Origin of the sequence: Pseudomonas rossensis, from assembly GCF_039888995.1 — a bacterium.
Taxonomy (GTDB): Bacteria; Pseudomonadota; Gammaproteobacteria; order Pseudomonadales; family Pseudomonadaceae; genus Aquipseudomonas; species Aquipseudomonas rossensis.
In genome coordinates, this window is record NZ_JBBWCB010000001.1 from 115,343 (window position 1) to 171,449 (window position 56,107).

The window sequence follows — 56,107 nt, forward strand, 5'->3', positions numbered from 1 at the left end:
TGCCGGTGGATTTGACGCTGGTGGAAACAAACGTGGCTTTGGCGAATTTGCTCGCGTTCAGGAAATCACCGCTGGCGATGTGCTTGTCGCGCTCGGCATGGTTGGTGAACACGCTGGCGGTGTTCACGTTGAACTCGATCTTGCTGGCTTCAGGCTTGGCAGCGTCGAAGCTGAACTTGCCGTCGATGTCCTTGAAGGTACCAGTGATGAAGCTGTAGCCCAGGTGGCTGATCTTGAAGTCAACGAAGGCGTGCTGGCCTTCCTTGTCGACAACGTAGTCAGCTGCCATCACGTTAGCGGACAGCAGAGCAGAACCGATTGCCAGAGCGGCGAGCGTCTTTTTCAACATGCTTTCTATTCCTTTGGAGTCGAGGTTGAACATCAGGCTTTGCGCCCCAGCATTCGCGCCAGGGTCGCATCACGATCAATAAAGTGGTGTTTCAGTGCTGCCAACGCATGGAGACCGGAAAAAATTACCAGCGCCCAGGCCAGGTACAAATGAATCACACCGGCTGTATCTGCCTGATCCGGTAGTCCGGATATCAGTGCAGGAACTTCAAACAGGCCAAACACCGGAATCCCGACACCATCTGCGGTGGAAATCAGGTAACCGGCAATCATCACAGCGAACAGACTGAGATACAGGAACGAGTGACCGAACTTGGCACCAATGCGCGTCATGCGGTTATAGCTTTCCAGTACTGGCGGCGGCGGGCTGATGAAACGCCACAGCACCCGTAGAACCATGACAGCTAACAACACCAGGCCGATGCTCTTGTGCAAGTCGGGCGCGTCTTTGCGCCAGACGCTGTAGTAGTCGAGACCGACCATCCACAAGCCCAACGCAAACAGACCGAAGACCGCCAGCGCCACGCCCCAGTGCACGAAAATGCTGACCCAACCGTAGCGCGAAGAAGAGTTACGTAGCTGCATTGCCCAAATCCTGTGAGAACTGCGACCAAGACTATCGAGTTATCTATCGAGTTAAAGCGGAAAATTTCGCTTTGAAATATCGAGAAATACGATCAAGAGTCTGAAATAGGTGAGTTAAGGAAAGATTAAAGACCCATATGTAAGAAAAAATGAAGTCCAACTAAAGAACACCTGCGCCATAAGGTTTATTCGATTCTTGATATTGGTTTTCTTCGGGCATAAAAAAACGCGGCATTTCTGCCGCGTTTTTTTAGTCCCAAAGCTTACTGCGCTTTGGTATCCGTCGCCGGAGTCGCAGCGGGCTTGACCGCTACTTTCTTCGCCGGTTCAGCTTTCTTCACCGGGGCCTTCTTAGCCTCGGCTTTGGCCGCAGGTTTTTTCGCTGCAACTTTGGCCGGGGCTTTTTTGGCGGGTTCGGCTTTCACGGGTGCCGCTGGTTTCGGTGCTTCTACCGGTGCTGGCGCTGGGGCCGGCGCAGGTGTTGGAACCGGTGCCGGAGCAACTGGAGCCACTGGCTCTGGCGCCTTGACCGGTGCAGGTTTGTCGTCAGAACCACCGAACAGGTTGGTGAAGAAGTTACCTTTCTTCGCCGCCACCGCGCTGGCCGCCGCAAGGGTCGCTGCCGGAACAACTTTCGCCGGTTCAAACGACTTGCCGGCCGCCAGGTCTTCTACCTGACTCGCTGCCCGCTGACCGGTGCGCAATGCGCCTTCCAGCGTGCCCGGGTACAAGGTGTCAGTGTGTTCGCCGGCAAAGGCTACACGCTGAATCGGACGCTCCCACAGACGCCAGTACTTGCTGATCTGGCCAGGGCCGAACGCCAGGTAAGCGCCGCCCATCGATGGGTCGGTGCTGTAACGGCGGATTTCGTAACCGGTGAACGAACCGCGCGCCTGTGGATAAAAGGCGTGCAGACGGATCAGCACCTGATCGACCATCTGCTTGTCGCCGAAGGCCTGCATCACGCGCGCGTTGTCGCCGGACAGGTTGATCACCACGTTGGCACCGCCCTTCAGCGCCGGCTCAACCCACAGCATGCCCAGACCGGTGTTGCTGTAGATCTCGCCGGTCATCCGCGCCTTGCTTTCCCACACGGGTGTCTTGAACTTCAGCATGATCTGGTCGCGCCAACCGTAGTTGGTGCCCTTGATCGCGCCCATGTGCTGGGCATCCAGCGAAGGAGTCATCTGAATCTTGTTCAGTGCGCGCAGTGGCACGGCCACAACGACGTAATCAGCTTGGTAGCCAACGCTGCCGACTTTGACGGTCACGCCGTCCTTGTCCTGGGTGATCGCCGAGACCGGGGAGCTGGTCTTGATGGTTTTCAATTGTTTAACGAAAGCCTGGGCCAACACCGGGCTACCGCCGAGCAGACGCGAAGCACGCAGGTCACGGTCGGCAACGCCACGGTAAACGCGGCTTTGCTGTGCGAAGTACAGCAGCGACAGGCGCGACGGTTCGTCATAACGGGTACGAATCTGCTGATTCACCAACTGACGTGCCGTGGCTGGCAGATTCAAACGGTCGAGCCAGTTGGCCACGTTGATCTGGTCCAGGGCGAACAGTGTGCTGTTGGCCGCCGGGTTCTGCGGGTCTTCGATCGAGCGCGCCAGATCGTCCAGGGTCTTTTCGTAGCGCTTGAGCGCGTCGCTGGTGGCCGGCTGCTTGGTGGCCAGATCGGCGGCAGTGAAATACTCACCGTCAATCAGGTAGCCCGGGGTCCGCACGAACTCTGGGGCCGGCGTGGTGCTCAGCTTGAAGGTCGATACGTACTTGTTCAGAACCGGTTGAGTCTTGTCGTTGCCGATCCACTCACTGGTGGCCATGCCGGAGCGACCGCCCATGCTCGGTTTGGCTTCCAGCAGGGTGACCTGCCAGCCTTTGTTTTGCAGTTCGTAAGCAGCGGTGAGGCCAGACAGCCCTCCCCCGATCACGATCGCCGTTTTATCCTTGGCCAGCGCAGACACGCTGAACAGCCCTAACATCACCAGCGCACAGGCGCGCAGCCAACCAGCAGACATTCAGCGAACTCCGGAAATACACGTAGGAAAAAGTGGTTTTGCGAGTCAGACGACTCAAAGAACCGCGAAGAATACGTCAGCCATCAAAAGGCCGCCAGCGACGTCTATCCACCTATATAAAGTAGCTCAATCGACACAATGGGTTGTCCCCACGCCACGCATTGCATAGGCTTGCGCGATTGTTTGCCCGCGCACCAAGCGAGCCGCCTCGAGGAGACTGAAAATGGGCCTGAATAATCAGTGGATGCAACGCGATCTCGCGGTGTTGTGGCATCCCTGCACCCAGATGAAAGACCACGAACAGCTGCCGCTGATCCCGATCAAACGCGGTGAAGGCGTCTGGCTGGAAGACTTCGAAGGCAAACGTTACCTCGATGCCGTCAGCTCCTGGTGGGTCAACGTGTTTGGTCACGCCAACCCGCGGATCAACCAGCGCATCAAGGATCAGGTGGATCAGCTGGAACACGTGATCCTCGCCGGTTTCAGTCATCAGCCAGTCATCGAGTTGTCCGAGCGCCTGGTGAAAATGACGCCGGAAGGCCTGACCCGATGCTTCTACGCCGATAACGGGTCGTCCTGCATCGAAGTCGCGCTGAAAATGAGCTTTCACTACTGGCTCAACCGCGGCCAGCCGAACAAGAAGCGCTTTGTCACCCTGACCAACAGCTACCACGGCGAGACCATGGCGGCGATGTCGGTGGGCGACGTGCCGCTGTTCACCGAAACCTACAAGGCGCTACTGCTGGACACCATCAAGGTGCCGAGCCCCGATTGCTACCTGCGCCCGGAAGGCATGAGCTGGGAAGAACATTCGCGCAATATGTTCGCTGCCATGGAACAAACCCTGGCCGAGAATCATGACACCGTCGCGGCAGTCATCGTCGAGCCGTTGATTCAGGGCGCCGGCGGCATGCGCATGTACCACCCGGTGTATCTGAAACTGCTGCGCGAAGCCTGCGACCGCTATGGCGTGCACCTGATCCACGACGAAATCGCTGTTGGCTTCGGCCGCACCGGGACGATGTTCGCCTGCGAACAGGCCGGCATCCGCCCGGACTTCCTCTGCCTGTCCAAGGCCCTGACCGGCGGTTATTTGCCGCTGGCGGCCTGCGTGACCACCGAAGATGTCTACAGCGCTTTCTACGACGACTACCCGACCCTGCGCGCCTTCCTGCATTCCCACAGCTACACCGGCAATCCGCTGGCGTGCGCGGCAGCCTTGGCGACTTTGGATATCTTCGAAGAAGACAACGTCATCGAGAACAACAAGGCCCTGTCTCAGCGCATGGCCAGCGCCACTGCGCACCTGGCCGATCACCCGAACGTTTCGGAAGTGCGTCAGACCGGCATGGTACTGGCCATCGAGATGGTCAAGGACAAGGCCACCAAGGAAGCTTATCCGTGGCAGGAACGTCGCGGCTTGAAAGTGTTCCAGCATGCGTTGGAGCGTGGTGCTTTACTTCGACCGTTGGGCAGCGTGGTGTACTTCCTGCCGCCGTACGTGATCACGCCTGAACAGATCGACTTTCTGGCCGAAGTGGCCAGCGAAGGCATCGACATCGCGACTCGCGATAGCGTCAGTGTTTCGGTGCCGAAGGACTTTCACCCCGGTTTCCGTGATCCGGGCTGATTGATTTCACCGAAGCTCCCACAGTTGACCGCGTACACCTGTGGGAGCGAGCTTGCTCGCGATAGGGCCGCCAAAACCTGCACACATTTTACAGAGACCCCCGATGAGACTGTCCCGCTTCTTTATCGACGCCCCCTTGAGCACTGGCGAACACGAGTTGCCCGAGGCCCAGGCCCATTACATCAGTCGCGTGCTGCGCATGGCCGAAGGTGATGCGCTGCAACTGTTCGACGGTTCGGGCCATGAGTTTCGCGCCACGCTGATAGAAGCCGGCAAGAAGCGCGTCGTCGTGCAGATCGATGAAAGCTTCGCCGGGCAGGTCGAGTCGCCCCTGCAGATCCATCTCGGCCAGGGCTTGTCCCGTGGCGAGAGGATGGATTGGGCGATTCAGAAAGCCACCGAACTGGGGGTCACTGAAATCACCCCGATCTTCAGCGACCGCTGTGAAGTCCGACTGAAGGACGAACGCGCCGACAAACGCCTGATGCACTGGCGCCAAGTGGCGATCAGCGCCTGCGAGCAGTGCGGACGCTCACGGGTGCCGGTGATTCACCCGCCGCTGCTGCTGGCGGACTGGTTGAAGCAGACTCAAGCGGAATTGAAGTTGGTGCTGCATCCGGTGGCCGAGCCGTTGGTGAGCCATGCGAAACCGGCGACGCTGGCGTTTTTGATCGGGCCTGAAGGCGGGTTGTCGGAGGCAGAAGTGGATCAGGCCAAGGCTGGCGGTTTTCACGCTGCCCGCCTCGGTCCTCGCGTATTGCGCACTGAAACCGCGCCGGTGGTGGCATTGGCGGTGGCGCAACAACTGTGGGGCGACTTCTGACCCGAAAAAGATCGCAGCCTGCGGCAGCTCCTACAGTTGAAACGCGCCCCTGTAGGAGCTGCCGCAGGCTGCGATCTTTTGATCTTATTGCACCGGATCACTCACCGGCTTGGCGATGATTGCTTTCAGTTCGCTGGTCATCGGGAATTCCAGGTTCAGGCCTTTGGGTGGAATCGGTTGCTGGAACCAGCGCTGATAGATGCCATTGATCTCGCCCGAACTGTACAGATCGGCGAGTGTCGAGTTCACCAACTCAAGAAACTGCGGATCACCCTTGCGCACCATGCAGCTGTAGATTTCCCGCGACTGCTCCTCGCCCACCACGACCCAGTTATGCGGATCGCGGGCCTTGGCGCGTTCCCCGTAAAGCAGCGCGTCATCCATATAGAACGCCGCCGCCCGACCTGACTGCAACATCTGGAAGGCTTCGCCGTGGTCCTTGGCACTGATCACGAACATATCGATCTTGTGATCGATGTTGTAGCTCTTCAGAAACCGCTCGTTGGTGGTGCCCGCGGTGGTCACGACGTTCTTGCCGCGCAGGTCGGCGAAGCGCTTGATGCCGCTGTCCTTCGCCGTGAGCAACTGCCCCTTCACGTAGATAAACCCGTAGGAAAACGCCACTTGCTGCATGCGCTCGGCCGTCACGCCGGTGGAGCCGCACTCAAGGTCGACCGTGCCGTTCTGCACCAGTGGAATGCGCGTTTGCGAGGTCACCAGGTTGTACTTCACCTGCAGATCCGGCAGCTCGAGCTTTTGCTTGATGCGCTCGACAATCTTGCTCGCCAGATCCACCGAATAGCCCATCGGCTGCCCCGTGTGATCACCCACGTAGGAGAACGGCACCGACGCGTCGCGATAGCCCAGCGTGATGCTCTTGGCATTGGCGACCTTGTTCAGCGTGCCGGTCAGTGGCGCTTCGTTGGCCTGGACCTGACTGGCGAGCAGCAGGCCGAGGGTGCAGCCGATCAACGTGATTTTTTGCATTGTTATTCTCCGTGTGGGTCAGTTGATTAGCGGCGGGCGGCGATCACGGTGATTTCCACCAGAACCTCTGGACGGGCCAGTTGCGCCTGCAAGGTGGTACGGGTCGGCGCCTTGCCCGGCGACAACCACTGCGACCAGACCTCGTTCATGACGGCAAAGTCGCGGCCAATGTCGTTCAGGTAAATGGTCGCGTTGAGCAGATGATCCTTGTCGCTGCCAGCCTCAGCCAACAACGCATCGATTTTCGCCAGCACTTCGGCGGTTTGGCCGGTGACGTCGGTGCTGTCACCCGGAACCTGTCCCGAGAGAAACACCAGATCGCCAAAGGTCACCGCGCCAGAGAGTCGGCTGTTGCTGTTGATGCGGTTGATGTTCATCGGTTTTTCCTTTTCAAGTCAGGCGACGCGGGGGGCGAGGCCCTGCATTTCAATTGAAGGTGTGCGCCGCGCGATCAACTCACTGAGCAACCGGGCGCTGCCACAAGCCAGGGTAAAACCCAGGGCGCCATGGCCGAGGTTGAGCCAGAGATTGCGGTACGCCGTGGCGCCGATCAACGGCACGCCGCTGGGGGTGGCCGGGCGCATGCCGGCCCATTCGACGGCGGCGTCGTAATCGCCAGCATTGGGCAAGGTTTCCTGCGCCTGGCGCTTGATCAGCGCCAGACGTTTGGGGTCGAGCGCCGGGTCGAAACCGACAATGTCGACCATCGCCGCCACGCGCAGTTGGTCACCGATGCGGGCGTAAACGATCTTGCGGTTGTAATCGGTGATGCTCAGCTCCGGCGCGCGATGTTCAGCGCGGATCGGCAAGGTCAGGCTGTAGCCCTTGAGCGGATACAGCGGCAGGTTCATGCCCGGCAACGCCAGCGCCGGACTGCGATGTCCGGCGGCAATCACCAGTTGCTCGACCGGCAGCACTTGCGAACCCATTTCGACGGCCTGTACCGCGCCGTCCACGTGGCGAATGCCGGTGACTTTGCGCCCGAGCAAAAACTCGCAACGCCCCGACGCCTGGAGCCGAGCCAGCAGTTGCTGGCAGAAAGCATGGCAATCGGCGACCTCCTCGTCGGGGGTATAAATCGCGCCCACAAACGGCGCCTCGGCGAGTGCAGGCTCCAACTGTGCGCATTCGGCCCGCGACAGCACGTGCTGCTGTCGCGGATCGGCGAGGCCATGGCGAGCGTGTTCGAAACTCGCGGCTTCACGAAACGTCACCAGTTTGCCGTTGCGCCGCCAGTCGAAACCGTCGAGGCGGTCTTCTTCGCGCCAGCCTTGCAGCGTGGACTGGCTCAGCAGCGCCAGACGCAGCAAGTGCGCGCCGTTGCGCTGATTCACCGAACGACGGCAGGCCGCCAGGAAGGACGCCATCCAGCGCCATTGCGCCGGGTCCAGGCGCGGGCGCAGCTTCAACGGCGAGTCACCGCGCAGCATCCAGCCAAGCGCCTGCAACGGTACGCCGGCATCCGCCAATGGCGCGACGTAACGGTAGGACAACTGGCCGCCGTTGGCGAAACTGGTCTCGCTGCCCAGCGAGTCCCGGGCCTCGATCAGCGTCACGTCGATGCCGTCGCGCACCAGTGCGTAAGCCGTCGTCAGCCCGATGACGCCACCACCGATGATGCAAACCCGCTGAGCCATGTCTGTCCTTAACCGTTGTTGAAACAGGCTTCAGATTAGGACCAGGTGACAGGCGTTGAACAATGCATAAAGATGCCTGACCCATAAACAAAGGTTATGGACTTGCCATGCGACTGCGACACATCGAGATTTTCCAGGCCATTCGCCAGACCGGTTCGGTCAGTGGCGCCGCGCAGTTGCTGCACGTGTCGCAGCCGGCGGTGAGCAAAGTGCTACAACACGCCGAACAGCAACTGGGCTTCCCGTTGTTCCTGCGGGTGCGCGGTAAATTGCAGGCTACGCCCGAAGCGCTGGAGCTTGAGCGCGAAGTCGACAAGGTCACCGAAAGCCTGCAAGGCGTGCGACGTCTGGCCCAGAGCCTGCGTCGCGAGCCGGGTCACAGCGTACGGATCGGCGCGATTCCGGCGCTGGCCTTGTCGCTGCTGCCGCCGGCCATCAACGAATGGACGCAACGTTACCCGGACATCGCCTGCGAATTGTCCAGCGCCCACAGCCGTGAGCTGATGCAGAATTTGTTGATGCGCGAAGTGGATGTCGCTCTGACCTTGCAGCCGCCGGATCATCCGGGCCTGAAGGCGCAGCCCCTGGCCTGCGGGGTTTTGGTGGCGCTGGCGCCGTTGGGCTATTGGACCGACGACGCCTTGGGTCAACCATTACCATTGATCGAATTGGCCGGCGCGCCGCTGATCGGCCTGTCCAGCGCCGATCCGCTGGCGGCCAGGCTCGACAGCTACCTTGAGGCGGTCGATCCGCCGCCACGGGTTCGCATCGCCGTGCAGACCTATTCGCTGGCGCGGGCGATGGTTGAATCCGGTGCCGGGCTGGCAGTGATCGACCCGTTTACCGCGCTCGGCGCATCCCCCGCCACCACGGCGATTCGACCTCTGGCGCCAGCGTTACCGATCACGTTGTATGCGGTCACTCGCGCCGACGAACCGCCGCCCCACACCCTGAGCGACTTGTTGCAGGTGTTCAGCCGACGGGCGCAGGCACAACTGGATCGCTTGATCCCTTAGAGGCCTCAAAGGACATAAAACAGGATCGCCACGAAGTGCAGCAAACTCCCGGCGATCACGAACAGATGCCAGATCCCGTGGGCATGGCGCAAACGACTATCCAGCGCAAAAAAGACAATGCCCACGGTGTACAGCACGCCGCCCGACGCCAGCCAGGCGAAACCTGTACTGCCCAACGCCGCCAGTAACGGCTTGACCGCCACCAGCACGATCCAGCCCATCACCGCGTAGATCACGATCGACAGAATCCGCGCTTCCGAACGCGGTTTGATCTCTTGCAGGATGCCGACCAGCGCCAATCCCCAGACAATCCCGAACAACGTCCAGCCCCACGGGCCGCGTAGCGTCACGAGACAGAATGGTGTGTAGCTGCCGGCAATCAACAGGTAGATCGAAAAGTGATCGACCTTCTGCATGATCGCCTTCTTGCGCCCACGCACGCTGTGGTAAACGGTCGATGCGCTGTAAAGCACCAACAAGGTGAACCCGTAAATCGCCACGCTGACGATCTTCCACGGGCTGCCGTCCATGCCGGCGATCACCAGCAACCACACCACCCCGACCACCGCTGCCACCGCCCCGACCAGATGCGTCCAGGCGTTCAATCTTTCCCCGTGATACATGTGTTGCTCACCCCAAAATTCGTTGCCGCATCGCGCAAGGCTCAGGCCTTGAGACTAAAAGCGCAATGTTTCAGAAAACAATGCCCCCCTGTAAGAGCTGTCGTGGGGGGCATCTATCAAGCAGAGAGACGGATCGTTACGCTTAGGGTAATGGTTGACTGGGCGGACGCCATCGCGAGCAAGCTCGCTCCCACAATGGATCTCCGTCTTACACAAAACCCCTGTGGGAGCGAGCTTGCTCGCGATGGGGCCAGAACAATCCCCACTGTTTTCAATGACGGAGCATTACAGTCCGGTCATCTGCTGCTGTACGCGAATCAGAAGCTGTTCAGCACTTTCCAACAGCTGCGCCAACAACGCCGGATCTTCATCCATATAGCCTTCGTACTCCGCCAGGTTTCGTCGTTCATGACACAGGGCGAATAGCCGAACCTGTACTTTGCCAATATCAGTGGTATGAATCAGGCACTGAAACACCAGATATCGCTTGTCTGAACGGTAGCCGCACAAGCGAAGAGCCGTCAGTGCAAGGGCATGAGCAGCGTTGTAAGCCAGGTCGAAACGACTCGCGAAGGAAAGTGGTAGGAGCTGCCGAAGGCTGCGATCTGTTGACCTTTACATCATTGATGGCGCGCAAAGATCAAAAGATCGCAGCCTTCGGCAGCTCCTACAGGGTTTCCCCCCATCAGATTGATCTTGTCCTGCTGCGCTACCCGCACGACAAGACTGTTTTCAGCCGCCAGTTTCGCGGCCCAGTCGTCGGGGGTGTAGAGCGCCGGGTTGAGGGTGCGGCCCAGTTGCTCTTCCATAGGCATAAGCCGCTCCATCACTTCACTGTAGTGAAGGCCCTCGCCGATCAGCATGAGATCAATGTCACTGGATGCGTTTGCCTGATCCTTGGCGATAGAGCCGTACACAAATGCCCAAGTGATCTGTTCGACAAAGGGTTGGAGCGCCTGACGCAGAGGCTCGGCAATACCAAAGGTTTTGCGGGCAATGCCCAGCAGTTCGGCATAGATCGGGCACTCGGGATTGGCTTGATAGTGGGTTTGGTTGCCCTGACGGGTCATGGTCAGCACGCCTGCCCGCTGCAACCGATCCAGCTCGCGCATGAGGCTGCCTTTACCCACTTGAGCCCAGCGGGCGATCTCGTTGGCGTAATAACTTCGGTCGGGTTTACCGAACAGTAGGCCCAGCACTTTTTGCTGGGTGGTGGTGAACAAGGCTTCGCTCAATGACAGGTTTTTCACGGCAACGACCGATAAGTCCCAAAAAGGGAACGATAGGTCCCTTTTTGGGAATCTTCAACCTAGAGCAGAAACCTTTGTGGCGAGGGGGCTTGTCGGAAGGTCCGACCGCCTGGGGTTTTGTGTTTAAAAGTTTGTCCGCAGGAGTGGTGAGAGGCTACGCAGTCTGACGTCGCTGCCTACAGCAATGCCAGAACCCGCCGACTGGTGCGGTTTTGCGTTGATCTTTATCGTTTCCGGGTCGCTGCCAATTCAGCGATCGGGTCTGGAAAACCCGAAGAACAGGATCAATGCACATGACATAATGCGGCGCTTTTTTGCTCCGTAGTTCTAAGTTATGGCGGCTGTACGTGGGAGACCTTCGGGTCTGCCGGGTTTGATCCTTTCTCGGTTTTTCCAGTCCGCGTACAGCTGCCACCCTTTTCGTCTGGAAAACGAAAAACGGCAGCTCCATCACTACAAGGATCTTTGCCATGTACAAACCAACTCCCAACCCGCCGGAAACCGACACCGGCTCCGAAGCATCCCTCGAAGCCGAAAAACTCAAGGAAGCCGCCGACCGCGTCTTTTCCTACTACTTCCCGCCCCATGAAAAACCGGGCAAGCGCCGCAAACATCACCTCTTCAGCGTCTCCCCCGATATCGACACCGAAGCCCTTCTGGCCAACGCTTCCGAAGACCTGCTGTCCATCAGCGCCATTGCTGCCGATCTGGCGGACGATGTGGAAGGCTCGCGCCGCTCTGTAGCCTTGGCGCTCAGCCGCATGGCGGATGGGGTGCAGTTGTTGGTGGCGCGGGCGCTGGATCATCATGAGGAGTCGCAACTGAAGGCTCAGGCCAGCGCTTAGCAGTCAGGGCTGTGGTGAATTGAAGGCCGCCATCGCGAGCAAGCTCGCTCCCACATTGGATCTCCGTCGTACACAAAACCCCTGTGGGAGCGAGCTTGCTCGCGATGGGGCCAGTCAGATCAACCCAGCACTTACGAGTAAATCCTCCAACGCCAGCAAGTCAGGGACTTTGGCCACTTGCTCCCCCACCTGCACCGCCGCCTGTTCCAGTGAACACAACGGCACATCCACATAACTCAATTGGCTATCAAGCTTGTAAGACCGCGGAATCCCCTGCACCAACAGCGCAATAAACTTCAACTCAGGCCGCCCACCGAGAGCATTGAGGATGACAATCCGCGCCCGCTCCCCGATCACGATTTTCTGCCCACACGCCGACTCAAAACTCAGCAACGGAATCTGCCGGTTCCGCCACGTTACCCGCCCGAGGTACCACGGCGGAGTGTCGAGGTCGAAGGCGCTGGGTTGGTAATCAATAAGCTCCGCAACAGCGACGTTAGGCAGGATCAGGTTGCGGTCAGCCAAGGGCAGCAGCAGGCCGGTGAGGTTGCTGGTGCGGTGCTCAAGCATGGGTTTTGCTCCACAGGGTGATGCTTTCGAGCAGCACCGATTCCTGGTACGGCTTGCCGAGATAGTCGTTGACGCCGATGGCCATGGCGCGGTCGCGGTGTTTCTGCCCGGTGCGGGAGGTGATCATGATGATCGGCAGGTGCTGCAGACGTTCGTCGGCGCGTACCTGGGTCGCGACTTCAAAACCGTCCATGCGCGGCATTTCAATGTCCAGCAGCATCAGGTCAGGCATGTGGTCTTCAAGCAGCAGCATGGCGTCGACACCGTCCTTGGCGGTCAGCACGTTCATGCCGTGGCGTTCCAGCAGACGGCTGGTGACCTTTCGCACGGTGACCGAGTCATCGACCACCAGCACTAGCAAGGGTTTGTGCGGCTCGACCTCCGCCTCCTCAGCCACTGACTGTTGCGGCACACGGGCCTGCATGGCGCGGATCGGCGCCAGCAAATCGAGAATCAGCACCACCCGCCCATCGCCGAGAATCGTGGCCCCGGACAAACCCTGCACCGCCGCAAATTGTGGGCCGAGGCTTTTGACCACGATCTCCCGAGTACCTGCCATGGAGTCCACTTGCACCGCGATGTGCCGCTCGTTGCACTGCACCAGCAACACCGGCAACGGCAAGCTCTGGCCCAGCAGTTTCGGGCGATGGCTGGTTTTCAACAGTTCGCCGAGGTAGCACAGTTCATAATGTTGCCCGGCGTATTTGTAGGTCGGCGGATCGAGCCGGTAATGCCCTTCAAGTTCGTTGGGCAGCACGCGAACGATGCCGTCGATGGTGTTCAGCGGGATCGCGTACTGATCATCAAAGCACTGCACCATCAGCGCCCGGTTGACCGATACGGTGAACGGCAAGCGAATCCGGAAGTGCACGCCCTGCCCCGGCACAGAGTCGATGCTCATGCTGCCGCCGAGCTGCCGGACCTCTTCATGCACCACGTCCATGCCGACGCCGCGCCCGGAAATCTGGGTGATTTTCTCGGCGGTGGAGAACCCCGGTTGCAGGATGAATTGCAACACGTCGCGGTCGCTGATGTCGCTGTCCGGGGCCAGCAATCCGCGTTTGATCGCCTTGCGCCGCACCGCGTCCAGCGGCACGCCCGCACCGTCGTCACGGATGTCGAAAATGATGTCGCCGCCCTCTCGCGACAGGTCGAGGGTGATTCGACCCTGAGCCGGTTTACCCGCCGCGATACGCACCTCGGCGGATTCCAGGCCATGATCCACGGCATTGCGCAGCATGTGCTCCAACGGCGCGACCATGCGTTCGAGGACGTTGCGGTCCATCTCGCCTTCGGCATTGCCGACGATGAATTCCACGTCCTTGCCCAGCTCGCTGGAGACCTGGCGGACGATCCGCTTCAAGCGCGGCAGCATTCGTTCGAACGGCACCATGCGCGTACGCATCAGGCCTTCCTGCAATTCGGTGTTGATGCGGCCCTGCTGTTGCAGCAGGTTCTCCGCGTCCTGATTGCGTCGGTCGAGGGTTTCCTTGAGGTCGAGCAAGTCGGAGGCGGATTCGAACAGCGCGCGCGACAGTTGCTGCAACTGCGAGTGGCGGTCCATTTCCAGCGGATCGAATTCTTCGTAGCCCAGGCGTTCGGCTTCGACTTGCTGGCGGCTAAGAATCCGCCCTTGGGTTTCCGTGTCGAGCCGGCGCAATTGGTCGCGCATGCGCTCGATGGTGGTTTCCATCTCGCTCAGGGTCACGCGCGCATCGTTGACCTGTTGTTCGATCCGGCCACGGAAGATCGACGTTTCGCCGGCCAGGTTCACCAGGTCGTCGAGCAGCTCAGCCGAGACCTTGACCATGTCCGCGCCGGCATCGGGTTGTGGTGCCGGCGTCTCGACTTTCGGCGTTGCGCACGCCACGACCGGTGCCGGCGTTTCGGGCACTGCCGGATGACTGAAATTCTTGATCGCGTCGATCAGTTGATCGGCGGGCGGCAATGGCTGACCGGCACGGGTCGCGTCGAGCATCTGCGCCAGTCGGTCGTGGCTGCTTTGCAACAAGCCGAACAACGCGGCGGTGGGTTGCAACACGCCAGCGGACAGGCCTTCGTAGAGGAATTCCAGCTCATGGGCGAGGTCGCCAATCGGCGCGATTTCCACCATCCGCGCGCCACCCTTGAGGGTGTGCAAATCACGCAGCAGGGTTTCCACTTCTTGACGATTCGAAGGCTCGGCCTGCCAGCGCACCAGCGCCGCGCCGGAGTTTTCGATGATGTCGAAACCTTCCTCGAGAAAGATCTCCAGAAGCTCCGGATCATGGCCCGGTGAGTCCTCGGCCCGTGCCGGTTCGACCGTTTCAACAGCGCTGGCGTTGCCCTGGCGAAACTCGCGAATGGCCTGGATCACCTCACCCGGATCGCCCAATGGCCGCTGGTTCTGCAACTGATCAAGCAGCTGCGCGAGCCGGTCATGACTGTGTTGCAGCAGGTGCGCCAAGGCTTCGCTGTAGGCGTAACGGCGGTCCACCAGCCCTTCGTAAAGGCTTTCCAGTTCATGGGCCAGTTCACCGACCGGCTCGACCTCGGCCATCCGCGCGCCACCCTTGAGGGTGTGCAAATCTCGCTGCAACGACAACAACGGCGCAGCGTTGTCCGGGTCGCTCAGCCAGCGCTGCAAAGCCTGGCCGGCGCTTTCGAGGATATCCACCGCCTCTTCGAGGAAGATCGAAACGATCTCATCGTCCAGCTCAACCTGAGTCGCGGTCTGTTCCAGCTCAGTCGTGGCACTGCCCAGTTCCCGAATGCTCAACGTGCGACTGCCGTCGCTGCGGATCAGGCCCATGGCCGACGGATCCAGGCTCTCATCGAGCAACCCGCGCAAGGCTCGAATGCGTTCCGGTTGCGGGCTGACTTCCTGGCCGGCGGCCAGTTCGTCGAGCATGTTGATCAGCGCTTCATGGGCACTTTGCGCCTCATGGAAAAACGCCTCGCTGACCGCCAGGCTGCTTTCTTCCACAGCACCGTAGAGGTCGAGCAAGGCTTCGCAGAGCCCATCCACCGGATGCAGATCAGCCAGATGGGCGCCTTCGCCGAGGGTGGTCAATTCGTCCAGCAATGCGCTGAGTTCCTGACGCTCGCCGGGATGTTGCTGCCAGCGCTGCAACAGGCTTTCGGCGTCGAGCAGGATGTCCATGCCTTGCGCGAGGAAGTTGTTGATCAGTTGCGGATCACGCTTGATGCGCAACCCGGTATTCGGTGCACTCAGTAGCGTTTCCAGACGCTCGGCCAGCAATGCCTGGGTTCGTTCGATCAATGAGCGGGCGCCAGGAATCTCGGCCAGCGGGTCGGTTTTGAGTTGTCGCAACCCCAGACGGAACAAGCCTTCGGCTTCGAGTAACAGTTCGACTTCGTCCAGGTCGAGGGCGATCAGGTGCGCCTTGTACTCCCGGGCCAGATGATCCAGCGGCGTCGCCAGCTCGGCGATCGGCAATACGCCAGCCATGGAGGCGCTGCCCTTGAGGGTGTGCAGCGCCCGCTGCAACTCGTCGCTGGCCTGCAATGGCACGTGCTCGGCAGCTTGATCGAGGAAACGGTTGAGGCTGCCCAAATGGGTTTCGGCTTCGTTGCGGAAAATTTCAAGTAGCAGCGGATCGAGGGCTGCGACGTCCTGTGCGTCCTCGTCGGGTATCGGCTCATTGCCCTTGGCCAAGGCGTGCGCGCGTGCGGCCAATTGGTCGACATCGTTGCGCTGGCGCTGGGCATGGTTGGCAAACTCGGCCACCAGTTCCGGCAGCAGATTCAGCGCATCGCCCAGCAGTTGTTGCACCGCCGGCCCCGGCGGAACGCTGCGTTCCAGTACGCGGTTGAGCAGGTTTTCCACGGACCAGGCCAATTCGCCCAGCACCAGCGCGCGGACCATCCGGCCACTGCCCTTGAGCGTATGGAAGGCCCGGCGCAGTTCGCTCAGGGCCGACTTACTCTCGGGGTCGGCCGACCAGCGCGGCAGGTACTCCCGGAGGATTTCCAGGACTTCATCGGTTTCTTCGAGGAACACTTCCCGCAGCTCATCGTCCACCGGTTCTTCACCGGCGGGCGGCGGCAAAAGGCTTCCCGGGGTCGTCAGGGCGGGCGGATTGACGGAGGACACAGGGCTGGCCAATACATCGGCCAGTGACTGGACGGTCTCTGGGTCGTCCAGTTCCTGCAAGTCCTGCATGACCTGCGCTTCACTCGGGCTGAGCACATCTTCAAGCACCGGCACCTGCTGCTCGCTGGGGAAAAAGCCGAGTGAGGCCAGGCTTTTTTCCGCGACGTCGAGCAACTTTTCGCCCGGCGCTTCAGGGTCGTCGCTGAGGCGCTCCAGATAATACTCGATGCTGGTGATGACGTCGGCCAGGCTGTCCAGTTCCTGCCAGTCGGGATGATCCGGATCCAGCAGCAGGTGCTCGCGGATGAAGTGGTTGCACGTTTCGATCAGGCTCGCCGCACGGCTCAACGGAATCATCGCCAGCGCACCGCGCACCTGGGTCAGCAAGGCCGGCAGTGGCTGCAAGTGCTGGCGGTCCCAGTCGGCGTCGATGTAGTCGACGATCATGTCCTTGGCCTGTTGCAGGCAGATGCGCGCTTCCTTGATCACGATCTGATGGATCTGGGTCAGGTCGGTGGTCGGCAGACGGCTTTCTTCCTGGCTTTCCGGCTCGACGGTGCCGACCATGCCGGCGAGGGTCGCTTCGACGTAGAGCAAGGCACCGGCGACGTCCATCAGGATCGCGTCGTTGGGCTCACGCTGGCCCTGGGCCAGGCTCAGCACCATCGCCAGTTGATCGATGATGACCTTGCGTGGCTGGCCGAAACCGAGCACCGCCAGGGTGTCGGCGATTTGCCGCAGGGGCGCCAGCAGGCTTTCGAGGTCCGAGGTGTGTTGGCGGTCGCTGCGCACGAACAGGTCCAGGCGTTCCTTGACCCGCACCAGTTCTTCACACAAAGCGGCCAACACCGAGCGCATGGCATCGCGGTCGGGACCGGCCAGCCGTGCCCGTTCTTCGTCGACCATCGCGCTGTCAGGCAGCGCGTCGTCCAGTCCGTAGCGATCTTTCATGGTCAGCATCTGCCCGGTGGGATGTTCGGCCTTGGCAATGTAGAACAGCAAACTTTTGAGCAACTCCAGCGGCGCCGGCTGATTGATTCCGGGCATGCCCTGTTCGAGCAGGCGCTTCAGTTCTTTGTCGGCCTCCTTGAACAGGCTGCGCAACGCCGGACTGTTGGCAATCGAGCCGCCGCGCATGCCTTCGACCAGCGCCGAGGCGACTTGCCACAACGGGCTCAGGGGCGCATTGCCGCACAGGCCTTCGAGACGCGTAAAAACTCTGGTCAGATAATCGAGGTTGGTTTCGCCATCCTGCTCACGCAGCAATCCGACCAGGGCCATCTGCAACATCTGCCGCGACTTGCGCAGCACGTTCGGTAAATCCGCCGGCTCCAGCAGCGCCAGCGACTCTTCGTCCAGGGGCGGCAGGTCCGGCAATTGCGGGCTGAACAGGCTGGTTTCCGACAACAGGCTTTCGCCACGGGCGCTGCGCAGATCGTTGAGCAGCGGCAGCACCACCAGCGGCAAGTCGCGTCGCGCACCTTGCACCCGGTCGAGGTAAATAGGCAACTGCCCAAGGGCTTGCAGCAACAGGTGGAGCGTCTCATCGCGATGACTGACGCGGTTCTGTTGCAATGCCTTGGTCAGATGTTCCATCTCTTCGGCGAGCAGGGCCGCGCCGTAGAACTCGACCATCTGCAAACTGCCGTGAACCTGATGGACGCATGCCAGGCATTCACTGAGGGCGTGCGTCGCCTGCGGGTCATCAAGCAACGTTTCAATCGCCTGGTGAGCCACTTTCAGCGTTTCGGCAATCTCGCCTTTGACCCACTCGAGGGCCACATAGTCGTGCCGATCACCCATAGCCACTCCAAATCACTGCTCTACTCAAAAAAACGCATTCGCCCGCAGGCGTTTCACACTTTATCCGCAGCCGCAGCCTTGGCGGCCGGTAAGGTGAAACCCGACACCGAACGCCGCAGCTGGCTGGCCATTTTCGCCAGGTTGCCAATGCTCTCGGCGGTGGCGGTGGAGCCAGACGAGGTCTGCGTGGTGATCTGCTGGATCACGTTCATCGTCAGGGAAATCTGACCGGCCGAGGACGTCTGTTGCTGCGCTGCGTTGGAAATACTCTGGATCAACGCGGCGAGGGTCTTCGACACGCCTTCGATTTCTTCCAGGGCCACTCCGGCATCCTGCGCCAGACGAGCGCCGCGCACCACTTCGGTGGTGGTCTGCTCCATGGAAATCACCGCTTCGTTGGTGTCGGTCTGAATCGCCCGCACCAGGGTTTCGATCTGCCGGGTGGCGGCGGACGAGCGCTCGGCCAGCCGCTGGACTTCATCGGCGACCACCGCAAAACCGCGCCCGGCATCACCGGCCATGGAGGCCTGAATCGCCGCGTTGAGCGCAAGGATGTTGGTCTGGTCGGCAATGTCATCGATCAGGCTGACAATGTCGCCGATTTCCTGAGAGGACTCGCCGAGGCGCTTGATGCGTTTGGCGGTGTCCTGAATTTGCTCGCGAATATTGTCCATGCCGTGGATGGTGTTGTGCACCACCTCATTGCCCTTGTTGGCGATTTCCACCGAGCGTTCGGCCACCGCCGACGATTCGGCGGCGTTGGCCGAGACCTGATCGATGGACTGGGCCATGTCGTTGATCGCGGTGGAGGCTTCGGCAATCTGCTGCGCCTGATGCTCGGAAGCCTGCGCCAGGTGCATGGCGGTGGCCTGGGTTTCCTGCACGGCGGCAGCGACCTGGCCAGCGGTGAGGTTGATGGTCGCCACCAGATCGCGCAATTGGTCCACGGAATAATTGATCGAGTCGGCGATGGTCCCGGTGAAGTCTTCAGTCACCGAGGCGGTCACGGTCAGGTCGCCGTCCGCCAGGTCTTCGATCTCGTCGAGCAGGCGCATGATCGCGTTCTGATTACGCTCGTTCTTCTCGGCCGTTTCACGTAGCTGACGATTGGTTTCACGGACCATCACCAGGCCAATCAGGATGATCGACATCAGCGCCAACAGGCCCAGCACGTAGCCGCCAATGGTATCGGTGTTGCGCCCGCCGGCCAGATTTTCGAAACCGCCGGCCAGGTGCGAGGCTTCCTCGAGCAGGGTCTGCGAGAGGGTGAAGATATTGGTGGCCGATTCACGGACCTTGAACAGCTCCGGCGAGGTTTCGAGGATTTCATCCACCGAACCCGAGACGAATTCGAACAGCTCGGAAATCTCGATCAACCGCGCGCGAGCATCGCGGTCTTCAACCTGGCTGACTTTCAGTGACGGATTGCCCTGAAGCATGCCGTTGAGCACCTGGCCGAATCGCGCCGCATCGCGACCGAAGGCGTCGGCGGCCTGCTGCGAGTTTTCATCACCGGACAGCACGGTATTCACCGCACCGAGAATCCGCTCAGCCAATAGCGACTGACGCTGGGCCATGGCCACCTGCGCGGCCGGGGCCCCGCGCTGAAGGAGCGTTTCGACGACTTTTTCGTACTCGACCTGCAACTGCGGCACGGTTTCGGCCAGGGTCGCGGCGACTTGATGCAGCGACAGCACGGTCTGTTCGCTGGAGAGGATCGCGTCGGTGTTTTTCAGCAAGCGTTCCCAGTCCAGTTGCACCGCGCGCATTTCCGGGCGCACGGTGGACGGCGCCGGCGGCAGGCCGGTGGCCGGGTCGCCTTTCTTCAAATAGCCCCAGCGTTGGGCAAAGTCATTGCGCGCATCGCTCAGCAGCTTGAACGCCGCAGCCTTGCCGGCAGCGGCTTCGGTGGCGTTCTTGGCAATGCGCTGGGACAGCACGCGCAGCTCACCGGCGTGGCCGATGTACTGTTTGTCGTACGTGGCCTGGGTGTTGAGGTACGCGAAGTTGGCGAACAGCAGCATGATGAAGACGATCAGCGCGATGAACAGCGCGATGATCTGTGACCGGCTGCGCGACCCTTCTGGCTTGCCTGTTTTTGCTTTTATCATCGGTCCTCGCCTGAACAGCTGAATTCTCTGTGACCGCCAATCCTCGACACCTACGCGATCCCTTGTAGCAGCTGGCGAAGCCTGCGTCCGACTGCGAAGCGGTCGTAAACTCTGGCGCTACGGTGCATCTGAAAAAATACGCCGCCTGATTTTGCGAGGGCTTCGGTCGAGCGCGACCCCGGCTCGAACGCAGCCTTCGGCAGCTGCTACATAAGGCAATGCGTTCGCGTTTACAGCGCTACGTGCATAAAGCTTTGTGACTGCGCCAATGCAAATGGGCTGAACACCTGCCAGTTCTGCTCGCGCTGAAACTGGCCTTGGATGAACGGTGCAATCGGGCCGCTCAAGGTATCTACCGGCTCAAGACTGTCCTGGGCAAAGTGCTGGAGGCCGAAGACTTCATCGACCATCAACCCGGTAAACACCTCGTTATGCTCCACCACCAATACCCGGCGTTGCTTGCGCACGGCTGACAGCTCATGCCCAGGCTCATTACCAGAAAAGAAGCCGCACAAGTCGATGATCGGCAACAGACGCCCGCGCAGGTTGGCCACGCCCTTGACCCAGGGTCTGACCCCCGGCAGCTGGGTGAACCGAGGCTCATGCAACACTTCGCTGACTTCGCCCATGGGCGCGACGTACCAGTGTTCGCCCAGACGGAAGCCGATGCCGCTCCAACTGTCTTGTCGGGTCGGCTGGGACGGCAAGTCCGCCGCCAGCAGACGACAACGCTGGTCGATCTGCAGCAGCAGTTCGAAAGCCGTCAGCGACTCAGTCATGGCCGGACGATCAACCGGCCAGCACGTTGTTCAGGGTCTTGATCAGGGTCTCTTCGTCGACCGGTTTGGTCAGGTAGTCCTTGGCGCCCTGGCGCGTGCCCCAGACCTTGTCGGTTTCCTGATCCTTGGTGGTGATGATGATCACCGGGATGTGCCCGGTTTCCGGGTCTTTGGTCAGCTGACGGGTTGCCTGGAAACCATTGAGGCCAGGCATGACGATGTCCATCAGCACCGCGTCGGGTTTTTCCTGACGGGCCAGGGCCACGCCGTCGGCGCCGTTTTCGGCTTTCAACACTTCATGACCGTGCTTTTCCAGCATGCCGGTCAGTTTGTACATTTCGGTCGGCGAATCATCGACGATCAGAATACGTGCCATGGTCTTCCCCATTTTTGTCGACGCCGGGCCCGCTGGCCGAGCGTCACTGTGCGTGTCCTACTGCGGCAAAACAGCGGCGAAGCCCGGTACATGGGCCTGGATCGCGTTCAGCAGTTCTTCCTTGCTGAAAGGCTTGGTCAAAAACTGGTCGGAGCCGACGATGCGCCCCTTGGCCTTGTCGAACAGCCCGTCCTTGGACGACAGCATAATCACTGGCGTGGACTTGAACGCACTGTTGTTCTTGATTAAAGCGCAGGTCTGATAACCATCCAGACGCGGCATCATGATGTCGACAAAGATGATGCCGGGGTGATTGTCGGCAATCTTGGCCAGAGCATCGAAACCATCGATGGCCGTGATCACTTCACAACCCACGTTTTTCAACAGCGTTTCGGCGGTACGGCGAATCGTTTTCGAATCGTCGATCACCATGACCTTCAAGGCGCTGGAATGCTGTTCCATAAATGCTCTGCCGTCGCCTTTGCGAATCAAATTGTCCATTTCCGATAACCGGAGGCTCGAAGCCCTTGATGTTTAAGGGCCAGAACGATATGGCAGCCTTTTTAGCACAGTCTCCAAATGCAATCTATCGGGGGACCGGCGCGGTGGTTTTTCCTTGACCGGGAACACACTGAGCGCCAATCTGACGCCACTTTTTCGTGTCCAATCGGACCACCCAAATTCGAGGAAAAACCCATGAGCGTTCGCGTCGGGATTGTCATGGATCCTATTGCCAGCATCTCCTATAAAAAGGATAGCTCGCTGGCCATGCTGCTGGCCGCACAGAAGCGCGGTTGGGAACTGTTCTATATGGAACAGGGCGATTTGTACCAGGCCGAAGGCGAAGCGCGGGCGCGGATGCGGCCGCTGAAAGTCTTCGCCAACCCGGAAAAATGGTTCGAACTGGAAGCCGAGACCGACGCGCTGCTGAGCGATCTGGACGTGATCCTGATGCGCAAGGATCCGCCGTTCGACATGGAATTCGTCTACTCCACTTACCTGCTGGAGCAAGCCGAACGCGCTGGCGTATTGGTGGTCAACAAGCCGCAAAGCCTGCGCGACTGCAATGAAAAGCTGTTCGCCACGCTGTTCCCGCAGTGCACGCCGCCGACCATCGTCAGCCGTCGCCCGGACGTACTGCGTGAATTCGCCGATCACCACGGCGATGTGATCCTCAAGCCGCTGGATGGCATGGGCGGTTCTTCGATTTTCCGTCACACCGCTGGCCACCCGAACCTGTCGGTGATCCTCGAAACCCTGACCCTGCACGGCAAACAGCAGATCATGATTCAGGGTTACCTGCCGGCAATCATCGATGGCGACAAGCGCATCCTGATGATCGACGGCGAACCGGTGGATTACTGCCTGGCGCGAATTCCGGCCGCCGGTGAAACCCGAGGCAACCTCGCCGCCGGTGGCCGTGGCGAAGCCCGACCGCTGACCGAGAAAGATCGCTGGATCGCCGCACAAGTCGGCCCGACCCTGCGCGAAAAAGGCCTGTTGTTCGTCGGCCTGGACGTGATCGGCGAGCATCTGACGGAAATCAACGTCACCAGCCCGACCTGCATTCGCGAGATTGATAACGCGTTTGGCACTGACATTGGCGGCCTGCTGATGGATGCCATCGATCAGAAGCTCAAGGCCCGTTGATATAGAACAGCCTAGAAACGACCAACATTGCGTTATCATCCGCGGCCTGTGAAAAACGCGATGTTGGTTTTTTTGTCATGACGCTCCCGTCCGATCTACCCGCTGAACTCGCCCATCGTGGCGTGCGCCCGGCTGATCGCCTCGGTTTTACCCTGTTTCTCGCGGCGCTGATTCACCTGGCCTTGCTGTTGGGCGTCGGCTTTACGATGGTCGAACCCAAGCAAATCAGCAAAACCCTGGAAATCACCCTCGCCACCTTTAAAAGCGAAAAGAAGCCTGAGAAAGCCGATTTCCTGGCTCAAGAGAATCAGCAAGGCAGCGGCACCCTGGATAAAAAGGCAATTCCCAAGACCACCGAGGTCGCGCCTTTCCAGGACAACAAGGTGCAGAAAGTCACGCCACCGCCGGCGGCCAAGCCTGAAGTGCGGGAAGCCGCACCGAAGGCAGCCGTGACGACCGTCGCGCCCAAGCCGAAAAAGGCCGCCACCAAAACCGAAGAACCCAAACCCGTCACCAAACCCGCAGTCGCCGCGCCGACGTTCGACAGTGAACAGCTGTCCACCGACATTGCCAGCCTGGAAGCGGAACTGGCCAACGAACAACAGTTGTATGCCAAGCGCCCGCGTATCCATCGCCTGAGCGCCGCGTCGACCATGCGCGACAAGGGCGCCTGGTATAAGGACGAGTGGCGCAAGAAGGTCGAGCGCATCGGCAACCTGAATTACCCCGACGAAGCGCGACGCAAGCAGATCTACGGCAATTTGCGCCTGATGGTTTCGATCAACCGTGACGGCTCGCTCTTTGAAGTGCTGGTGCTGGAGTCATCCGGACAACCGCTGCTGGATCAGGCAGCGCAGCGCATTGTGCGACTGGCGGCGCCGTTTTCACCGTTTACCGGGGATTTGTCGGATATCGATCGTCTGGAAATCATCCGCACCTGGAAGTTTGCCCGCGGGGACCGGTTGTCCAGTAATTAATGGACGGCACGCTCTCTGTAGCAGCTGGCGAAGCCTGCGTTCGAGGACGCAGTCCTCGCAAACCCACAAAACACGGTCCTCCTGAATAAATGACGTATGACGATTTACGACTGCTTCGCAGCCGGACGCAGGCTTCGCCAGCTGCTACAGGGACATGCGACAGCATTTTCCAACGCATCCCCAGCTTGTCAGTTCGCCCCTCCAACGCCACACTAGCGCTCATGAAGAACGTCAGCCCCAGCTACCTCAAGCATCAGTTCCTGATTGCCATGCCTCACATGGTCGACCCGAACTTTGCGCACACCTTGACCTACATCGTCGAGCACACGGCCAATGGTGCCATGGGGCTAGTGGTCAATCGTCCGCAAGACCTCAACCTGGCCGATATCCTCGAGCAACTGCGCCCCGACATCGAACCGCCGGTGCTCTGCCAGCACGTGCCGATCTTCATCGGCGGCCCGGTGCAGACCGATCGCGGTTTTGTTCTGCACCCCTCGGGGCAGAGTTATCAGGCCACCGTTGAGCTTGATGAGAAACTGGCCCTGTCGACCTCCCAGGATGTGCTGTTCGCCATCGCCGACGGCGTCGGTCCGGCGAAAAGCCTGATCGCCCTCGGATACGCTGGCTGGGAAGCCGGGCAGCTGGAAGCCGAGTTGGCCCAGAACGCCTGGCTGACTTGCCCGTTCGATGCCGATATTTTGTTCAACACCAGCAGCGAACTGCGCCTGGAAGCAGCGGCCAAGCACCTGGGCGTCAATCTCAGCCTGCTGACCAGCCAGGCGGGACACGCCTGATGGCCCTGCGCCTGATTTTGGGTTTCGACTATGGCACCAAACAGATCGGCGTTGCGGTCGGCCAGGTGATTACCGGCCAGGCCCGCGAGCTGTGCACCTTGAAGGCACAAAACGGTATTCCCGACTGGAATCAGGTCGAAGCCCTGATTAAAGAGTGGAAACCCGATGCCGTGGTGGTTGGCCTGCCCTTGAACATGGACGGCACGCCGAGCGACATGTGCCTGCGCGCCGAGAAATTTGCCCGCCGCCTCAATGGCCGCTACAACCTGCCCTTCTATACCCACGATGAACGCCTGACCACCTTCGAAGCCAAGGGTGAACGGCGTGATCGTGGCGGACAAAAGGGCAGCTACCGCGACAATCCGGTCGACGCCATCGCCGCCGCCCTGCTGCTGCAAGGCTGGCTCGACGAAAATACTGCACTGTTCGAATCCTGAAGAGCCGCAACAAGCGTCTCTACTTAGCTACAACCCGAGCCACCTCTCCAGCAGAACCCGGCTCGGACCCAAGAAGGAGCAACCATGAGCCTGCCCAATCCCGTTGAACTGATCAGCCAGATGGCGACCCGGCTTGACGCCTATCTGGCCAAACGTGGCATCAGCGAACCGCGCTACATCGGGATTCGTACCGGTGGCGTCTGGGTCGCCCAGGCGTTGCTCGATGAACTGGGCAGCGATTCGCCCCTCGGCACCCTGGACGTCTCCTTCTACCGCGACGACTTCAGCCAGAACGGCCTGCACCCACAAGTGCGCCCTTCGGCTCTGCCGTTCGAGATCGAAGGCCAGCACCTGGTGCTGATCGACGACGTATTGATGAGCGGCCGGACCATCCGCGCCGCCCTCAATGAGCTGTTCGACTACGGCCGCCCGGCCAGCGTGACATTGGTGTGCCTGCTGGACCTGGACGCCGGCGAGCTGCCGATCCGCCCGAATGTGGTCGGCGCGACCCTGTCGCTGGCAGCCCACGAACGGGTGAAACTGTCCGGCCCGGAACTCAAGCTCGAACTGCAAGACCTCGCCCTTTAATTCGCCCTATTGAGAGTCCCCCTCGCGATGACGCCTCTAGAAACCAAGCGCCCGCTGCAGCTCAATGATCAGGGCCAGCTGCGCCACTTCCTCTCGCTCGACGGTTTGCGCCGCGAGCTGCTGACGGAAATCCTCGACACCGCCGACTCGTTCCTCGAAGTCGGCGCCCGGGCGGTGAAGAAAGTCCCGTTGCTGCGCGGCAAGACCGTGTGCAACGTGTTCTTCGAGAACTCCACCCGCACCCGCACCACCTTCGAACTGGCGGCCCAGCGGCTGTCGGCGGACGTGATCACCCTGAACGTGTCCACGTCGTCGGCGAGCAAGGGCGAAACCCTGCTCGACACCCTGCGCAACCTGGAAGCCATGGCCGCCGACATGTTCGTCGTGCGCCACGGTGATTCCGGTGCGGCGCACTTCATCGCCGAACATGTCTGCCCGCAGGTGGCGATCATCAACGGCGGCGACGGCCGTCACGCCCACCCGACCCAGGGCATGCTCGACATGCTCACCATCCGTCGGCACAAGGGCGGCTTCGAAAACCTTTCGGTCGCTATCGTCGGCGACATCCTGCACTCGCGGGTGGCGCGCTCGAACATGCTGGCGCTGAAAACCCTCGGCTGCCCGGACATCCGCGTGATCGCGCCGAAAACCCTGCTGCCGATCGGCATCGAGCAATACGGCGTGAAGGTCTACACCGACATGACCGAAGGCCTGAAAGACGTCGACGTGGTGATCATGCTGCGCCTGCAGCGCGAACGCATGACCGGCGGCCTGTTGCCGAGCGAAGGTGAGTTCTACCGCCTGTTCGGCCTGACCACCGCGCGCCTGGCCGGAGCCAAACCGGATTGCATCGTCATGCACCCGGGGCCGATCAACCGCGGCGTGGAGATTGAGTCGGCGGTGGCCGACGGCCCGCACTCGGTGATCCTCAATCAAGTCACCTACGGCATCGCGATTCGTATGGCCGTGCTGTCCATGGCAATGAGCGGGCAGACTGCCCAGCGCCAATTCGAGCAGGAGAACGCCCAGTGAAGCTCAGCATTCTCGGCGCCCGCGTCATCGATCCGGCCAGCGGCCTGGATCAAGTTACCGATATCCATATTGAAGCCTGCAAGATCATTGCCCTTGGCGCCGCGCCAGCCGGTTTTGTCGCCGTCGACACCCTCGACGCCAAAGGCCTGGTCGCCGCCCCTGGGCTGGTTGACCTGAACGTCGCCCTGCGCGAGCCTGGCTACAGCCGTAAAGGTTCAATCGCCAGCGAAACCCGCGCAGCTGCCGCCGGTGGCGTGACCAGCCTGTGCTGCCCGCCGAAAACCAAACCGGTGCTGGACACCTCGGCCGTGGCCGAACTGATCCTCGACCGCGCCCGCGAGGCCGGCAACACCAAAGTCTTCCCGATCGGCGCCCTGAGCAAAGGCCTGGACGGCGAACAGCTGGCCGAGCTGGTCGCCTTGCGCGATGCCGGTTGCGTGGCCTTCGGCAACGGCCTGGACAGCTTCCGCAACACCCGCACGCTGTGCCGGGCACTGGAATACGCCGCAACATTCGACCTGACGGTGATTTTCAACTCTCAGGACCATGACCTGGCCGAAGGTGGCCTGGCCCACGAAGGCCCGACCGCCAGCTTCCTCGGTTTGCCGGGCATTCCCGAAACCGCCGAAACCGTGGCTCTCGCGCGGGATCTGCTGCTGGTCGAGCAAAGTGGTGTGCGCGCGCACTTCAGCCAGCTCACCAGCGCACGTGGCGTGGCTCTGATCGCTCAGGCCCAGGCTCGCGGCCTGCCGGTGACGGCCGATGTGGCGTTGTATCAACTGATCCTGACCGACGAAGCGCTGATCGACTTCAGCAGCCTCTATCACGTCCAGCCGCCGCTGCGCACCCGCGCCGACCGCGATGGCCTGCGCGAAGCGGTGAAATCGGGTGTGGTATCGGCGATTTCCAGCCATCACCAACCCCACGAGCGGGATGCCAAACTGGCGCCGTTTGGGGCCACCGAGCCGGGCATCAGTAGCGTTGAACTGCTGCTGCCGTTGGCGATGACGCTGGTGGAAGACGGTTTGCTGGATCTGCCAACGCTGCTGGCGCGCTTGAGCACCGGACCTGCCGAGGCATTGCGCCTGCCGGCGGGCAAACTGGCGGTAGGTGGACCGGCGGACATCGTGCTGTTCGATCCGGCGGCTTCGACCGTGGCCGGTGAGACCTGGCTGTCCAAAGGCGAAAACTGCCCGTTCATTGGGCACAGCCTGCCGGGGGTGGTGCGTTACACCTTGGTGGATGGACGCATTAGCCACCAGGCGTAAAAAAGAAAAGATCGCAGCCTGCGGCAGCTCCTACACGGGAATATGCATTTCCCTGTAGGAGCTGGCGAAGCCTGCGATCTTTTGATCTTTGCTGTTATCGGTTCTGCGCATTGCGAATCGATACTTGATCATTCAGCGTCCAGAAGTCATACAGCACCCCCAAAAAGAACAACCCACCCGTCACCAGGTACAGCAATCCGCTGATCCATTTCCCCTGATACATCCGGTGTACGCCGAACACCCCAAGAAACGTCAGCAGAATCCACGCCACGTTGTACTCAATGGGCCCCGCGGTAAAACGCAGGTCCGCTTCACGATCCATGGCCGGGATCAGAAACACGTCGATCAGCCAACCGATACCCAACAAACCTAAGGTGAAGAACCAGATCGTCCCGGTCACCGGCTTGCCGTAATAGAAGCGATGAGCGCCGGTAAAACCCAAAATCCACAGCAGGTAACCGATCACTTTGCTGTGGGTATCTTGTTGCGGATCGGACTGTTGATAGGTGTTCATGAAGGTCCTCGTTTCAAACGATAGATAAATATTCTTGAATTCTTTGTGACTTTTTTACAGGTGGCCGACGTATGGCATCTGCTACCTTGTGTCCCGTCAAAGCCTTATAGCACCTGACTTCTGTCCGACAATTGCGTCAATTTTCTGCTTATTTGGTTCCGTTGCCCGAAAGTTGAATCGACCAACGGCCTCGGAAGGGCCAAAAAAGCTGTTATAAAGTTGCGCGCTAACTTATATGAGCCTTGCCTAATGCGTCCATTTTTCAAGACATGGCTAACCATTTGCCTTTTGATGCCACTGGCCGCCCACGCCACCAATCGTGAGCAACGTCTTCCTGACGTTAATGGTTACACCCAAAAATCCCATGTTTCTGCTCCTTCGAGTAAAAACAAACAAGCCGTAAAACGCGCTCCCCAGCTGAGCAGTAAAAGCAGCCTGGTTCCGCCAATGGCGACCAAGGAAAGCAGCGACGTGCTCAGCCGTGCCGTGAACGTCCTTGGTACCCCATACCGTTGGGGCGGCAGTAGCCCAAGTAAAGGGTTCGACTGCAGTGGCCTGGTGAAATACGCGTTTAACGACGCCACGTTCGACCTGCCGCGCACGTCCAATGCGATGGCTAGCGGTCATGGCGACAAAGTCGCTCGCAACGACCTGAAACCGGGCGACCTGATTTTCTTCAATATCAAGAGTCGTCGGGTCAATCACGTTGCCATCTACCTGGGCAACGACCGCTTCATCCACGCACCGCGTCGTGGCAAGTCGGTGAGCATCGACACCCTGAAGAAACCTTACTGGCAAAAACACTACGTGGTTGCCAAGCGGGTTATGCCGAAAGAGAAGAACACCCTACAGGTTGTTCAACGCTGATTTGAAGCAAGATCAAAAGATCGCAGCTTGCGGCAGCTCCTACACGGGACTATGCATTTCCCTGTAGGAGCTGCCGCAAGCTGCGATTTTTTGCTTTAAGCCTCAAAAACCATCCGGCGTCCGCGCCTTCTCCCGCGCATGCTCGCGGCTGATCAAGCCCTTGGTCACCAGCTCCTTCAAGCACATATCCAGCGTCTGCATCCCCAGGTTTCCCCCGGTCTGAATCGACGAGTACATCTGCGCCACCTTGTCTTCGCGGATCAGGTTACGGATCGCTGACGTGCCGAGCATGATTTCGTGGGCCGCGATCCGCCCGCCGCCGATCTTCTTGACCAACGTCTGCGATACCACCGCCAGCAATGACTCGGAAAGCATCGAACGGACCATCGACTTCTCGTCCCCCGGAAACACGTCCACCACCCGATCGATGGTTTTCGCCGCTGATGTCGTGTGCAGCGTGCCAAACACCAGGTGACCGGTTTCGGCAGCGGTCAACGCCAGGCGAATGGTCTCGAGATCCCGCATCTCCCCCACCAGAATCACGTCCGGGTCCTCCCGCAGGGCCGAGCGTAGAGCCGTGGCGAAGCTGCGTGTATCGCGATGGACTTCACGCTGATTGATCAAGCATTTGCGCGACTCGTGGACGAACTCGATCGGGTCTTCGATGGTGAGGATGTGGTGATGACGATGGGTGTTCAGGTGATCGATCATCGCCGCCAGGGTGGTGGATTTGCCGGAACCGGTCGGACCGGTCACCAGCACCAGCCCCCGCGGCGCTTCGGTAATCTTGCGAAACACTTCCCCCATACCGAGATCGTCCATGCTCAGGACCTTGGACGGAATGGTCCTGAACACCGCGCCAGCACCGCGATTGTGGTTGAACGCGTTAACCCGAAAACGCGCCACCCCGGGCACATCAAAGGAGAAGTCGGTCTCCAGGTGCTTCTCAAAGTCCACCCGCTGAGTGTCGTTCATGATGTCGTAGATCAGCGCCTGCACCTGCTTGTGGTCCAAGGCCGGCAGGTTGATACGCCGCACATCGCCGTCGACCCGAATCATCGGTGGCAGGCCGGCAGACAGATGCAAGTCGGACGCGCCCTGTTTCGCGCTGAAAGCCAGCAGCTCAGTGATATCCATAGCGTTCCTCAATTCCAGTAGAATGCCGCGAACCTTCAGCCGCCGGCGCCTCTTGATGTCCACGATAGCAGACAACATCGCTCAGGTTAGTTCACGCATCCACGCCGCTGCCGTCGCCGCAAAACGCGACGAAGACAGCGTCCAGCTGCTGGCTGTGAGCAAGACCAAGCCCGCCGAAGCCCTGCGCGAAGCGTATGCCGCCGGGCTGCGCGACTTTGGCGAGAATTACCTGCAGGAAGCCCTGAGCAAACAGCTCGAATTGGCCGACCTGCCCTTGATCTGGCACTTCATCGGCCCCATTCAATCGAACAAGACTCGCGCTATCGCCGAGCACTTCGCCTGGGTGCATTCCGTGGATCGTTTGAAAATCGCACAACGCCTGTCCGAACAACGTCCTGCCGAGTTGCCCCCACTGAACATCTGCATCCAGGTCAACGTCAGCGGTGAAGCCAGCAAGTCCGGCTGCACCCCGGCCGACCTGCCGGCGCTGGCCAACGCCATCAGCGAACTGCCGCGCATCAAGCTGCGCGGGTTGATGGCAATCCCCGAGCCGACCGAAGATCGCGCCGCTCAGGATGCCGCTTTTGCTGCCGTGCAGCGCCTGCAAGCCAGCCTGAACCTGCCGCTCGACACACTTTCCATGGGCATGAGCCACGACCTCGAGTCGGCCATCGCCATGGGCGCCACCTGGGTTCGCATCGGCACAGCCCTGTTTGGCGCTCGCGGCTCTCAACAAATGCATGGCCAGCCATAACGTGGCTGACTCCTCTCTTTATAAGGACCTGACATGAGCAAGACTCGTATTGCCTTTATCGGTGCCGGCAACATGGCCGCCAGCCTGATCGGCGGCCTGCGCGCCAAAGGTCTGGACGCCGCGCAGATCCGCGCCAGTGATCCGGGCGCTGAAACCCGCGCTCGAGTGAACGCTGAACACGGCGTTGAAGTATTCGCCGACAACGCCGAAGCCATCCAGGGCGCCGAAGTCATCGTACTAGCGGTCAAACCCCAAGCGATGAAGGCCGTCTGCGAAGCGATTCGCCCAAGCCTCAAGCCCAATCAACTGGTGGTTTCGATTGCTGCCGGCATCACCTGCGCCAGCATGAACAACTGGCTCGGCGCCCAGCCGATCGTGCGTTGCATGCCCAACACCCCGGCGTTGCTGCGTCAGGGCGTGAGTGGTTTGTTCGCCACGGCTGAAGTGAACACCGAGCAACGCCAACAGGCGCAAGAACTGCTGTCCGCCGTCGGCATCGCACTGTGGCTGGATGAGGAGCAGCAACTGGACGCAGTCACCGCCGTTTCCGGCTCGGGCCCTGCGTACTTCTTCCTGCTGATCGAAGCCATGACCGCCGCCGGCGTGAAACTTGGCCTGCCACCGGAAACCGCTGCACAACTGACCCTGCAAACCGCTTTGGGCGCTGCTCACATGGCCGTGGCCAGTGACGTCGACGCTGCGGAACTGCGTCGCCGCGTGACGTCGCCTGCGGGCACGACGGAAGCGGCGATCAAGTCGTTCCAGGCCGGCGGCTTCGAAGCCCTGGTAGAAAAAGCACTCGGCGCCGCTGCGCACCGCTCGGCCGAGATGGCCGAACAATTGGGTCAATAAGGAGCCTTACATGATTGGATTGAACACTGCAGCGGTCTACGTGCTGCAAACCCTCGGCAGCCTGTACCTGCTGATCGTACTGCTGCGCTTCGTGCTGCAACTGGTACGCGCGAACTTCTACAACCCGCTCTGTCAGTTCGCTGTGAAAGCCACCCAGCCGCTGCTCAAGCCATTGCGCCGGATCATCCCGAGCATGTTCGGCCTGGACATGTCCTCGCTGGTGCTGGCGATCCTCGTGCAACTGGCGCTGATGGCCCTGACCCTGCTGCTGACTTACGGCACCATCGGTAGCCCCCTGCAATTGCTGATCTGGTCGCTGATTGGCGTGACCGCGCTGTTCCTGAAGATTTTCTTCTTTGCGCTGATCATCAGCGTGATCCTGTCCTGGGTCGCACCGGGCAGCCATAACCCTGGCGCCGAGCTGGTGAACCAGATCTGCGAGCCAGCCCTGGCGCCGTTCCGCAAGATCATACCGAACCTGGGCGGCCTGGATATTTCGCCGATCCTGGCGTTCATGGTGCTCAAGCTGATCGACATGCTGGTGATCAACAACCTCGCCGCCATGACGATGATGCCGGAAATCCTCCGTCTGCTGATCTGACCGGCAGGCTCACCGCGTCATCGTTCTTCGCGGGCAAGCCACGCTCCCACAGGGTATGCATTCCAATGTGGGAGCGTGGCTTGCCCGCGATAGCCGCACCTCGGTCTAACTGAATGAAATCAGGCCCGGCCTTTGCTTGCTGCTCGGGGCAGCGGTCTTTAGACTTACGCCTCATTTCAACGAGAGCAGGGTCGATGCCAGCTGCCTTTCCCCCCGATTCTGTTGGTCTGGTGACGCCGCAAGTGGCGCACTTCAGTGAACCCCTGGCCTTGGCCTGCGGCCGTTCGCTCGCAGCTTATGACCTGATCTATGAAACCTACGGCACGCTGAACGCTGCGGCGAGCAACGCCGTGCTGATCTGCCACGCCTTGTCCGGTCATCATCACGCTGCCGGCTTCCACAGCCCCGACGACCGCAAACCCGGTTGGTGGGATAGCTGCATCGGGCCTGGCAAGCCGATTGATACCAACAAATTCTTCGTGGTCAGCCTGAACAACCTCGGTGGTTGCAATGGCTCCACCGGCCCGAGCAGCGTCAATCCGGAAACCGGCAAGCCGTTTGGCGCCGACTTCCCTGTGTTGACCGTGGAAGACTGGGTTCACAGCCAGGCGCGCCTGGCAGACCGCATCGGCATCGGCCAGTGGGCCGCCGTGATTGGCGGCAGTCTCGGTGGCATGCAGGCGATGCAGTGGAGCATCACTTACCCGGATCGCATTCGCCACTGCCTGGCCATCGCCTCGGCCCCCAAGCTGTCGGCACAGAACATTGCCTTCAACGAAGTGGCGCGCCAGGCAATCCTCACCGACCCCGAGTTCCACGGCGGTTCGTTCCAGGAAGCGGGCGTGATCCCCAAGCGTGGCTTGATGCTGGCGCGGATGGTCGGGCACATCACGTACCTGTCCGACGACTCCATGGGTGAGAAATTCGGTCGTGGCCTGAAGAGCGAAAAGCTCAACTACGACTTCCACAGCGTCGAATTCCAGGTCGAAAGCTACCTGCGTTATCAGGGCGAAGAGTTCTCCGGGCGTTTCGACGCCAACACGTACCTGCTGATGACCAAGGCGCTGGACTACTTCGATCCGGCAGCGAACTTCGACGATGACCTGGCGAAAACTTTCGCCAACGCCCAAGCCAAGTTCTGCGTGATGTCCTTCACCACCGACTGGCGCTTCTCCCCTGCCCGCTCGCGGGAACTGGTGGACGCGCTGATGGCGGCCAAGAAAGACGTCTGCTACCTGGAGATCGATGCTCCGCAAGGCCACGATGCCTTTCTGATTCCGATCCCGCGTTACTTGCAGGCTTTCAGCAATTACATGAACCGTATTTCGCTTTGAGGAAGACATGAGAGCCGATCTGGAAATCATCCAGGAATGGATCCCCGCCGGTAGCCGCGTACTCGACCTCGGCTGCGGCGACGGTGAGCTGCTGACCTGGCTGCGCGATAACAAGCAAGTGACCGGCTATGGCCTGGAAAATGACCCGGAGAACATCGCCGAGTGCGTGGCCAAAGGCATCAATGTCATTGAACAGGACCTGGACAAGGGCCTGGGCAACTTTGCCAGCAACAGCTTCGACGTCGTGGTCATGACCCAGGCGCTGCAAGCCGTGCACTATCCGGACAAGATCCTCGACGAAATGCTGCGTGTCGGTCGCCAGTGCATCATCACCTTCCCCAACTTCGGTCACTGGCGCTGCCGCTGGTACCTGGCGAGCAAGGGTCGGATGCCGGTGTCCGATTTTCTGCCGTACACCTGGTACAACACGCCGAACATCCACTTTTGCACCTTCGAAGACTTTGAAGCGTTGTGTCGCGAACGTGAAGCCAAGGTCATTGATCGGCTGGCCGTAGATCAACAGCACCGCCACGGGTGGGCCAGTAAGCTATGGCCTAATCTATTAGGTGAAATCGGTATTTACCGCGTCAGCAGCCCTGGGCTGCAAGACCACAAGATCGCGGTCTGAACAGCGACACTTCGAGGAGAACGAACATGGGTCGTCTAGCGCTGTTTTTACTTACTGCCTGCCTGAGCGTCACCGCCATGGCCGCCGACGTCATCAAAGGTGACCGTCAGGAAAAATTTGGCGATGTGACGGTGCATTACAACACCTTCAACTCCACCTTCCTGACACCGGACATCGCCAAAGCGGCCGGGCTGACGCGAAGCAAGAACCAGGGTGTGATCAATGTCTCCGTGCTCAAGGATGGCAAACCTCTGACGGCTGAAGTCAACGGTACGGTCAAAGACCTCACCAGCCAAAGCGTCTCGTTGAAATTCAAACAGATCTCCGAACAGGGCGCTGTCTACTACATCGCGCAATATCCGGTCGATCAGCAGGAAACCCGTACCTTCCAGATCAACGTGAAGAGCGGCGATAAAACCAACACCATCAATTTCAACCAAGAGCTTTTCCCTGGCCAATGATCAATTTCACGCAACTCGTACTGGCCAGCCATAACGCCGGCAAACTCAAGGAACTCCAGGCCATGCTCGGCGAATCGGTGCAACTGCGCTCGATCGGCGAGTTCAGCAGCGTCGAACCTGAAGAAACCGGCCTGTCGTTCGTCGAGAACGCCATCCTCAAGGCCCGTAATGCCGCGCGCATTTCCGGCCTGCCGGCACTGGCCGATGATTCTGGGCTGGCGGTGGATTTCCTTGGCGGTGCGCCGGGTATTTATTCGGCCCGTTACGCCGATGGCCAAGGCGATGCGGCGAACAACGCCAAACTCCTCGACGTGTTGAAAGACGTGCCTGAAGCCGAGCGCGGTGCGCAGTTCGTTTGCGTGCTGGCGCTAGTGCGTCACGCCGACGATCCGTTGCCGATCCTCTGCGAAGGCCTGTGGCACGGGCGCATCCTGACCCAGGCCAGCGGCGAACACGGTTTTGGTTACGATCCGCTGTTCTGGGTGCCGGAACGCGACTGCTCCAGCGCCGAACTGAGCCCGAGCGACAAGAACCTCATCAGCCACCGCGCCCGTGCAATGGATCTGCTGCGCCAGCGTCTGGGCCTGAAATGATCCACGACTCATCCGCGTCGCCGCTGATCTTCGGCGGTGCCGCCCAATCGCCTCGGGCCGCGCTCCCCCTGCTGCCGCCCCTGGCGTTGTACATCCACATCCCGTGGTGTGTGCGCAAATGCCCTTATTGCGACTTCAACTCCCACACCGCCAGCCCGGTGCTGCCGGAAGAAGAGTATGTGGACGCGCTGCTGGCCGACCTCGATCAGGACCTGCATGCGGTTTACGGCCGTGAGCTGAGTTCGATCTTCTTTGGTGGCGGCACGCCGAGTCTGTTTAGCGCCGAGGCTTTGGGGCGCTTGCTCAAAGGCGTCGAGCAACGCATTCCGTTTGCCCGCGACATCGAGATCACTCTGGAAGCCAATCCGGGAACGTTCGAGCAAGAGAAGTTCGTCGCCTATCGGGCGCTGGGTATCAATCGCCTGTCGATCGGCATCCAGAGCTTTCAGGAAGAGAAACTCAAAGCGCTGGGGCGGATTCACAACGGTGACGAAGCGGTACGTGCCGCCGGCATGGCCCGCCAGGCCGGGTTCGACAACTTCAATCTGGACCTGATGCACGGTTTACCCGATCAGTCCCTGGACGACGCCCTGAGCGATCTGCGCCAGGCCATCGCCCTGAAACCGACCCACTTGTCCTGGTATCAGCTAACCCTGGAGCCGAACACGGTGTTCTGGAACCAGCCGCCAACGCTGCCGGAAGACGACACGCTGTGGGATATTCAGGAAGCCGGTCAGGCGCTGTTGGCCGAGCACGGTTACGCGCAATACGAAGTCTCGGCGTATGCCCAACCCGGTCGTCCGGCGCGGCATAACCTCAATTACTGGAGTTTCGGGGACTTCATCGGCATCGGTGCCGGGGCTCACGGCAAGCTCAGCCACCCGGACGGGCGCATTGTCCGTACCTGGAAGACCCGTCTGCCGAAGGACTACCTCAACCCTGCCAAAAGCTTCAAGGCTGGGGAGAAAGCCCTGACCAATGAAGAACTGCCGTTCGAGTTCCTGATGAACGCCTTGCGACTGACCGCTGGCGTGGAATCGCGACTGTACCCGGAACGCACTGGGCTGAGCCTGGAAAGCCTCGCCGAAGGCCGTCGCGAAGCCGAACAAAGTGGCTTGTTGCAGGTCGAACCGTCACGTCTGGCGGCCACCGAGCGCGGACAACTCTTCCTCAATGACTTGCTGCAGACATTTTTGAGCTGATTTCAGCCTTAAGGGGAAACGAATGGATTTGATACTCGACCTGCTCGCCACCGCATCCCGCTGGAGCCGTAGCAACCTGTCTGAAATCGCTCTGGCACTGGTGGGCTGCCTGCTGGTGTTGTTTGGCGCCGATATCAAAGGCTGGGTCGACCAACGCCTGGGCAGCATCGCCGGCGCCTTGCGCGTCCCGCTGATGGCCCTGCTGTGCATGATCGGCAGCGGCGTCGCACTGATCTACGCCACCCCGTGGATCATCAAAGGCCTGAGCCAGTTCAACAACTACAGCCTGGCACCGGTGTTGTTGGTGGTGCTGGTGCTGATCGGCGTCGTAGCTGACCGCCGCTGAGCTCGAACACACCACAAAACTGTGGGAGCGGGCTTGCCCGCGATGAGGCCATAACATTCAACATCTATATTGACTGTCAGACCGTTATCGCGGGCAAGCCCGCTCCCACAGGTTTTTGTATTACCGTTTAGGACTGTTTTTCGAACTTCAGGTCCCACACGCCATGCCCAAGACGCTCGCCGCGGCGTTCGAACTTGGTGATCGGGCGTTCGGCCGGGCGCGGGACGCACTTGCCGTCTTCGGCCAGGTTGCGATAACCCGGCGCGACGCTCATCACTTCCAGCATGTACTCGGCGTACGGTTCCCAGTCGGTGGCCATGTGTAGCACACCGCCGACCTTCAACTTGCTGCGCACCAGTTCAGCGAACGACGCCTGAACGATACGGCGCTTGTGGTGACGGCTCTTGTGCCACGGGTCCGGGAAAAACAGCATCAGGCGATCGAGGCTGTTGTCAGCCACGCAGCGGTTGAGCACTTCGATCGCATCGCAATCGTAGACCCGCAGGTTGGTCAGGCCCTGAGTGAGCACGCCATTGAGCAGCGCGCCAACACCCGGACGGTGCACTTCCACGCCAATGAAATCCTGCTCCGGCGAGGCAGCGGCCATTTCCAGCAGCGAATGCCCCATGCCGAAACCGATTTCCAGGGATCGCGGCGCCGAACGGCCAAACACCTGGTCGAAGTCCACCGGCGCGTCGGCCAGAGGCAACACGAACAGCGGCGTGCCCTGCTCCAGGCCTTTTTGCTGGCCTTCGGTCATGCGCCCGGCGCGCATCACGAAACTCTTGATGCGGCGGTGTTGGCGCTCTTCGCCTTCTTCCGGCTGGATAGGCGTTTCGTTTGATTCAGTCATCAATGGCTCTTACTTGATCAGACCATCCAGCGGCGAGGAGGCGCTGGCATAGAGTTTTTTCGGCATACGACCGGCGAGGTAAGCCAAGCGGCCCGCGACGATGGCGTGTTTCATGGCTTCGGCCATCATGATCGGCTGCTGGGCATGGGCGATGGCCGAGTTCATCAGCACCGCTTCGCAACCCAGTTCCATGGCAATGGTGGCGTCGGAAGCGGTACCGACACCGGCATCCACCAGCACCGGGATCTTGGCTTCTTCGAGGATGATTTGCAGGTTGTACGGGTTGCAGATCCCCAGGCCCGTGCCGATCAGACCAGCCAGCGGCATGACCGCGATGCAGCCGATTTCCGCCAGTTGACGGGCGATAATCGGGTCATCGCTGGTGTAAACCATCACGTCGAAACCTTCCTTGACCAGCACTTCGGCGGCCTTGAGGGTCTCGATCACGTTAGGGAACAGGGTTTTCTGGTCGGCCAGTACTTCCAGCTTCACCAGGTTGTGGCCGCCGAGCAGCTCACGGGCCAGGCGGCAGGTGCGCACAGCCTCGGTAGCGTCGAAGCAACCGGCGGTGTTAGGCAGGAAGGTGTAGCGATCCGGCGACAGGACTTCGAGCAGGTTCGGTTCGCCCGGGTTCTGGCCGAGGTTGGTGCGGCGCACGGCGAAGGTGACGATCTCGGCACCCGAGGCTTCGATGGCCAGGCGGGTTTCTTCCATGTCGCGGTACTTGCCGGTGCCTACCAGCAAACGCGACTGGTAAGTACGACCGGCCAGAACGAAGGGCTTGTCGCTACGAACGATGCTCATGGGAAATCCTCTGTAGGGGTGAGGTTCTTGCAGAATTCTGTGCCCTTAAGGGCCGGACGACTAGCCGCCGCCGATAGCGTGAACCACTTCGACGGAATCGCCGTCGTTCAGCGTGGTTTCTGCGTGCTGGCTGCGCGGGACGATATCCAGATTGAGTTCGACCGCCACCCGGCGTCCGGTCAGATCCAGACGGGTCAGCAGGGCCGCAACGGTTTCACCGTCGGGCAGTTCAAGGGATTCGCCGTTCAACTGAATGCGCATGCCGAATGCCGCCATCATTTTTAGGGGCTGGCATTCTAGCCCGATCAGTCTTGGCGACCCAAGCCATTCGTCATGAAATGGACTGCTCGGTCAGCTCAACCGCCAGGCGGCAAGCCCCAGGCAGAACCAGCCGACCAGAAATGCCAGGCCACCGAAGGGCGTAACGATCCCGAGCTTGCCGATGCCTGTCACCGCCAGCAGGTACAGGCTGCCGGAAAACAACAGAATGCCAATAGCAAATGATGCGCCGGCCCAGGTAATCAGTCGACCGGGAATCTGCGTGGCGAGCAGCGCTACACCCAGCAACGCCAGGGTGTGCACCAGTTGATAGGTGACGCCCGTATGGAAAATCGCCAGGTACTCGGCGCTCAGGCGGTTTTTCAGGCCGTGGGCGGCGAATGCGCCCAAGGCAACACCGGTGAAGCCGAAAAAAGCAGCCAGCATCAGGAAGCCACGCAACATGAAGAACTCCAGTCAGACTCGATCAACAGGGTCTGTATAATGGCCGGCTCAACGGGTTCGGCCAAGCCATCTCTATGCTGCGTTTATTTTTGCGACGATTCACGAAGGCCCTGCTCTGGTTCGCGGGTGGCAGCGTATTGCTGGTGCTGATCTTTCGCGTGGTACCTCCACCGGGAACGGCGCTGATGGTCGAGCGCAAGGTCGAATCCTGGTTCGACGGCGAGCCCATCGACCTGCAACGTACCTGGAAACCCTGGGATGAAATCTCCGATGACCTGAAAGTCGCGGTGATTGCCGGCGAGGATCAGAAATTCCCGGAGCATTGGGGTTTTGACTTTGGCGCGATCCAGGCCGCACTGGCCCACAACGAACTCGGTGGAACGATTCGCGGCGCCAGCACCCTGAGCCAGCAGGTCTCGAAGAATCTGTTTCTGTGGTCCGGCCGCAGCTGGCTACGCAAAGGCCTGGAAGCCTGGTTTACCGGGCTGATCGAAGTGTTCTGGCCCAAGCAGCGAATTCTTGAGGTGTACCTCAACAGTGTCGAGTGGGATGACGGGGTATTTGGCGCTGAAGCGGCGGCTCGGCATCACTTTGGTGTTGGCGCTAAGGGTCTTAGCCGTCAACAATCGAGCTTGCTGGCCGCCGTATTGCCAAATCCGCGGGTGTGGAGTGCGAGCCATCCGACCAACTATGTTGCACGACGTGCGGGCTGGATTCGGCAGCAGATGAGTCAGTTGGGCGGTGACAGCTATTTGCTGGGGCTCAATGATTCTCGCCACGCGCCTTGGGCTCAATGACCCCAAACGTCAAAAGATCGCAGCCTTCGGCAGCTCCTACAGGTGTACGCGCTCCCCTGTAGGAGCTGCCGAAGGCGGCGATCTTTTGATCTCAAACAAAAACGCCCCGATCAATCAATGATCGGGGCGTTTTTTATTGCCTGAGCTGCGGTTAGGCGGCGATCGACAACTTGAGCTTGTTCATCGCGCTCTTCTCGAGCTGACGAATACGCTCGGCCGACACGTTGTACTTCTGCGCCAGGTCATGCAGCGTGGCTTTTTCTTCCGCCAGCCAGCGCTGGTAGAGGATGTCACGGCTGCGGTCGTCCAGCACTTCAAGCGCTTCGTGCAGGTTGTGGTTGGAGTTGTCGCTCCAGTCGGCATCTTCCAGCTGACGGGCCGGGTCGTACCGGTGGTCTTCCAGGTAGTTGGCCGGCGATTGGAAAGCACTGTCGTCGTCCGCTTCCGCGGCCGGGTCGAAGGCCATGTCATGGCCGGTCAGGCGACTTTCCATCTCACGCACTTCCCGCGGCTCTACGCCGAGGCTTTCCGCCACACGGTGGACTTCCTCGTTGTTCAGCCACGCCAGACGCTTCTTCTGGCTGCGCAGGTTGAAGAAGAGCTTGCGCTGGGCCTTGGTGGTCGCGACTTTCACAATGCGCCAGTTGCGCAGGATGAACTCGTGGATTTCCGCCTTGATCCAGTGCACAGCGAACGAAACCAGACGTACACCCATTTCCGGGTTGAAGCGTTTCACGGCCTTCATCAGGCCGACGTTGCCTTCCTGGATCAGGTCAGCCTGAGCCAGACCATAGCCGGAATAGCTACGGGCGATATGTACAACAAAACGCAGGTGGGCGAGCACCATCTGCCGAGCCGCCCCCAAATCCTGCTCATAATAGAGACTCTCGGCCAGTTCACGCTCCCGCTCCGGCGTCAGCAATGGAATGCTGTTCACGGTGTGCACATAGGCCTCCAGGTTCGCACCCGGGACCAGAGCATATGCAGGTTGCAAAGAATTGGTCATACGAAAAAACCTCCGACTTACATAACTCGTGCAGTTCAGCACTGCGAAAATTGACCGGAAACCGAAAGACAAGTTCCCATAAACGCTGAAAGGTCAATACGAGCAAAATGATACTACTTAGGCGCAAGCTCCCTCAGGTGGCGTGCGACTGCAATCCATGCACCGATATACCCCAACAGCACCGCGCCAAGCAAGAGAGACAGACCGTCGGCAACTGGCACTCCGGCCAGCGCAAAATCACTGCCGTACAGACCGGCCAGCCCAACCACCGCGTCGTTCAGCCAATCAAGGCCGAACGCCAATACACCCCAGGAAAGAATCCCCGCACCGAAGCCATAAAGCGCACCCATATACAGAAAGGGCCTGCGCACATAGCTGTCAGTGCCGCCGACGAGTTTAATCACTTCTATCTCTGTGCGGCGGTTTTCAATATGAAGACGAATGGTATTGCCTATCACCAAAAGTAATGCAGAAACCAAAAGCACGGTCAGACCGAAGACAAAACGGTCGCCCAACTTGAGGATGGCTGCCAGACGCTCGACCCAGACTAGATCAAGTTGCGCCTGTTGTACCTTGGGCAACTCGGAAAGTTTTTGTCGTAATGCTTCAAGCGCAGGCTTGTCGACTTCGTTCGGCGTCACCAGAACCACGCCTGGTAGCGGGTTTTCGGGCAACTCCTTGAGCGCCTCGCCCAGACCGGACTGCTGCTGAAACTCTTCCAGCGCCTGATCGCGGCCGACATATTCAGCATCAGCTACGCCAGGCATGCCTTTGATCTGCTCGCGCAACGACTCGCCTTCAGCGGGGCTGGCCTCGATTTGCAGGTACAGGGAAATCTGCGCCGCACGCTGCCAGGAACCGCCAAGACGCTCGACGTTACTTAGCAAAAGTGACAGGCCCATCGGCAAACTCAGGGCAACCGCCATCACCATGCAGGTGAAGAAGCTACCGATGGGCTGCTTGCCCAAACGACGCAAGCTATCGAGCAGACTGGCGCGATGACTCTCGACCCAGGCACGAAACAGTGTGGCGAAATCCGGGCCGTCATCATCGTCGCGTTTTTTCTTCTGCGGCTGCTGGTCGGCAGCCTTGGGGGCCACGCGCTCGGAAACCTTGGGGCTGCGTGTCGCACTCATACGCCGGCCTCCCCGTCGCCGATCAATCGGCCACGTTGCAGGGTCAGCATGCGGTGGCGCATGCGGGCGATCAGTGCCAGGTCGTGACTGGCAATCAACACGCTGGTGCCCAAACGGTTGATGTCTTCGAACACGCCCATGATTTCTGCCGCCAGACGTGGATCGAGGTTACCGGTCGGTTCGTCCGCCAGCAGCAAGGCCGGGCGGTGAACGATGGCGCGGGCGATGCCGACGCGCTGTTGCTGACCGGTGGACAGGTCGCCAGGGTATAAGTCGGTCTTGTCCGACAGTGCCACGCGCTCGAGCGCCGAATCCACGCGCTTGGCGATCTCGGCCTTGGACAGCCCAAGGATCTGCAAAGGCAGCGCGATGTTGTTGAACACCGTGCGATCGAACAGCAGTTGGTGATTCTGGAACACCACACCGATCTGGCGCCGCAGGTAAGGAATCTGCGCGTTGCTGATGGTGCTCAGGTCTTGCCCGGCCAGCAGCAATTTGCCGGTGGTCGGACGCTCCATCGCCAGCAGCAGGCGCAACAAAGTGCTTTTACCGGCACCAGAGTGGCCGGTCACAAACAAAAACTCGCCCCGACGGACTCGAAAGCTCAGCTCATGCAAGCCGACGTGGCCGTTCGGGTAGCGTTTACCGACCTGTTCGAAACGAATCATGAACGCTCCCGCTCGGCAAACAGTGCCTGGACAAAGGGTTCTGCTTCAAAAGTACGCAAATCATCGATGCCTTCACCGACGCCGATGTAGCGAATCGGCAAGCCAAACTGCTTGGCGAGGGCGAAAATCACCCCGCCTTTGGCGGTGCCATCGAGCTTGGTCAGCGCCAGGCCAGTCAGTTCGACGGTCTGGTTGAATTGTTTGGCCTGGTTGATCGCGTTCTGGCCAGTGCCGGCATCGAGCACCAACAGCACTTCGTGCGGCGCATCGGCGTCGAGTTTGCCAATTACCCGGCGAACCTTCTTCAACTCTTCCATCAAATTGTCTTTGGTGTGCAAACGACCGGCGGTGTCGGCGATCAATACGTCGATGCCACGGGCCTTGGCCGCTTGCACGGCATCGAAGATAACCGAAGCCGAGTCAGCGCCAGTGTGCTGGGCGATGACCGGGATTTTGTTGCGCTCGCCCCAGACCTGCAATTGTTCGACGGCGGCGGCGCGGAAGGTATCGCCGGCCGCGAGCATGACTTTCTTGCCTTCGAGCTGCAGCTTCTTCGCCAGTTTGCCGATGGTGGTGGTCTTGCCGGCACCGTTGACGCCGACGACCAGGATTACGAACGGCTTGGTCTGCGAAGCGATTTTCAGCGGTTGCTCGACCGGCTTGAGCATGGCCGCCAGTTCCGCTTGCAGGGATTTGTACAGCGCATCGGCATCGGCCAATTCTTTACGGGCGACCTTCTGGGTCAGACGCTGAATGATCACCGAAGTCGCCTCGACGCCAACGTCGGCGGTCAGCAGGCGGGTTTCGATGTCTTCGAGCAGCTCGTCATCGATGATCTTCTTGCCCAGGAACAGGCTGGCCATGCCTTCGCCGATGCTGGCGCTGGTCTTGGACAAGCCCTGTTTCAGGCGGGCGAAGAAACCGGCTTTGGTTTCTTCGGTACGCGCGGGCTCGACAGGCACTTCGACGGGAACGACAGGTGCGGCGACAACGGGAGCGACGATCGGTGCCGGCGCTGGAACAACCGGGGCAACCGGAGCAACCGGAGCAACCGGAGCAACCGGAGCAACGAAAGCGGGCACCACAGGCTCCGGAACAACCGGTTCAGGCTCGGCCACCACCACTGGCGCGACAACCGGCTCAACCACTGGCGCTTGAACGGGCTCAGGAGCAAACGCAGTCGGCGCTGGAATCGGCGGTGTAACGTGCGGCGCCAGCTCATCTACGACCAATGCCACCGGCTCTTCCGCCACTGGCAACGTCAGCCATGGCTCGGCAACGGGTGTGAGCGGTACCTGGGCCACGACTTCGGCGACGACATCAGGCTCAGGCTCGGTGACCGGTTGCAGCACCGGCTCGGCGATCGGCAGGACAATCGGCGCAGGCTCTTCTTCTATTACCGGCGCAGGCGTTGGCTCAGGAAGTGGCTGTGGCTGTTCGACGACGGGTTCCTGCGGCTTTTTGCGCAGCCATCCGAACAGGCTTTTCTTCTCACCAGCCGCAGCTGGGGCTTTCTTGTCGTCGTTGGAACCAAACATGGAGGACGGCTATCTCACGGTAGCGACGCGCCAAAGGGCGCCTCGGCAAATAAATATTCGATGCAGAACAGACTGCGATTGACCCAGCTTGTTCACGCGCAACATTTTGTCGAGGTGCAAACAGCACCTCAAAGGTTGACTAATACGATGGACTGGAACGGCATCGTCGGCGAAAACGCAGAGTTTAGCTGACAAACTCAAAGCTTCCGCAGGTAACCCATGCAACCTTCTGGCCGATCAAAGGCCTGATAGGCGTGGCCGCCAGTAAAACGGATCAGTATCCTAGCACCCTCTCGCCCGCTGACGCTAAGAACAAGCGGGCAGCCCCAAAGGTTTAAAAACGAATGAATGCTCTAGCCCGCCGCGCTGCAGGCCTGCTGTTCAGCACAGTTTGTCTGCCCCTCTCGGCCCTGGCTGCCGATCCACAACCCACCCACGAATTCACCCTCGATAACGGCCTGAAGGTCGTCGTGCGCGAAGACCATCGTGCGCCGGTGGTGGTTTCCCAAGTCTGGTACAAGGTCGGCTCCAGCTACGAGACCCCGGGTCAGACCGGTTTGTCCCACGCACTGGAACACATGATGTTCAAGGGCAGCGAGAAAGTCGGCCCCGGCGAAGCTTCGCTGATCCTGCGCGACCTCGGCGCCGAAGAGAACGCGTTCACCAGCGATGACTTCACGGCGTATTACCAGGTGCTTGCCCGCGACCGCCTCGGTGTGGCCTTCGAGCTGGAAGCCGACCGCATGGCCAGCCTGCGCCTGCCGGCCGACGAGTTCGCCCGCGAGATCGAAGTGATTAAAGAAGAACGTCGCCTGCGCACCGACGACAAACCGATGTCCAAGGCTTACGAACGCTTCAAGGCCATGGCCTACCCGGCCAGCGGTTACCACACGCCGACCATCGGCTGGATGGCTGACCTGGACCGCATGAAAGTCGAAGAGCTGCGCCACTGGTACCAATCCTGGTACGTGCCAAACAACGCCACGTTGGTGGTGGTGGGCGACGTGACCCCGGACGAGGTCAAAACCCTGGCCCAACGCTATTTCGGCCCGATCGCCAAGCGCGACGTGCCACCGGCGAAAATCCCGCTGGAACTGGCCGAACCCGGCGAGCGCCAAATCACCCTGCATGTGCAGACTCAACTGCCGAGCCTGATGCTGGCCTTCAACGTGCCTAGCATCGCCACCGCCGAAGACAAACGCTCGGTCAATGCCTTGCGCCTGATCTCCGCCTTGCTCGACGGCGGCTACAGCGGCCGTATCCCGACGCAATTGGAGCGCGGCGAAGAACTGGTGTCCGGCGGTTCGTCGAGTTACGACGCCTATACCCGTGGCGACAGCCTGTTCACCTTGTCCGCAACGCCCAACACCCAGAAAAACAAAACCATGGCTCAGGCTGAAGCTGGCCTGTGGAAGCTGCTCGAACAGCTGAAAACCACCGCGCCGTCCGCTGAAGAACTGGAACGCGTCCGCGCGCAGGTCATCGCTGGCCTGGTTTACGAGCGTGACTCGATCACCAGCCAGGCCACCGCTATTGGCCAACTGGAAACCGTCGGCCTGTCCTGGAAGCTGATGGACACCGAACTCGCCGAGCTGGAAAGCGTGACCCCGCAAGACATCCAGAAAGCCGCCAAGCTGTATTTCACCCGCGAACGTCTCAGCGTCGCCCATGTACTGCCACTGGAGACGACTCATGAGTGAGCGTAAAAAACCACGTTTGGCCCTGATCGGCTTGATCGCTGTCGCCTTGATCGGGTCTGCCGCGTTCTACTTTTCAAAGACCGACGAATCCAAGGCCAGCGAAGCCCTCGACAAGGCCAAGGCCAGCCAGAAACTGCAATCACTGGCCGAACTCGACGGCAAAGCGCCAAGTCACCGCACCCTGGACGTGCAGACCTGGAAAACCGCCGAGGGCGCCAAGGTGCTGTTCGTTGAAGCCCGGGAGCTGCCGATGTTCGACATGCGACTGATCTTCGCCGCCGGCAGCAGCCAGGACGGCGACGCACCTGGCCTCTCCGTGCTGACCAACGCAATGCTCAACGAAGGTGTGGCCGGCAAAGATGTCGGTGCCATCGCTCAGGGCTTCGAAGGCCTGGGCGCAGACTTTGGCAACGGCGCATTTAAAGACATGGCACTGGCTTCCCTGCGCAGCCTCAGTGCCGCGGACAAACGCGAACCGGCCCTGAAGTTGTTCTCTGAAGTCATCGGCAAACCGACCTTCCCTGCCGATTCCTTTGCGCGCATCAAGAACCAGATGCTCGCCGGTTTCGAGTACCAAAAGCAGAACCCCGGCAAACTGGCGAGCCTGGAGCTGATGAACCGTCTGTACGGCGATCATCCGTACGCACACTCCAGCGACGGCACGGCGAAAACCGTTCCGGCGATTACCGTGGCACAGATGCGCGCGTTCCATGAGAAGGCCTATGCGGCTGGCAACATGGTGATTGCGCTGGTGGGCGACCTGTCTCGCTCCGAGGCCGAAGCGATCGCCGCACAAGTCTCCAGCGCGCTGCCAAAAGGCCCGGAGCTGGCGAAAATCCCGCAACCGGAGGAACCGAAAGCCAGCATCGGTCACATCGAGTTTCCGTCCAAGCAGACCAACCTGATGCTCGCGCAATTGGGCATCGACCGTGACGACCCGGACTACGCGGCACTGTCCTTGGGCAACCAGATTCTTGGCGGCGGTGGCTTCGGCACCCGATTGATGAGCGAAGTGCGCGAGAAACGCGGCCTGGCTTACGGCGTGTATTCGGGCTTTTCCCCGATGCAGGCTCGCGGTCCGTTCATGATCAACTTGCAAACCCGCGCGGAGATGAGCGAAGGCACGCTGAAACTGGTGCAGGACGTGCTCGCCGACTACCTTAAAACCGGCCCGACCCAGAAAGAACTCGACGACGCCAAGCGTGAACTGGCCGGCAGCTTCCCGCTGTCCACCGCCAGCAACGCCGATATCGTCGGCCAACTCGGCGCCATGGGTTTTTACAACCTGCCGCTGAGCTATCTGGATGACTTTATGCGCGAGTCCCAGAGCCTGACGGTCGAGCAGGTCAAAACCGCACTGAACAAACACTTGAGCACGGACAAAATGGTCATCATCAGCGCTGGCCCGACCGTGCCGCAAAAGCCGTTACCGGCCCCAACTGATAAACCTGCCGAGCAACCGCTCGGGGTTCCGGAGCATTAATGGCCACTCGTCCTAAAAAACCCGTTCACAACGTGCACAACGGTGTGAACCAACTGCGCATCATCGGCGGTGAATGGGGCAGCCGGAAGCTGAGCTTCCCGGATGCCCCGGGCCTGCGCCCTACCCCGGACCGGGTGCGTGAAACCCTGTTCAACTGGCTCGCGCCTTATGTCGCTGGCGCCAAGGTTCTGGACCCGTTCGCCGGCAGCGGCGCGTTGTTCCTCGAAGCCTTGTCCCGTGGCGCAGCCATGGGTCAGGCGCTGGACGCCAGTAACATCGCGGTCGCCAGCATCAAGGAACATCTGGGCACACTGCGCTGCACCACCGGCCAGGTGCAAACTGCCGACGCCCTGCGCTACCTGGAAACCCAGACAGCGACTGCGTACGACCTGGTGTTCCTCGATCCGCCGTTCAACCAGAACCTGTTGCCGGGCGTTTGCGCCTTGCTCGAAGAGCGCCAATGGCTGGCCGATGACGCCTGGGTCTACACCGAAAGCGAAAACGCACCGTCGGCGCTTGGCTTGCCGGGTAACTGGCGCCTGCACCGGGAGCAGAAATCCGGGCGAGTATATTACGCGTTGTGGCAGCGCAGCCCGCTGGCAAACTGAACTGTCATCGCGACGTAGCGTGATACAAGGCATCAAGTGCGGTAAATAGTTACCGCCAACGGCCTCGTCCAAGTCTCCACAGTGGTTTACGCAATTTCCGTAAACCACTGAGGATGAACACGGATGAACATCTCCCGCAGCAGGATGCTGCTCTTTTCCTGGTTACTGCCCTTCACGGCACTGGCCGAACCCGCACAACCGACCCACGAATTCACGTTAAGCAACGGCCTGAAAATTGTGGTGCGCGAGGACCATCGCGCCCCAGTGGTGACCTCACAACTCTGGCTCAAGGTCGGCTCCAGCGATGAACCGCCGGGGAAATCCGGCTTGTCCCACGCGCTGGAGCACATGCTCTACAAAGGCAGCAGCAAGACCTGTACAGGTGAAGCTTCCGCCATTCTGGACAAGCTGGGCGCTTCACATAACGCCTTTACCGACAAGGACGTCACCACCTACTACCAGACCATGCAGCCTCACCAGTTGGGTGTCGCCTTCGAGTTGATGGCCGACATGATCTCGACGGCTCATTTGCGAGCCGAGGATTTCATTCCGGAACTGGCCGTCATTCAGGAAGAAAGGCGACTACGGGTCGACGATGATCCCGACGCAATCGCGCAACACCGCCTCACCAGCATCGCCTTTCCCGCCAGCAGCTATGGCGCGCCAATCATCGGCTGGATGCACGACTTGCAACGCTTGAACGCTGATGACGTGCGTCACTGGTACCAGACCCACTACGCCCCCGGTAATGGCACGCTCGTCATTGTCGGTGACGTCACGCTGGAAAAGGTGAAGCCCCTGGTCGAGCGCTACTTCGGCGTACTTGCGGCGAGACCGTTTGTCGCGGCAAGGACATCGATGGAGTTGGCCGAGCCCGGGGAGCGGAAAATCATTCTGCACCAGGCGATCCCGGCGCCTCGATTGATCATGTCGTTCAATGTCCCGAGCCTTGCCACCGTCGAAAATCGTCGAACGGTACATGCATTAAGGCTGCTCAACACCTTGCTGGCCGGCTCGAGCAGCGCACGCCTGCGTAAAAGCCTGCAATTTACCGACAGGTTGTTTTCCAGCACCTCGTCCAAATACAACGCGCTTTATCGAGGTGACAGTGTTCTTACCCTCACCGCCCAGCTCCACAGTCAACGCAACGAAAGCCTTGATCAAGCACAGGCTCGCATCTGGGAACTGCTCGACGAACTAAAGTCCGCACCGCCCGACAGCGTCGAACTGGAGCGCGCCCGCACCCTGCTGATCGCCGAGCAGATCTACAACCGCGACAACATTGAAAATCAGGCGGATCACCTCGGTGCACTAGAGAGCATCGACCTTTCCTGGCGACTGATGGAAGAGGATGTCAATGAACTGAATCAGGTAACCCCCGCAGACATTCAGCACGTCGCGCGGACGTACCTGACCCGACAACGCCTGAGCACCGCCCATGTCCTCGTGGAGAAAAATAATGAATAAGGTCACCTGCGTGACACTGTGGCTGTTAGTGATCGGAGGCCTGCAAGGCTGTCTGGCCTTGGCCGACACCGAACCACAGCTTCCTGCTGTGGTTCAGTCTCCACGCCTGCAATCTCTGGCAGAGCTGGACGCGCAGGCAGCAGCCTCGCGCACCCTGAAAATCCACGGTTGGAAATCGCCGGCCGGTGGCAAGGTGCTGTTTATTCGCACTCCAGAACTGCCGATGTTCGACCTGCATGTCAGTTTCCCTGCCGGCAGCACACGAGATGGTGAGCATTCCGGTCTGGCGGCAACGACGTTCAGCATGCTTAACGAAGACGTAGCGGGCAAGGATCTATCAGCGATTACCGAAACCTTTGATGGCCTTGGCGCAAAAACCAAAATGATAATCGAGCAGGATCGGGCCTCATTGTCCTTGCGCAGCCTGACTGCCATCGATAAGCGCGACCCGGCGCTGTTGCTGTTTACCCAGATACTTGGCCAACCCCTGCTGACCGACAAAGCACTGGTCAACGTCAAAAAAGAATTGACCAATATCCTCAAGACTCAGCAGCAGGATCCCGAATCACAACTCACCCAAGCCATGAATGACCTGCTAATGGCTGGACACCCTTATGCCCAACCAGTCTATGGCACAGAAGAAAGCCTGGCTGTGCTCTCTCGGGAACAGGTCCAGGCGTTCCATCGGCAAGCCTATAGCGCGGGGAATGTGCTGATTACGCTGGTCGGCGACCTGACACTGGAACAGGCCCAGGCGATGAGCGTGCAGGTTTTCAACGCGCTGCCAGCAGGTTCCAAAATGTCTCCCGTGATTCCGGTCCCGCGCCGACAGGGTGTGGCGACGTCACGACATATCGAGCGCCCCCTGAGTCAGACGCAGATCATGCTGGGGCAGCCCGGTGTGACACCGCAGCACCCCGATTACATGGCGCTGAGAGTGGCCCACCTGATTTTCGGTGGGCAGAATATCTCTTCGCGACTGATGACGGAGCTGAGAGAAAAACGCGGCTTGACCTATGCCGTGGAACTGAAGAACACCCTCTGGCAGGAAGGCGGTACTGCCGTCATCAGCCTGAATACCAACCCACAGTTCAGTGAAGGTGCGGTGAAGCTGGTGCAGTCAATGTATCGCGACTACTTGCAAACGGGTCCGACACAACAGGAACTCGACGACACCCTGCGCCAACTGCGCAGCAGCAGCGCGTTGAACAGTGCCAGCAATTCACAGATTCTCGATCTACTGGTCAACATCAACCAATACGACTTGCCGCTCGATCTGGATTTTTCAATCGAACAAGCTCAGAAATTGACCGTCGCGCAAGTCAAAGCAGCCTTGAACAAGCACTTTGACGCGGACCAATGGTCGGTGGTGACCGTAGGCCCGACCGTAGAACAACGACCTCTGCCCCTCCCGACCCACGAGGTGCCGCAGAGCATGTGTCGCGCCGAGACGGGGATTGTGGCAAGTTAGTTTCTTTGGACACAGGCGCCCTGGCCACGACTTTCGGCCCTGGCGCCGACTGTTTGACCTTTTAGAGAAACATCGTGCTCCAGCCCAGCGAACGCTTCACCCCGGCCATCGGCCTTGGCAACCCGCACTTGCAAACCTTGTGGGGGCCGCTGTGGCGTAAAACCACGCATATCGACCGCACGCGCGAACGGCTTTGGCTCGACGATGGCGACTTCCTTGATCTCGACTGGCACGGCCCTCATACAGCCGACGCGCCGTTGGTGCTGGTGTTGCACGGGCTGACTGGTTCGTCAAACTCGCCCTATGTGGCTGGCCTGCAAAAAGTCCTGGGAGATCAAGGCTGGGCCAGCGTCGCACTGAACTGGCGCGGCTGTTCGGGCGAGCCAAATCTGTTGCCGCGCAGCTACCATTCCGGTGCCAGTGAAGACCTGGCCGAAACCATCAAACACCTGAAAGCCCAACGACCGCTCGCGCCGTTGTATGCGGTCGGCTATTCCCTGGGTGGCAATGTGTTGCTCAAGCACTTGGGCGAATCCGGCAGCAAAAGTGGCGTGGCCGGTGCGGTGGCGGTGTCGGTGCCGTTTCGTCTCGATCAATGCGCCGACCGTATCGGCCAGGGTTTCTCGAAGGTCTATCAGGCGCATTTCATGCGGGAGATGGTGGCCTACATCAAGAACAAGCAGCGCCAGTTTCAGCATGACGGACACGAGGATGGACTGGCGGCGCTGGCCGCGCTTGGCTCATTGGAGAACATGCGCACGTTCTGGGATTTCGATGGCCGGGTCACCGCGCCGCTGAACGGTTTTGCCGATGCCGAGGATTACTATCGCCGCGCTTCGAGTCGCTATTTCCTTGGCGAGATTCGTACGCCGACCCTGATCATTCAAGCGGCCGATGACCCGTTTGTATTTCCTCATAGCCTGCCGCAAGCCGACGAATTGTCCGCCTGCACTCAATTCGAGTTACAGACCAAGGGGGGGCATGTCGGCTTCGTCGAGGGTTCGTTTAGGCAACCGGGCTACTACCTCGAACGCCGCATCCCGCAATGGCTGACCGCCGTGGGTCGCCAGTAAGGCCATGGACGTCGATCAGGGCGAGTCGATCCGATTCTGGCAAACAGCGCCGTTGGCCGGCGTCGAGTTATTGTCTGCGCGCTACATCGAACACCGTTTCGCGCCTCATGTGCATGACGGTTACGTGATCGGCATGATCATGGCTGGCGCTCAGCGCTATCGTTATCGCGGTGCCGAACACCTGGCGGGCAGCGGCACGCTGGTGCTGATCAATCCAGACGAACTGCACACCGGCCATAAAGGCACGGAGGATGGTTGGTTGTATCGGGCGTTCTATCCGGACAGCGGTCAGATTCTGTCGCTGTTGGCGGAGCTGAAACTGCCGACCAACAACTTGCCGGCGTTCGGCGCGACGCTGTATCGCGATCCGGATCTGGTGAAGGGTTTCTGCCAACTGCTCGCTGGAAGAACTGGCCGCGGGTCAATCTTTCACCCTTCCACTTCGCCCGGGTGTTCCGCCGCGCCACTGGCATGCCGCCACACACCTGGCTGATGCAGCAGCGCATCGCTCGGGCGCGAGCGCTGTTACAGAATGGTTGCTTACCGTTGGAAGTGGCGACGCAGTTGCGGTTCGCTGACCAGAGTCATCTGAGTCGGCAATTCAAGCAGGTTTACGGTGTCGGGCCGGGCGCATATCGCAGCGCCCGGCTTTAGAATCAAAAGATCGCAGCCTGCGGCAGCTCCTTGGTGTACACATTCCACTGTAGGAGCTGCCGCAGGCTGCGATCTTTTGATCTTCATTCGCCGATGGCGATGCCGTGTGCAGGATCGTTGATCCACTCGCTCCATGAACCGGCATACAACGATCCCAACGGATACCCGGCCAGACACAACGCAAACAGGTTGTGACAGGCCGTCACGCCAGAACCGCAGTACGCCACCAGATCGGTCGGCGAACGATCACCGAGCTTCGCGGCAAAACGCTGCTTGAGCTGATCGGCCGGCAGAAAACGCCCGTCGCTGCCCAGGTTGTCGGTGAACGCCGCACATTGCGCGCCGGGGATGTGCCCGGCAATCGGGTCGATCGGCTCTACTTCGCCCTTGAAACGCGGCAATCCGCGGGCATCGAGCAAGGTCAACTCGGGCTGGCCGAGACGTTGCTGGAGCTGTTCGGCGCTCAAGATCAGCGCGTTGTCCGGCGACCCCGTGAAGGTGCCCCGTTCAATCTGCGGCGCATCAAGACTCAGGGGCAAACCGGCCGCGTGCCAGGCCTTGAGCCCGCCATCCAGAATGAACACGCCGTCACGTTTGCCCAGCCAGGCCAGCAACCACCAGGCCCGCGCCGCGTAGGCACCCGGACCGTCGTCGTACAAAATCACATCGCTGTCGGCGTTGACGCCCCAGGCTTGCAGACGTTCGATCAAGTCTGCAGGTTCAGGCAACGGATGGCGCCCGGTCACACCCTTGACCACTGTCCCGCTCAAATCACGCTCAAGATCGGAAAAGCTCGACCCGGCAATATGCCCTTCGGCATAGCTGCGCTGACCGTAATCCGGGTCTTCGAGGGCAAAACGACAATCCAGAATCACCAGCCCCGGCTGCTCCTTTTTCAGGTCCAACGCTTGCGGGCTGATCAGTTGCGCAATGGGCATAACGGGCTCCTGCGATTTTGGCGATGGTTGATCCTACTGCACTTCCTATCCCACTTCTTCCAGCGCTTGGGCCAGCGGCACGTAAAACTCCTCGAACAGCGCATTCACCGCGCCGCGAGACTGATCCGTGACAAAACCGGCCTCAAGCACCAGCACCTGATACACACCACGTTTAATGGCCTGTTCGCTCAGGTGATTGGAATTTTCACGCGTAGTGCACAGAAAACGCACCCAGGACGTCAGGATGATCCAGGCATTGAGCGTCAGGGATTCGATCTGAACCTTGTCCATTTGCAGGATGCCCGCCTCGACGAAGCCCGCGTAGATGTGCGTGCCATGGATCAGACAGCGTTGGGAAAAGCGCCGATAACGGGCGGCCAACTCCGGGTCACTGTCGAGCAGGTGCTCCAGATCGCGGTGCAAAAACCGGTAGCGCCACATGGCGGCCAGCAGCTCCTGAAGGTAGAAGCGCTTGTCTTCGACCGTGGCGGCACGACCCTGGGGCGGGCGCAGGAAGCTGTCCACAAGGCTTTCGTACTCACTGAACAGCACGGCGATGATCGCCTGCTTGTTGGGGAAGTGGTAGTACAGGTTGCCCGGGGAAATTTCCATATGGGCAGCAATATGGTTGGTACTGATGCTGCGCTCACCCTGCTGATTGAACAGCTCCAGGCTGTTCTGCACGATGCGCTCGCTGGTTTTGATCCGAGGGGCCATGGCTTGGGCTTTAATTCAAAGTGCGTTGACGGGCATCTTACGACCTATCCGCGGGTGGATAAAACAAAGCTGCGCCAGGATGTCATTTGACTTTATAGAGCATAGACTCTAAAAAGTCCCTCATTACAATAAATCCGGAGCCGACCATGACTGCTGACATCGCCTACCTGCAGAACTTGCAGCAGCCCCTGGAGGAGCTCCAGACCCTGTTCGACGCCCAACGCGCAGCGTATGCCGCCAACCCGATGCCGCCCGCCGCCCAGCGCCAGCAATGGCTAAAAGCTCTGCGCGATCTGTTGAGCAATGAGCGTCAGGCATTGATCGATGCCATTAGCCAGGATTTCAGCCACCGCAGCGCCGATGAAACCCTGCTCGCCGAACTGATGCCCAGTCTGCACGGCATTCACTATGCCAGTCAGCACCTCAAAGGCTGGATGAAGGCGTCGAAGCGCAAGGTCGGGGTTGCCTTTCAACCCGCGGCGGCCAAAGTCATCTATCAACCGTTGGGTGTGGTCGGGGTGATCGTGCCGTGGAACTACCCGCTGTATCTGGCCATCGGGCCATTGGTAGGCGCGTTGTCGGCGGGTAATCGGGTGATGCTCAAGCTCAGCGAATCGACCCCCGCCACCGGTTTGTTGCTCAAGGAACTGCTGGGCCGGATCTTCCCGCAAGACCTGGTCTGCGTGGTACTGGGCGAAGCCGATATCGGTGTAGCGTTCTCCAGATTGCGTTTCGATCACCTGCTGTTCACCGGCGCCACCAGCATCGGCAAACACGTGATGCGTGCGGCGGCCGAAAACCTGACCCCGGTGACCCTCGAGCTCGGCGGCAAATCCCCGGCCATTGTGTCCCGCGACGTGCCGCTCAAGGATGCTGCCGAACGCATCGCCTTCGGCAAGACGCTCAACGCCGGACAGACCTGTGTGGCCCCGGACT

55 protein-coding genes and 2 pseudogenes (2 of these 57 cut by a window edge) are annotated in these 56,107 nt (G+C 60.1%); 30 read left to right on the forward strand and 27 right to left on the reverse strand.

The features are described from left to right. The 3 genes from WLY71_RS00500 to WLY71_RS00510 form a co-directional block, all read right to left on the reverse strand. Nucleotides 1–349, reverse strand: partial view of a YceI family protein gene (locus tag WLY71_RS00500; protein ID WP_133835621.1) — the 5' portion only. Its footprint begins 245 nt before the window's first position; the window shows 349 of its 594 coding nt (coding positions 1–349); its start codon is at nt 347–349; its stop codon lies beyond the left edge, outside the window. 32 nt (nt 350–381) lie between these two features. Continuing rightward, nucleotides 382–933 (reverse strand): cytochrome b, encoded by a 552-nt coding sequence (locus WLY71_RS00505; protein ID WP_347802080.1) that lies wholly within the window; start codon nt 931–933, stop codon nt 382–384. Nucleotides 934–1,196: 263 nt separating this feature from the next. Further along, nucleotides 1,197–2,954, reverse strand: coding sequence for a flavin monoamine oxidase family protein (locus tag WLY71_RS00510; protein WP_347802081.1), 1,758 nt, complete (start codon nt 2,952–2,954; stop codon nt 1,197–1,199). Between the two features lie 223 nt (nt 2,955–3,177). Here WLY71_RS00510 and WLY71_RS00515 point away from each other — a divergent pair, with 223 nt between their 5' ends. Both WLY71_RS00515 and WLY71_RS00520 read left to right on the forward strand, forming a co-directional pair. Beyond that, nucleotides 3,178–4,584 (forward strand): adenosylmethionine--8-amino-7-oxononanoate transaminase, encoded by a 1,407-nt coding sequence (locus tag WLY71_RS00515; protein WP_046045254.1) that lies wholly within the window; start codon nt 3,178–3,180, stop codon nt 4,582–4,584. Between the two features lie 103 nt (nt 4,585–4,687). Next, the gene (locus tag WLY71_RS00520) at nt 4,688–5,407 is read left to right on the forward strand and encodes a 16S rRNA (uracil(1498)-N(3))-methyltransferase (protein WP_347802082.1); all 720 of its coding nucleotides are present in this window, start codon (nt 4,688–4,690) and stop codon (nt 5,405–5,407) included. 84 nt (nt 5,408–5,491) lie between these two features. Here the strand turns inward: WLY71_RS00520 and WLY71_RS00525 are convergent, their stop codons facing one another. The 3 genes from WLY71_RS00525 to WLY71_RS00535 are packed head-to-tail and all read right to left on the reverse strand — an operon-like array spanning nt 5,492 to nt 8,031. Continuing rightward, complete coding sequence (locus tag WLY71_RS00525; RefSeq protein ID WP_283182014.1) at nt 5,492–6,394, reverse strand: transporter substrate-binding domain-containing protein; 903 nt, start codon at nt 6,392–6,394, stop codon at nt 5,492–5,494. Nucleotides 6,395–6,420: 26 nt separating this feature from the next. Then, a complete protein-coding gene (locus WLY71_RS00530) occupies nt 6,421–6,771 on the reverse strand; it encodes a RidA family protein (RefSeq protein WP_347802083.1) in 351 nt (116 codons plus the stop codon). An 18-nt stretch (nt 6,772–6,789) separates the two neighbouring features. Then, nucleotides 6,790–8,031 (reverse strand): D-amino acid dehydrogenase, encoded by a 1,242-nt coding sequence (locus tag WLY71_RS00535; protein WP_347802084.1) that lies wholly within the window; start codon nt 8,029–8,031, stop codon nt 6,790–6,792. 107 nt (nt 8,032–8,138) lie between these two features. Here WLY71_RS00535 and WLY71_RS00540 point away from each other — a divergent pair, with 107 nt between their 5' ends. Continuing rightward, entirely contained in the window at nt 8,139–9,047 is a 909-nt protein-coding gene (locus WLY71_RS00540; RefSeq protein WP_347802085.1) for a LysR family transcriptional regulator, read from the forward strand. A gap of 5 nt (nt 9,048–9,052) precedes the next feature. Here the strand turns inward: WLY71_RS00540 and trhA are convergent, their stop codons facing one another. The 3 genes and pseudogenes from trhA to WLY71_RS00555 all read right to left on the reverse strand — a co-directional run bounded on the left by trhA (nt 9,053) and on the right by WLY71_RS00555 (nt 10,920). After that, complete coding sequence (trhA, locus tag WLY71_RS00545) at nt 9,053–9,670, reverse strand: PAQR family membrane homeostasis protein TrhA (protein ID WP_347802086.1); 618 nt, start codon at nt 9,668–9,670, stop codon at nt 9,053–9,055. A gap of 285 nt (nt 9,671–9,955) precedes the next feature. Beyond that, nucleotides 9,956–10,261, reverse strand: a pseudogene (locus WLY71_RS00550) (hypothetical protein); the annotation flags it as partial. Nucleotides 10,262–10,290: 29 nt separating this feature from the next. Continuing rightward, nucleotides 10,291–10,920 carry a nucleotidyltransferase domain-containing protein gene (locus tag WLY71_RS00555; protein ID WP_347802087.1) on the reverse strand — a complete coding sequence of 210 codons (630 nt, stop codon included), beginning with the start codon at nt 10,918–10,920 and terminating at the stop codon, nt 10,291–10,293. A 470-nt stretch (nt 10,921–11,390) separates the two neighbouring features. Here WLY71_RS00555 and WLY71_RS00560 point away from each other — a divergent pair, with 470 nt between their 5' ends. Then, entirely contained in the window at nt 11,391–11,765 is a 375-nt protein-coding gene (locus WLY71_RS00560) for a DUF6124 family protein (protein WP_347802088.1), read from the forward strand. Between the two features lie 114 nt (nt 11,766–11,879). Here WLY71_RS00560 and WLY71_RS00565 read toward each other — a convergent pair whose 3' ends face one another. The 6 genes from WLY71_RS00565 to pilG all read right to left on the reverse strand — a co-directional run bounded on the left by WLY71_RS00565 (nt 11,880) and on the right by pilG (nt 21,962). Beyond that, nucleotides 11,880–12,335 carry a chemotaxis protein CheW gene (locus tag WLY71_RS00565; protein ID WP_347802089.1) on the reverse strand — a complete coding sequence of 152 codons (456 nt, stop codon included), beginning with the start codon at nt 12,333–12,335 and terminating at the stop codon, nt 11,880–11,882. Continuing rightward, nucleotides 12,328–18,234, reverse strand: coding sequence for an Hpt domain-containing protein (locus tag WLY71_RS00570; protein WP_347802090.1), 5,907 nt, complete (start codon nt 18,232–18,234; stop codon nt 12,328–12,330). Before WLY71_RS00570 ends, WLY71_RS00565 begins: the two co-directional genes overlap by 8 nt. A gap of 53 nt (nt 18,235–18,287) precedes the next feature. Next, nucleotides 18,288–20,345 carry a methyl-accepting chemotaxis protein gene (locus WLY71_RS00575; RefSeq protein WP_347802091.1) on the reverse strand — a complete coding sequence of 686 codons (2,058 nt, stop codon included), beginning with the start codon at nt 20,343–20,345 and terminating at the stop codon, nt 18,288–18,290. Nucleotides 20,346–20,575: 230 nt separating this feature from the next. Beyond that, on the reverse strand, nt 20,576–21,124 hold the full coding sequence (locus WLY71_RS00580; RefSeq protein WP_347802092.1) for a chemotaxis protein CheW: 549 nt from the start codon (nt 21,122–21,124) through the stop codon (nt 20,576–20,578). Between the two features lie 10 nt (nt 21,125–21,134). Then, on the reverse strand, nt 21,135–21,500 hold the full coding sequence (gene pilH / locus WLY71_RS00585; protein WP_008068134.1) for a twitching motility response regulator PilH: 366 nt from the start codon (nt 21,498–21,500) through the stop codon (nt 21,135–21,137). Nucleotides 21,501–21,557: 57 nt separating this feature from the next. Continuing rightward, nucleotides 21,558–21,962, reverse strand: a complete 405-nt coding sequence (gene pilG / locus WLY71_RS00590; RefSeq protein WP_008152601.1) for a twitching motility response regulator PilG — start codon at nt 21,960–21,962, stop codon at nt 21,558–21,560. A 234-nt stretch (nt 21,963–22,196) separates the two neighbouring features. Here pilG and gshB point away from each other — a divergent pair, with 234 nt between their 5' ends. From gshB to WLY71_RS00625, 7 genes are all read left to right on the forward strand, one after another. Next, nucleotides 22,197–23,150: a glutathione synthase gene (gene gshB, locus WLY71_RS00595; RefSeq protein ID WP_056738965.1), complete on the forward strand. Its 954-nt coding sequence runs from the start codon at nt 22,197–22,199 to the stop codon at nt 23,148–23,150. Between the two features lie 77 nt (nt 23,151–23,227). Continuing rightward, nucleotides 23,228–24,127 (forward strand): energy transducer TonB, encoded by a 900-nt coding sequence (locus tag WLY71_RS00600; RefSeq protein WP_129440360.1) that lies wholly within the window; start codon nt 23,228–23,230, stop codon nt 24,125–24,127. Nucleotides 24,128–24,348: 221 nt separating this feature from the next. Further along, on the forward strand, nt 24,349–24,921 hold the full coding sequence (locus WLY71_RS00605) for a YqgE/AlgH family protein (protein WP_046045231.1): 573 nt from the start codon (nt 24,349–24,351) through the stop codon (nt 24,919–24,921). After that, the gene (ruvX, locus tag WLY71_RS00610; protein ID WP_005792259.1) at nt 24,921–25,358 is read left to right on the forward strand and encodes a Holliday junction resolvase RuvX; all 438 of its coding nucleotides are present in this window, start codon (nt 24,921–24,923) and stop codon (nt 25,356–25,358) included. The genes WLY71_RS00605 and ruvX overlap by 1 nt, the downstream gene beginning before the upstream one ends. Nucleotides 25,359–25,442: 84 nt before the next feature. Further along, nucleotides 25,443–25,946, forward strand: a complete 504-nt coding sequence (gene pyrR, locus WLY71_RS00615) for a bifunctional pyr operon transcriptional regulator/uracil phosphoribosyltransferase PyrR (protein WP_033060467.1) — start codon at nt 25,443–25,445, stop codon at nt 25,944–25,946. Nucleotides 25,947–25,973: 27 nt separating this feature from the next. After that, nucleotides 25,974–26,978 (forward strand): aspartate carbamoyltransferase catalytic subunit, encoded by a 1,005-nt coding sequence (locus WLY71_RS00620; protein ID WP_007897943.1) that lies wholly within the window; start codon nt 25,974–25,976, stop codon nt 26,976–26,978. Continuing rightward, entirely contained in the window at nt 26,975–28,246 is a 1,272-nt protein-coding gene (locus tag WLY71_RS00625) for a dihydroorotase (RefSeq protein WP_149628304.1), read from the forward strand. The genes WLY71_RS00620 and WLY71_RS00625 overlap by 4 nt, the downstream gene beginning before the upstream one ends. 94 nt (nt 28,247–28,340) lie before the next feature. Here WLY71_RS00625 and WLY71_RS00630 read toward each other — a convergent pair whose 3' ends face one another. Next, nucleotides 28,341–28,760, reverse strand: coding sequence for an NINE protein (locus tag WLY71_RS00630; RefSeq protein WP_347802093.1), 420 nt, complete (start codon nt 28,758–28,760; stop codon nt 28,341–28,343). Nucleotides 28,761–29,009: 249 nt separating this feature from the next. Between WLY71_RS00630 and WLY71_RS00635 the strand changes: the two genes are divergently transcribed. Further along, nucleotides 29,010–29,627, forward strand: coding sequence for a C40 family peptidase (locus WLY71_RS00635; RefSeq protein ID WP_347802094.1), 618 nt, complete (start codon nt 29,010–29,012; stop codon nt 29,625–29,627). 102 nt (nt 29,628–29,729) lie between these two features. Here WLY71_RS00635 and WLY71_RS00640 read toward each other — a convergent pair whose 3' ends face one another. After that, the gene (locus WLY71_RS00640) at nt 29,730–30,764 is read right to left on the reverse strand and encodes a type IV pilus twitching motility protein PilT (protein WP_347802095.1); all 1,035 of its coding nucleotides are present in this window, start codon (nt 30,762–30,764) and stop codon (nt 29,730–29,732) included. 55 nt (nt 30,765–30,819) lie between these two features. On the opposite strand from WLY71_RS00640, the gene WLY71_RS00645 reads away from it, so the two are divergent. From WLY71_RS00645 to WLY71_RS00685, 9 genes are all read left to right on the forward strand, one after another. Then, nucleotides 30,820–31,518 (forward strand): YggS family pyridoxal phosphate-dependent enzyme, encoded by a 699-nt coding sequence (locus WLY71_RS00645; protein ID WP_140675048.1) that lies wholly within the window; start codon nt 30,820–30,822, stop codon nt 31,516–31,518. A gap of 33 nt (nt 31,519–31,551) precedes the next feature. Then, a complete protein-coding gene (gene proC, locus WLY71_RS00650; RefSeq protein ID WP_347802096.1) occupies nt 31,552–32,370 on the forward strand; it encodes a pyrroline-5-carboxylate reductase in 819 nt (272 codons plus the stop codon). Between the two features lie 10 nt (nt 32,371–32,380). Next, nucleotides 32,381–32,971 carry a YggT family protein gene (locus tag WLY71_RS00655; RefSeq protein WP_347802097.1) on the forward strand — a complete coding sequence of 197 codons (591 nt, stop codon included), beginning with the start codon at nt 32,381–32,383 and terminating at the stop codon, nt 32,969–32,971. 194 nt (nt 32,972–33,165) lie between these two features. Then, entirely contained in the window at nt 33,166–34,305 is a 1,140-nt protein-coding gene (gene metX / locus WLY71_RS00660) for a homoserine O-succinyltransferase MetX (RefSeq protein ID WP_347802098.1), read from the forward strand. Nucleotides 34,306–34,312: 7 nt separating this feature from the next. Then, nucleotides 34,313–34,933 carry a methionine biosynthesis protein MetW gene (metW, locus tag WLY71_RS00665; protein ID WP_347802099.1) on the forward strand — a complete coding sequence of 207 codons (621 nt, stop codon included), beginning with the start codon at nt 34,313–34,315 and terminating at the stop codon, nt 34,931–34,933. Nucleotides 34,934–34,959: 26 nt separating this feature from the next. Beyond that, nucleotides 34,960–35,394 carry a DUF4426 domain-containing protein gene (locus WLY71_RS00670; protein WP_347802100.1) on the forward strand — a complete coding sequence of 145 codons (435 nt, stop codon included), beginning with the start codon at nt 34,960–34,962 and terminating at the stop codon, nt 35,392–35,394. After that, the gene (gene rdgB / locus WLY71_RS00675; RefSeq protein WP_347802101.1) at nt 35,391–35,987 is read left to right on the forward strand and encodes an RdgB/HAM1 family non-canonical purine NTP pyrophosphatase; all 597 of its coding nucleotides are present in this window, start codon (nt 35,391–35,393) and stop codon (nt 35,985–35,987) included. Before WLY71_RS00670 ends, rdgB begins: the two co-directional genes overlap by 4 nt. After that, nucleotides 35,984–37,189 (forward strand): radical SAM family heme chaperone HemW, encoded by a 1,206-nt coding sequence (gene hemW / locus WLY71_RS00680; RefSeq protein WP_347802102.1) that lies wholly within the window; start codon nt 35,984–35,986, stop codon nt 37,187–37,189. The genes rdgB and hemW overlap by 4 nt, the downstream gene beginning before the upstream one ends. 22 nt (nt 37,190–37,211) lie before the next feature. Then, the gene (locus tag WLY71_RS00685; RefSeq protein WP_046045220.1) at nt 37,212–37,535 is read left to right on the forward strand and encodes a DUF3392 domain-containing protein; all 324 of its coding nucleotides are present in this window, start codon (nt 37,212–37,214) and stop codon (nt 37,533–37,535) included. 127 nt (nt 37,536–37,662) lie between these two features. On the opposite strand, the gene trmB is transcribed toward WLY71_RS00685, so the two are convergent. The 4 genes from trmB to WLY71_RS00705 all read right to left on the reverse strand — a co-directional run bounded on the left by trmB (nt 37,663) and on the right by WLY71_RS00705 (nt 39,915). After that, a complete protein-coding gene (gene trmB, locus WLY71_RS00690; RefSeq protein WP_347802103.1) occupies nt 37,663–38,388 on the reverse strand; it encodes a tRNA (guanosine(46)-N7)-methyltransferase TrmB in 726 nt (241 codons plus the stop codon). A 9-nt stretch (nt 38,389–38,397) separates the two neighbouring features. After that, entirely contained in the window at nt 38,398–39,192 is a 795-nt protein-coding gene (locus tag WLY71_RS00695) for a thiazole synthase (RefSeq protein WP_007897902.1), read from the reverse strand. Between the two features lie 60 nt (nt 39,193–39,252). Continuing rightward, complete coding sequence (gene thiS / locus WLY71_RS00700) at nt 39,253–39,453, reverse strand: sulfur carrier protein ThiS (protein ID WP_162491065.1); 201 nt, start codon at nt 39,451–39,453, stop codon at nt 39,253–39,255. Nucleotides 39,454–39,543: 90 nt separating this feature from the next. Further along, complete coding sequence (locus WLY71_RS00705) at nt 39,544–39,915, reverse strand: DUF423 domain-containing protein (RefSeq protein ID WP_347802104.1); 372 nt, start codon at nt 39,913–39,915, stop codon at nt 39,544–39,546. A 74-nt stretch (nt 39,916–39,989) separates the two neighbouring features. Between WLY71_RS00705 and mtgA the strand changes: the two genes are divergently transcribed. Continuing rightward, nucleotides 39,990–40,712, forward strand: a complete 723-nt coding sequence (mtgA, locus tag WLY71_RS00710) for a monofunctional biosynthetic peptidoglycan transglycosylase (RefSeq protein WP_347802105.1) — start codon at nt 39,990–39,992, stop codon at nt 40,710–40,712. Nucleotides 40,713–40,863: 151 nt separating this feature from the next. Here mtgA and rpoH read toward each other — a convergent pair whose 3' ends face one another. From rpoH to ftsY, 4 genes are all read right to left on the reverse strand, one after another. Further along, the gene (gene rpoH, locus WLY71_RS00715) at nt 40,864–41,718 is read right to left on the reverse strand and encodes an RNA polymerase sigma factor RpoH (protein ID WP_347802106.1); all 855 of its coding nucleotides are present in this window, start codon (nt 41,716–41,718) and stop codon (nt 40,864–40,866) included. A 113-nt stretch (nt 41,719–41,831) separates the two neighbouring features. Beyond that, complete coding sequence (gene ftsX / locus WLY71_RS00720; protein WP_008152652.1) at nt 41,832–42,854, reverse strand: permease-like cell division protein FtsX; 1,023 nt, start codon at nt 42,852–42,854, stop codon at nt 41,832–41,834. After that, on the reverse strand, nt 42,851–43,522 hold the full coding sequence (gene ftsE, locus WLY71_RS00725) for a cell division ATP-binding protein FtsE (RefSeq protein WP_008152655.1): 672 nt from the start codon (nt 43,520–43,522) through the stop codon (nt 42,851–42,853). Before ftsE ends, ftsX begins: the two co-directional genes overlap by 4 nt. Continuing rightward, nucleotides 43,519–45,060, reverse strand: a complete 1,542-nt coding sequence (gene ftsY / locus WLY71_RS00730; protein ID WP_347802107.1) for a signal recognition particle-docking protein FtsY — start codon at nt 45,058–45,060, stop codon at nt 43,519–43,521. The genes ftsE and ftsY overlap by 4 nt, the downstream gene beginning before the upstream one ends. A gap of 344 nt (nt 45,061–45,404) precedes the next feature. Here ftsY and WLY71_RS00735 point away from each other — a divergent pair, with 344 nt between their 5' ends. The 7 genes and pseudogenes from WLY71_RS00735 (at nt 45,405) to WLY71_RS31195 (ending at nt 53,516) form a co-directional block, all read left to right on the forward strand. Then, on the forward strand, nt 45,405–46,760 hold the full coding sequence (locus tag WLY71_RS00735; RefSeq protein ID WP_347802108.1) for a M16 family metallopeptidase: 1,356 nt from the start codon (nt 45,405–45,407) through the stop codon (nt 46,758–46,760). Then, nucleotides 46,753–48,243, forward strand: a complete 1,491-nt coding sequence (locus WLY71_RS00740) for a M16 family metallopeptidase (protein WP_347802109.1) — start codon at nt 46,753–46,755, stop codon at nt 48,241–48,243. The genes WLY71_RS00735 and WLY71_RS00740 overlap by 8 nt, the downstream gene beginning before the upstream one ends. After that, nucleotides 48,243–48,851, forward strand: coding sequence for a 16S rRNA (guanine(966)-N(2))-methyltransferase RsmD (gene rsmD / locus WLY71_RS00745; RefSeq protein WP_347802110.1), 609 nt, complete (start codon nt 48,243–48,245; stop codon nt 48,849–48,851). Before WLY71_RS00740 ends, rsmD begins: the two co-directional genes overlap by 1 nt. A 123-nt stretch (nt 48,852–48,974) precedes the next feature. Continuing rightward, entirely contained in the window at nt 48,975–50,318 is a 1,344-nt protein-coding gene (locus WLY71_RS00750) for a M16 family metallopeptidase (RefSeq protein WP_347802111.1), read from the forward strand. Next, on the forward strand, nt 50,311–51,789 hold the full coding sequence (locus WLY71_RS00755) for a M16 family metallopeptidase (protein ID WP_347802112.1): 1,479 nt from the start codon (nt 50,311–50,313) through the stop codon (nt 51,787–51,789). Before WLY71_RS00750 ends, WLY71_RS00755 begins: the two co-directional genes overlap by 8 nt. A 74-nt stretch (nt 51,790–51,863) precedes the next feature. After that, on the forward strand, nt 51,864–52,862 hold the full coding sequence (locus WLY71_RS00760) for a hydrolase (RefSeq protein ID WP_347802113.1): 999 nt from the start codon (nt 51,864–51,866) through the stop codon (nt 52,860–52,862). Nucleotides 52,863–52,866: 4 nt separating this feature from the next. Beyond that, a pseudogene (locus tag WLY71_RS31195) lies at nt 52,867–53,516 on the forward strand (AraC family transcriptional regulator). A gap of 83 nt (nt 53,517–53,599) precedes the next feature. Here the strand turns inward: WLY71_RS31195 and WLY71_RS00775 are convergent. Next, entirely contained in the window at nt 53,600–54,454 is an 855-nt protein-coding gene (locus tag WLY71_RS00775; RefSeq protein WP_347802114.1) for a sulfurtransferase, read from the reverse strand. Nucleotides 54,455–54,499: 45 nt separating this feature from the next. After that, the gene (locus tag WLY71_RS00780) at nt 54,500–55,171 is read right to left on the reverse strand and encodes a TetR/AcrR family transcriptional regulator (RefSeq protein WP_347802115.1); all 672 of its coding nucleotides are present in this window, start codon (nt 55,169–55,171) and stop codon (nt 54,500–54,502) included. Between the two features lie 146 nt (nt 55,172–55,317). Between WLY71_RS00780 and WLY71_RS00785 the strand changes: the two genes are divergently transcribed. Further along, nucleotides 55,318–56,107: the 5' portion of a coniferyl aldehyde dehydrogenase gene (locus tag WLY71_RS00785; protein WP_149628325.1), read on the forward strand. 641 nt of this gene lie beyond the right edge of the window; 790 of the gene's 1,431 nt are visible here — the first part of the coding sequence; it begins with the start codon at nt 55,318–55,320; its stop codon lies beyond the right edge, outside the window.

Bases quoted from the DNA above. Each gene is read 5' to 3' on its own strand.
- WLY71_RS00505 (WP_347802080.1), bottom strand. From the start codon at position 933: ATGCAGCTACGTAACTCTTCTTCGCGCTACGGTTGGGTCAGCATTTTC.
- WLY71_RS00775 (WP_347802114.1), bottom strand. From the start codon at position 54,454: ATGCCCATTGCGCAACTGATCAGCCCGCAAGCGTTGGACCTGAAAAAG.
- ftsE (WP_008152655.1), bottom strand. From the start codon at position 43,522: ATGATTCGTTTCGAACAGGTCGGTAAACGCTACCCGAACGGCCACGTC.
- WLY71_RS00525 (WP_283182014.1), bottom strand. From the start codon at position 6,394: ATGCAAAAAATCACGTTGATCGGCTGCACCCTCGGCCTGCTGCTCGCC.
- WLY71_RS00640 (WP_347802095.1), bottom strand. From the start codon at position 30,764: ATGGATATCACTGAGCTGCTGGCTTTCAGCGCGAAACAGGGCGCGTCC.
- WLY71_RS00705 (WP_347802104.1), bottom strand. From the start codon at position 39,915: ATGTTGCGTGGCTTCCTGATGCTGGCTGCTTTTTTCGGCTTCACCGGT.
- ruvX (WP_005792259.1), top strand. From the start codon at position 24,921: ATGGCCCTGCGCCTGATTTTGGGTTTCGACTATGGCACCAAACAGATC.
- trmB (WP_347802103.1), bottom strand. From the start codon at position 38,388: ATGACTGAATCAAACGAAACGCCTATCCAGCCGGAAGAAGGCGAAGAG.
- WLY71_RS00695 (WP_007897902.1), bottom strand. From the start codon at position 39,192: ATGAGCATCGTTCGTAGCGACAAGCCCTTCGTTCTGGCCGGTCGTACT.
- WLY71_RS00535 (WP_347802084.1), bottom strand. From the start codon at position 8,031: ATGGCTCAGCGGGTTTGCATCATCGGTGGTGGCGTCATCGGGCTGACG.
- WLY71_RS00530 (WP_347802083.1), bottom strand. From the start codon at position 6,771: ATGAACATCAACCGCATCAACAGCAACAGCCGACTCTCTGGCGCGGTG.
- thiS (WP_162491065.1), bottom strand. From the start codon at position 39,453: ATGCGCATTCAGTTGAACGGCGAATCCCTTGAACTGCCCGACGGTGAA.
- WLY71_RS00750 (WP_347802111.1), top strand. From the start codon at position 48,975: ATGAACATCTCCCGCAGCAGGATGCTGCTCTTTTCCTGGTTACTGCCC.
- pilG (WP_008152601.1), bottom strand. From the start codon at position 21,962: ATGGAACAGCATTCCAGCGCCTTGAAGGTCATGGTGATCGACGATTCG.
- WLY71_RS00645 (WP_140675048.1), top strand. From the start codon at position 30,820: ATGTCCACGATAGCAGACAACATCGCTCAGGTTAGTTCACGCATCCAC.
- WLY71_RS00635 (WP_347802094.1), top strand. From the start codon at position 29,010: ATGCGTCCATTTTTCAAGACATGGCTAACCATTTGCCTTTTGATGCCA.
- rsmD (WP_347802110.1), top strand. From the start codon at position 48,243: ATGGCCACTCGTCCTAAAAAACCCGTTCACAACGTGCACAACGGTGTG.
- WLY71_RS00620 (WP_007897943.1), top strand. From the start codon at position 25,974: ATGACGCCTCTAGAAACCAAGCGCCCGCTGCAGCTCAATGATCAGGGC.
- WLY71_RS00510 (WP_347802081.1), bottom strand. From the start codon at position 2,954: ATGTCTGCTGGTTGGCTGCGCGCCTGTGCGCTGGTGATGTTAGGGCTG.
- WLY71_RS00605 (WP_046045231.1), top strand. From the start codon at position 24,349: ATGAAGAACGTCAGCCCCAGCTACCTCAAGCATCAGTTCCTGATTGCC.
- WLY71_RS00670 (WP_347802100.1), top strand. From the start codon at position 34,960: ATGGGTCGTCTAGCGCTGTTTTTACTTACTGCCTGCCTGAGCGTCACC.
- WLY71_RS00755 (WP_347802112.1), top strand. From the start codon at position 50,311: ATGAATAAGGTCACCTGCGTGACACTGTGGCTGTTAGTGATCGGAGGC.
- proC (WP_347802096.1), top strand. From the start codon at position 31,552: ATGAGCAAGACTCGTATTGCCTTTATCGGTGCCGGCAACATGGCCGCC.
- WLY71_RS00565 (WP_347802089.1), bottom strand. From the start codon at position 12,335: ATGCTTGAGCACCGCACCAGCAACCTCACCGGCCTGCTGCTGCCCTTG.
- WLY71_RS00575 (WP_347802091.1), bottom strand. From the start codon at position 20,345: ATGATAAAAGCAAAAACAGGCAAGCCAGAAGGGTCGCGCAGCCGGTCA.
- WLY71_RS00540 (WP_347802085.1), top strand. From the start codon at position 8,139: ATGCGACTGCGACACATCGAGATTTTCCAGGCCATTCGCCAGACCGGT.
- WLY71_RS00655 (WP_347802097.1), top strand. From the start codon at position 32,381: ATGATTGGATTGAACACTGCAGCGGTCTACGTGCTGCAAACCCTCGGC.
- gshB (WP_056738965.1), top strand. From the start codon at position 22,197: ATGAGCGTTCGCGTCGGGATTGTCATGGATCCTATTGCCAGCATCTCC.
- WLY71_RS00570 (WP_347802090.1), bottom strand. From the start codon at position 18,234: ATGGGTGATCGGCACGACTATGTGGCCCTCGAGTGGGTCAAAGGCGAG.
- ftsX (WP_008152652.1), bottom strand. From the start codon at position 42,854: ATGAGTGCGACACGCAGCCCCAAGGTTTCCGAGCGCGTGGCCCCCAAG.
- rdgB (WP_347802101.1), top strand. From the start codon at position 35,391: ATGATCAATTTCACGCAACTCGTACTGGCCAGCCATAACGCCGGCAAA.
- pilH (WP_008068134.1), bottom strand. From the start codon at position 21,500: ATGGCACGTATTCTGATCGTCGATGATTCGCCGACCGAAATGTACAAA.
- pyrR (WP_033060467.1), top strand. From the start codon at position 25,443: ATGAGCCTGCCCAATCCCGTTGAACTGATCAGCCAGATGGCGACCCGG.
- WLY71_RS00560 (WP_347802088.1), top strand. From the start codon at position 11,391: ATGTACAAACCAACTCCCAACCCGCCGGAAACCGACACCGGCTCCGAA.
- WLY71_RS00515 (WP_046045254.1), top strand. From the start codon at position 3,178: ATGGGCCTGAATAATCAGTGGATGCAACGCGATCTCGCGGTGTTGTGG.
- WLY71_RS00520 (WP_347802082.1), top strand. From the start codon at position 4,688: ATGAGACTGTCCCGCTTCTTTATCGACGCCCCCTTGAGCACTGGCGAA.
- WLY71_RS00735 (WP_347802108.1), top strand. From the start codon at position 45,405: ATGAATGCTCTAGCCCGCCGCGCTGCAGGCCTGCTGTTCAGCACAGTT.
- rpoH (WP_347802106.1), bottom strand. From the start codon at position 41,718: ATGACCAATTCTTTGCAACCTGCATATGCTCTGGTCCCGGGTGCGAAC.
- mtgA (WP_347802105.1), top strand. From the start codon at position 39,990: ATGCTGCGTTTATTTTTGCGACGATTCACGAAGGCCCTGCTCTGGTTC.
- metX (WP_347802098.1), top strand. From the start codon at position 33,166: ATGCCAGCTGCCTTTCCCCCCGATTCTGTTGGTCTGGTGACGCCGCAA.
- WLY71_RS00580 (WP_347802092.1), bottom strand. From the start codon at position 21,124: ATGACTGAGTCGCTGACGGCTTTCGAACTGCTGCTGCAGATCGACCAG.
- WLY71_RS00780 (WP_347802115.1), bottom strand. From the start codon at position 55,171: ATGGCCCCTCGGATCAAAACCAGCGAGCGCATCGTGCAGAACAGCCTG.
- WLY71_RS00685 (WP_046045220.1), top strand. From the start codon at position 37,212: ATGGATTTGATACTCGACCTGCTCGCCACCGCATCCCGCTGGAGCCGT.
- WLY71_RS00630 (WP_347802093.1), bottom strand. From the start codon at position 28,760: ATGAACACCTATCAACAGTCCGATCCGCAACAAGATACCCACAGCAAA.
- WLY71_RS00600 (WP_129440360.1), top strand. From the start codon at position 23,228: ATGACGCTCCCGTCCGATCTACCCGCTGAACTCGCCCATCGTGGCGTG.
- hemW (WP_347802102.1), top strand. From the start codon at position 35,984: ATGATCCACGACTCATCCGCGTCGCCGCTGATCTTCGGCGGTGCCGCC.
- WLY71_RS00740 (WP_347802109.1), top strand. From the start codon at position 46,753: ATGAGTGAGCGTAAAAAACCACGTTTGGCCCTGATCGGCTTGATCGCT.
- ftsY (WP_347802107.1), bottom strand. From the start codon at position 45,060: ATGTTTGGTTCCAACGACGACAAGAAAGCCCCAGCTGCGGCTGGTGAG.
- metW (WP_347802099.1), top strand. From the start codon at position 34,313: ATGAGAGCCGATCTGGAAATCATCCAGGAATGGATCCCCGCCGGTAGC.
- trhA (WP_347802086.1), bottom strand. From the start codon at position 9,670: ATGTATCACGGGGAAAGATTGAACGCCTGGACGCATCTGGTCGGGGCG.